The organism is Brevundimonas sp. (assembly GCF_035627055.1).
In the GTDB taxonomy this organism is placed as follows: domain Bacteria; phylum Pseudomonadota; class Alphaproteobacteria; order Caulobacterales; family Caulobacteraceae; genus Brevundimonas.
This window is the reverse complement of record NZ_DASPMM010000015.1, coordinates 1-53,444: the sequence shown is the minus strand read 5'-3', so window position 1 is coordinate 53,444 and position 53,444 is coordinate 1. Positions and strand designations below refer to the sequence as shown.

General features: G+C 69.8%; 61 protein-coding genes, 1 tRNA gene and 1 pseudogene (1 of these 63 running past the window's edge). 27 read left to right on the top strand and 36 right to left on the bottom strand.

Going from position 1 to position 53,444, the window contains the following annotated elements; translation table 11 throughout:
* Positions 1-660, top strand: partial view of an NAD(P)H-quinone oxidoreductase gene (locus tag VEA98_RS06915; protein ID WP_324812193.1) — the 3' portion only. 312 nt of this gene lie to the left of the window's left edge; the window shows 660 of its 972 coding nt (coding positions 313-972); its start codon lies beyond the left edge, outside the window; its stop codon occupies positions 658-660.
* Here the strand turns inward: VEA98_RS06915 and VEA98_RS06910 are convergent.
* Positions 657-1,256, bottom strand: a complete 600-nt coding sequence (locus tag VEA98_RS06910; RefSeq protein ID WP_324812191.1) for a beta/gamma crystallin-related protein — start codon at positions 1,254-1,256, stop codon at positions 657-659. The genes VEA98_RS06915 and VEA98_RS06910 overlap by 4 nt on opposite strands.
* Positions 1,257-1,469: 213 nt before the next feature.
* Between VEA98_RS06910 and VEA98_RS06905 the strand changes: the two genes are divergently transcribed.
* Positions 1,470-2,138 (top strand): DUF1013 domain-containing protein, encoded by a 669-nt coding sequence (locus VEA98_RS06905; protein WP_324812189.1) that lies wholly within the window; start codon positions 1,470-1,472, stop codon positions 2,136-2,138.
* A 58-nt stretch (positions 2,139-2,196) separates the two neighbouring features.
* Here VEA98_RS06905 and VEA98_RS06900 read toward each other — a convergent pair whose 3' ends face one another.
* A complete protein-coding gene (locus VEA98_RS06900; RefSeq protein ID WP_324812186.1) occupies positions 2,197-2,370 on the bottom strand; it encodes a YdcH family protein in 174 nt (57 codons plus the stop codon).
* 116 nt (positions 2,371-2,486) lie between these two features.
* Between VEA98_RS06900 and VEA98_RS06895 the strand changes: the two genes are divergently transcribed.
* The 3 genes from VEA98_RS06895 to VEA98_RS06885 are packed head-to-tail and all read left to right on the top strand — an operon-like array spanning position 2,487 to position 3,837.
* Positions 2,487-3,101, top strand: coding sequence for a UbiX family flavin prenyltransferase (locus tag VEA98_RS06895; protein ID WP_324812183.1), 615 nt, complete (start codon positions 2,487-2,489; stop codon positions 3,099-3,101).
* A complete protein-coding gene (locus VEA98_RS06890) occupies positions 3,098-3,574 on the top strand; it encodes a TIGR02444 family protein (protein WP_324812180.1) in 477 nt (158 codons plus the stop codon). Before VEA98_RS06895 ends, VEA98_RS06890 begins: the two co-directional genes overlap by 4 nt.
* Before the next feature lie 38 nt (positions 3,575-3,612).
* Positions 3,613-3,837 carry a YdcH family protein gene (locus VEA98_RS06885; RefSeq protein ID WP_324812177.1) on the top strand — a complete coding sequence of 75 codons (225 nt, stop codon included), beginning with the start codon at positions 3,613-3,615 and terminating at the stop codon, positions 3,835-3,837.
* Between the two features lie 3 nt (positions 3,838-3,840).
* Here the strand turns inward: VEA98_RS06885 and VEA98_RS06880 are convergent, their stop codons facing one another.
* Complete coding sequence (locus VEA98_RS06880) at positions 3,841-4,404, bottom strand: GGDEF domain-containing protein (protein WP_324812173.1); 564 nt, start codon at positions 4,402-4,404, stop codon at positions 3,841-3,843.
* 122 nt (positions 4,405-4,526) lie between these two features.
* Here VEA98_RS06880 and purE point away from each other — a divergent pair, with 122 nt between their 5' ends.
* Positions 4,527-5,018 carry a 5-(carboxyamino)imidazole ribonucleotide mutase gene (purE, locus tag VEA98_RS06875; protein ID WP_324812170.1) on the top strand — a complete coding sequence of 164 codons (492 nt, stop codon included), beginning with the start codon at positions 4,527-4,529 and terminating at the stop codon, positions 5,016-5,018.
* Positions 5,019-6,092 carry a 5-(carboxyamino)imidazole ribonucleotide synthase gene (locus VEA98_RS06870; protein ID WP_324812168.1) on the top strand — a complete coding sequence of 358 codons (1,074 nt, stop codon included), beginning with the start codon at positions 5,019-5,021 and terminating at the stop codon, positions 6,090-6,092.
* Here VEA98_RS06870 and VEA98_RS06865 read toward each other — a convergent pair.
* Positions 6,089-6,769, bottom strand: coding sequence for a COQ9 family protein (locus VEA98_RS06865; RefSeq protein ID WP_324812165.1), 681 nt, complete (start codon positions 6,767-6,769; stop codon positions 6,089-6,091). The genes VEA98_RS06870 and VEA98_RS06865 overlap by 4 nt on opposite strands.
* Before the next feature lie 187 nt (positions 6,770-6,956).
* Between VEA98_RS06865 and rpsU the strand changes: the two genes are divergently transcribed.
* On the top strand, positions 6,957-7,211 hold the full coding sequence (rpsU, locus tag VEA98_RS06860; protein ID WP_168049186.1) for a 30S ribosomal protein S21: 255 nt from the start codon (positions 6,957-6,959) through the stop codon (positions 7,209-7,211).
* A gap of 136 nt (positions 7,212-7,347) precedes the next feature.
* The gene (locus tag VEA98_RS06855; RefSeq protein WP_324812163.1) at positions 7,348-7,743 is read left to right on the top strand and encodes a hypothetical protein; all 396 of its coding nucleotides are present in this window, start codon (positions 7,348-7,350) and stop codon (positions 7,741-7,743) included.
* Here VEA98_RS06855 and VEA98_RS06850 read toward each other — a convergent pair.
* Positions 7,740-9,125 (bottom strand): ABC transporter permease, encoded by a 1,386-nt coding sequence (locus VEA98_RS06850; protein ID WP_324812160.1) that lies wholly within the window; start codon positions 9,123-9,125, stop codon positions 7,740-7,742. The genes VEA98_RS06855 and VEA98_RS06850 overlap by 4 nt on opposite strands.
* A complete protein-coding gene (locus tag VEA98_RS06845; RefSeq protein ID WP_324812157.1) occupies positions 9,122-10,078 on the bottom strand; it encodes an ABC transporter ATP-binding protein in 957 nt (318 codons plus the stop codon). Before VEA98_RS06845 ends, VEA98_RS06850 begins: the two co-directional genes overlap by 4 nt.
* 145 nt (positions 10,079-10,223) lie before the next feature.
* On the opposite strand from VEA98_RS06845, the gene VEA98_RS06840 reads away from it, so the two are divergent.
* From VEA98_RS06840 to phoB, 6 genes are all read left to right on the top strand, one after another.
* On the top strand, positions 10,224-11,630 hold the full coding sequence (locus VEA98_RS06840) for a sensor histidine kinase (RefSeq protein ID WP_324812154.1): 1,407 nt from the start codon (positions 10,224-10,226) through the stop codon (positions 11,628-11,630).
* A 146-nt stretch (positions 11,631-11,776) separates the two neighbouring features.
* The gene (gene pstC, locus VEA98_RS06835; RefSeq protein ID WP_324812152.1) at positions 11,777-13,021 is read left to right on the top strand and encodes a phosphate ABC transporter permease subunit PstC; all 1,245 of its coding nucleotides are present in this window, start codon (positions 11,777-11,779) and stop codon (positions 13,019-13,021) included.
* Positions 13,014-14,312: a phosphate ABC transporter permease PstA gene (gene pstA / locus VEA98_RS06830; protein WP_324812149.1), complete on the top strand. Its 1,299-nt coding sequence runs from the start codon at positions 13,014-13,016 to the stop codon at positions 14,310-14,312. The genes pstC and pstA overlap by 8 nt, the downstream gene beginning before the upstream one ends.
* 4 nt (positions 14,313-14,316) lie before the next feature.
* Entirely contained in the window at positions 14,317-15,180 is an 864-nt protein-coding gene (gene pstB, locus VEA98_RS06825) for a phosphate ABC transporter ATP-binding protein PstB (RefSeq protein ID WP_324812146.1), read from the top strand.
* Between the two features lie 9 nt (positions 15,181-15,189).
* Entirely contained in the window at positions 15,190-15,912 is a 723-nt protein-coding gene (gene phoU / locus VEA98_RS06820) for a phosphate signaling complex protein PhoU (RefSeq protein ID WP_324812144.1), read from the top strand.
* Positions 15,913-15,929: 17 nt separating this feature from the next.
* Positions 15,930-16,619 (top strand): phosphate regulon transcriptional regulator PhoB, encoded by a 690-nt coding sequence (gene phoB / locus VEA98_RS06815; RefSeq protein WP_324812141.1) that lies wholly within the window; start codon positions 15,930-15,932, stop codon positions 16,617-16,619.
* A gap of 98 nt (positions 16,620-16,717) precedes the next feature.
* On the opposite strand, the gene VEA98_RS06810 is transcribed toward phoB, so the two are convergent.
* Positions 16,718-17,203, bottom strand: a complete 486-nt coding sequence (locus VEA98_RS06810; protein ID WP_324812139.1) for a DUF805 domain-containing protein — start codon at positions 17,201-17,203, stop codon at positions 16,718-16,720.
* A 185-nt stretch (positions 17,204-17,388) separates the two neighbouring features.
* On the opposite strand from VEA98_RS06810, the gene VEA98_RS06805 reads away from it, so the two are divergent.
* On the top strand, positions 17,389-18,222 hold the full coding sequence (locus VEA98_RS06805) for a hypothetical protein (protein ID WP_324812137.1): 834 nt from the start codon (positions 17,389-17,391) through the stop codon (positions 18,220-18,222).
* Here VEA98_RS06805 and VEA98_RS06800 read toward each other — a convergent pair.
* The gene (locus VEA98_RS06800) at positions 18,186-19,106 is read right to left on the bottom strand and encodes an Hsp33 family molecular chaperone (protein WP_324812135.1); all 921 of its coding nucleotides are present in this window, start codon (positions 19,104-19,106) and stop codon (positions 18,186-18,188) included. The genes VEA98_RS06805 and VEA98_RS06800 overlap by 37 nt on opposite strands.
* Before the next feature lie 151 nt (positions 19,107-19,257).
* Between VEA98_RS06800 and VEA98_RS06795 the strand changes: the two genes are divergently transcribed.
* The 6 genes and pseudogenes from VEA98_RS06795 to VEA98_RS06770 all read left to right on the top strand — a co-directional run bounded on the left by VEA98_RS06795 (position 19,258) and on the right by VEA98_RS06770 (position 27,952).
* Positions 19,258-20,664: an SDR family oxidoreductase gene (locus tag VEA98_RS06795; RefSeq protein WP_324812132.1), complete on the top strand. Its 1,407-nt coding sequence runs from the start codon at positions 19,258-19,260 to the stop codon at positions 20,662-20,664.
* A 212-nt stretch (positions 20,665-20,876) separates the two neighbouring features.
* Positions 20,877-21,392 (top strand): annotated as a pseudogene (locus tag VEA98_RS06790) (HAD family hydrolase); the annotation flags it as partial.
* 126 nt (positions 21,393-21,518) lie between these two features.
* Positions 21,519-22,757, top strand: coding sequence for a phosphoglycerate dehydrogenase (gene serA / locus VEA98_RS06785; protein WP_414642158.1), 1,239 nt, complete (start codon positions 21,519-21,521; stop codon positions 22,755-22,757).
* Between the two features lie 89 nt (positions 22,758-22,846).
* Positions 22,847-24,691 carry an autotransporter domain-containing protein gene (locus VEA98_RS06780; RefSeq protein ID WP_324812129.1) on the top strand — a complete coding sequence of 615 codons (1,845 nt, stop codon included), beginning with the start codon at positions 22,847-22,849 and terminating at the stop codon, positions 24,689-24,691.
* 265 nt (positions 24,692-24,956) lie between these two features.
* Positions 24,957-25,583, top strand: a complete 627-nt coding sequence (locus VEA98_RS06775) for a M23 family metallopeptidase (RefSeq protein ID WP_324812128.1) — start codon at positions 24,957-24,959, stop codon at positions 25,581-25,583.
* 65 nt (positions 25,584-25,648) lie between these two features.
* The gene (locus VEA98_RS06770) at positions 25,649-27,952 is read left to right on the top strand and encodes an ATP-binding protein (protein WP_324812125.1); all 2,304 of its coding nucleotides are present in this window, start codon (positions 25,649-25,651) and stop codon (positions 27,950-27,952) included.
* Between the two features lie 10 nt (positions 27,953-27,962).
* Here VEA98_RS06770 and VEA98_RS06765 read toward each other — a convergent pair whose 3' ends face one another.
* Positions 27,963-28,172, bottom strand: a complete 210-nt coding sequence (locus tag VEA98_RS06765) for a hypothetical protein (protein ID WP_324812123.1) — start codon at positions 28,170-28,172, stop codon at positions 27,963-27,965.
* 14 nt (positions 28,173-28,186) lie between these two features.
* Positions 28,187-29,467, bottom strand: a complete 1,281-nt coding sequence (gene aceA / locus VEA98_RS06760) for an isocitrate lyase (RefSeq protein ID WP_324812121.1) — start codon at positions 29,465-29,467, stop codon at positions 28,187-28,189.
* Between the two features lie 154 nt (positions 29,468-29,621).
* Between aceA and VEA98_RS06755 the strand changes: the two genes are divergently transcribed.
* The gene (locus VEA98_RS06755) at positions 29,622-31,058 is read left to right on the top strand and encodes a helix-turn-helix domain-containing protein (RefSeq protein ID WP_324812119.1); all 1,437 of its coding nucleotides are present in this window, start codon (positions 29,622-29,624) and stop codon (positions 31,056-31,058) included.
* Between the two features lies 1 nt (position 31,059).
* Here the strand turns inward: VEA98_RS06755 and VEA98_RS06750 are convergent, their stop codons facing one another.
* From VEA98_RS06750 to VEA98_RS06740, 3 genes are all read right to left on the bottom strand, one after another.
* Positions 31,060-32,997, bottom strand: coding sequence for a PAS domain S-box protein (locus VEA98_RS06750; RefSeq protein WP_324812115.1), 1,938 nt, complete (start codon positions 32,995-32,997; stop codon positions 31,060-31,062).
* Between the two features lie 86 nt (positions 32,998-33,083).
* A complete protein-coding gene (locus VEA98_RS06745) occupies positions 33,084-34,487 on the bottom strand; it encodes a hypothetical protein (RefSeq protein WP_324812112.1) in 1,404 nt (467 codons plus the stop codon).
* A gap of 65 nt (positions 34,488-34,552) precedes the next feature.
* Entirely contained in the window at positions 34,553-35,557 is a 1,005-nt protein-coding gene (locus VEA98_RS06740; RefSeq protein ID WP_324812110.1) for a WYL domain-containing protein, read from the bottom strand.
* Positions 35,558-35,644: 87 nt separating this feature from the next.
* On the opposite strand from VEA98_RS06740, the gene VEA98_RS06735 reads away from it, so the two are divergent.
* Together VEA98_RS06735 and VEA98_RS06730 are read left to right on the top strand one after the other, a co-directional pair.
* Positions 35,645-35,875 carry a hypothetical protein gene (locus tag VEA98_RS06735; RefSeq protein ID WP_324812107.1) on the top strand — a complete coding sequence of 77 codons (231 nt, stop codon included), beginning with the start codon at positions 35,645-35,647 and terminating at the stop codon, positions 35,873-35,875.
* Position 35,876: 1 nt separating this feature from the next.
* On the top strand, positions 35,877-36,128 hold the full coding sequence (locus VEA98_RS06730) for a hypothetical protein (protein ID WP_324812105.1): 252 nt from the start codon (positions 35,877-35,879) through the stop codon (positions 36,126-36,128).
* Between the two features lie 7 nt (positions 36,129-36,135).
* On the opposite strand, the gene VEA98_RS06725 is transcribed toward VEA98_RS06730, so the two are convergent.
* The 11 genes from VEA98_RS06725 to VEA98_RS06675 form a co-directional block, all read right to left on the bottom strand.
* Positions 36,136-36,543 (bottom strand): DUF1801 domain-containing protein, encoded by a 408-nt coding sequence (locus VEA98_RS06725; RefSeq protein ID WP_324812102.1) that lies wholly within the window; start codon positions 36,541-36,543, stop codon positions 36,136-36,138.
* Between the two features lie 3 nt (positions 36,544-36,546).
* Complete coding sequence (locus VEA98_RS06720; RefSeq protein WP_324812099.1) at positions 36,547-36,804, bottom strand: DUF2442 domain-containing protein; 258 nt, start codon at positions 36,802-36,804, stop codon at positions 36,547-36,549.
* 110 nt (positions 36,805-36,914) lie between these two features.
* Positions 36,915-37,340, bottom strand: a complete 426-nt coding sequence (locus VEA98_RS06715; protein ID WP_324812095.1) for a hypothetical protein — start codon at positions 37,338-37,340, stop codon at positions 36,915-36,917.
* Positions 37,340-38,767 carry an NAD(P)(+) transhydrogenase (Re/Si-specific) subunit beta gene (locus tag VEA98_RS06710; RefSeq protein ID WP_324812093.1) on the bottom strand — a complete coding sequence of 476 codons (1,428 nt, stop codon included), beginning with the start codon at positions 38,765-38,767 and terminating at the stop codon, positions 37,340-37,342. Before VEA98_RS06710 ends, VEA98_RS06715 begins: the two co-directional genes overlap by 1 nt.
* A 27-nt stretch (positions 38,768-38,794) precedes the next feature.
* Positions 38,795-39,082 (bottom strand): hypothetical protein, encoded by a 288-nt coding sequence (locus tag VEA98_RS06705; RefSeq protein ID WP_324812090.1) that lies wholly within the window; start codon positions 39,080-39,082, stop codon positions 38,795-38,797.
* Complete coding sequence (locus VEA98_RS06700; RefSeq protein WP_324812088.1) at positions 39,079-39,381, bottom strand: hypothetical protein; 303 nt, start codon at positions 39,379-39,381, stop codon at positions 39,079-39,081. The genes VEA98_RS06705 and VEA98_RS06700 overlap by 4 nt, the downstream gene beginning before the upstream one ends.
* Positions 39,378-39,686, bottom strand: a complete 309-nt coding sequence (locus VEA98_RS06695; RefSeq protein WP_324812085.1) for an NAD(P) transhydrogenase subunit alpha — start codon at positions 39,684-39,686, stop codon at positions 39,378-39,380. The genes VEA98_RS06700 and VEA98_RS06695 overlap by 4 nt, the downstream gene beginning before the upstream one ends.
* Positions 39,686-40,819 (bottom strand): Re/Si-specific NAD(P)(+) transhydrogenase subunit alpha, encoded by a 1,134-nt coding sequence (locus VEA98_RS06690; RefSeq protein WP_324812082.1) that lies wholly within the window; start codon positions 40,817-40,819, stop codon positions 39,686-39,688. The genes VEA98_RS06695 and VEA98_RS06690 overlap by 1 nt, the downstream gene beginning before the upstream one ends.
* 92 nt (positions 40,820-40,911) lie before the next feature.
* Positions 40,912-41,169, bottom strand: coding sequence for an aa3-type cytochrome c oxidase subunit IV (locus tag VEA98_RS06685; protein ID WP_324812079.1), 258 nt, complete (start codon positions 41,167-41,169; stop codon positions 40,912-40,914).
* Positions 41,170-41,260: 91 nt separating this feature from the next.
* The gene (locus tag VEA98_RS06680; RefSeq protein WP_324812077.1) at positions 41,261-42,604 is read right to left on the bottom strand and encodes a serine hydrolase; all 1,344 of its coding nucleotides are present in this window, start codon (positions 42,602-42,604) and stop codon (positions 41,261-41,263) included.
* Positions 42,605-42,640: 36 nt separating this feature from the next.
* Positions 42,641-44,443 carry a M3 family oligoendopeptidase gene (locus tag VEA98_RS06675; RefSeq protein WP_324812075.1) on the bottom strand — a complete coding sequence of 601 codons (1,803 nt, stop codon included), beginning with the start codon at positions 44,441-44,443 and terminating at the stop codon, positions 42,641-42,643.
* Between the two features lie 97 nt (positions 44,444-44,540).
* Here VEA98_RS06675 and VEA98_RS06670 point away from each other — a divergent pair, with 97 nt between their 5' ends.
* Entirely contained in the window at positions 44,541-45,011 is a 471-nt protein-coding gene (locus tag VEA98_RS06670) for a DUF1203 domain-containing protein (RefSeq protein ID WP_324812072.1), read from the top strand.
* A 6-nt stretch (positions 45,012-45,017) separates the two neighbouring features.
* On the opposite strand, the gene VEA98_RS06665 is transcribed toward VEA98_RS06670, so the two are convergent.
* The 11 genes from VEA98_RS06665 to VEA98_RS06615 form a co-directional block, all read right to left on the bottom strand.
* On the bottom strand, positions 45,018-45,452 hold the full coding sequence (locus VEA98_RS06665; RefSeq protein ID WP_324812070.1) for an NUDIX hydrolase: 435 nt from the start codon (positions 45,450-45,452) through the stop codon (positions 45,018-45,020).
* Complete coding sequence (locus tag VEA98_RS06660) at positions 45,452-46,453, bottom strand: inorganic phosphate transporter (protein ID WP_324812067.1); 1,002 nt, start codon at positions 46,451-46,453, stop codon at positions 45,452-45,454. Before VEA98_RS06660 ends, VEA98_RS06665 begins: the two co-directional genes overlap by 1 nt.
* A 9-nt stretch (positions 46,454-46,462) precedes the next feature.
* The gene (locus VEA98_RS06655) at positions 46,463-47,107 is read right to left on the bottom strand and encodes a DUF47 domain-containing protein (protein ID WP_324812064.1); all 645 of its coding nucleotides are present in this window, start codon (positions 47,105-47,107) and stop codon (positions 46,463-46,465) included.
* Between the two features lie 93 nt (positions 47,108-47,200).
* The gene (locus VEA98_RS06650) at positions 47,201-47,704 is read right to left on the bottom strand and encodes a DUF2059 domain-containing protein (RefSeq protein WP_324812062.1); all 504 of its coding nucleotides are present in this window, start codon (positions 47,702-47,704) and stop codon (positions 47,201-47,203) included.
* Positions 47,705-47,813: 109 nt separating this feature from the next.
* On the bottom strand, positions 47,814-48,503 hold the full coding sequence (gene rplA, locus VEA98_RS06645) for a 50S ribosomal protein L1 (protein WP_324812058.1): 690 nt from the start codon (positions 48,501-48,503) through the stop codon (positions 47,814-47,816).
* A 4-nt stretch (positions 48,504-48,507) separates the two neighbouring features.
* Entirely contained in the window at positions 48,508-48,939 is a 432-nt protein-coding gene (rplK, locus tag VEA98_RS06640; RefSeq protein WP_324812055.1) for a 50S ribosomal protein L11, read from the bottom strand.
* A 197-nt stretch (positions 48,940-49,136) separates the two neighbouring features.
* Positions 49,137-49,730 (bottom strand): transcription termination/antitermination protein NusG, encoded by a 594-nt coding sequence (nusG, locus tag VEA98_RS06635; protein ID WP_324812053.1) that lies wholly within the window; start codon positions 49,728-49,730, stop codon positions 49,137-49,139.
* Between the two features lie 11 nt (positions 49,731-49,741).
* The gene (gene secE / locus VEA98_RS06630; RefSeq protein ID WP_422653082.1) at positions 49,742-50,026 is read right to left on the bottom strand and encodes a preprotein translocase subunit SecE; all 285 of its coding nucleotides are present in this window, start codon (positions 50,024-50,026) and stop codon (positions 49,742-49,744) included.
* Positions 50,027-50,096: 70 nt separating this feature from the next.
* A tRNA-Trp gene (locus VEA98_RS06625) sits at positions 50,097-50,172 on the bottom strand.
* Between the two features lie 90 nt (positions 50,173-50,262).
* Positions 50,263-51,597, bottom strand: a complete 1,335-nt coding sequence (locus VEA98_RS06620; RefSeq protein WP_324812049.1) for a hemolysin family protein — start codon at positions 51,595-51,597, stop codon at positions 50,263-50,265.
* Between the two features lie 94 nt (positions 51,598-51,691).
* Positions 51,692-51,823, bottom strand: a complete 132-nt coding sequence (locus VEA98_RS06615; RefSeq protein WP_324812048.1) for a hypothetical protein — start codon at positions 51,821-51,823, stop codon at positions 51,692-51,694.
* 184 nt (positions 51,824-52,007) lie between these two features.
* Here VEA98_RS06615 and VEA98_RS06610 point away from each other — a divergent pair, with 184 nt between their 5' ends.
* A complete protein-coding gene (locus VEA98_RS06610) occupies positions 52,008-53,303 on the top strand; it encodes an NAD(P)/FAD-dependent oxidoreductase (RefSeq protein WP_324812045.1) in 1,296 nt (431 codons plus the stop codon).
* 74 nt (positions 53,304-53,377) lie between these two features.
* On the opposite strand, the gene VEA98_RS15230 is transcribed toward VEA98_RS06610, so the two are convergent.
* The coding region (locus VEA98_RS15230) for a hypothetical protein (protein ID WP_288397397.1) at positions 53,378-53,444 on the bottom strand (67 nt) is incomplete at its 5' end.

The following is a 53,444-nucleotide window of genomic DNA, read 5'->3' as shown; positions in this document are numbered from 1 at the left end:
CACGCCGTGCCCATCCCCGACGGCCTCGATTTCGTGCAGGCCGCCGCCCTGCCGGAGACCGTGTGCACCGTCTTCACCAACGTCTTCGAGGACGGCGCCCTCAAGCCCGGCGAAACCCTGCTGATCCACGGCGCGACCAGCGGCATCGGCGTCACCGCCATCCAGATGGCCAAGGCGGCGAACGCCCGGGTGATCGCCACCTCGCGCGGCGCAGACAAGACGGAGGCCGCCCGGGCCCTCGGCGCGGACCTCAGCCTCGACGCGCGGTCCGACGACCTCGAAGCCGCGATCACCGCCTTCGGCGGCGTTGACGTGGTCCTGGATATGGTCGGTGCCGACTATGCGGCCCTCAATCAGTCGGTGCTGAAGCCGTTCGGTCGCTGGGTGGTCATCGCCACCCTGTCCGGCGCGCTGGCGCAGATCGATCTGGGCCGGTTGATGATGAAGCGCATCATCCTGACCGGCTCGACCCTGCGCGCCCGCCCCGCCGCCGAGAAGGCGCGGCTGATCGGAGCGGTGGAGGCGACCGCCTGGCCCTGGCTGGCCGAGGGCCTGGTCCGGCCGCCCATCGACGCGGTCTTCCCGCTGGAACAGGCCTCAGCCGCCCACCTCAGGCTGGAGGCGGGCGGCCACGTCGGCAAGATCGTGCTGACGGCCTAGCGGCGACCGCCGCGAACCGGCCGCAGCGACGAAATCCGGTCGTTCAGACCGTGCTGCTGCAGGTTCCAGACGTCGTCGCTGAAGGTCCGGCACGTGCCGCGGAAATAGGCGTCGGTGCAGACTTCCCACGTGCCGCGGAACCGCATCGAACTGATCGCGTCGTTGAACTCCGTGTTGCGCAGGTTCGACATGTCGCCCCGAAAGGTGGCGGAGGCGCCGCGATACAGGGCGTCGCGATAGACGGTGATCTCGTTGCGCCGGCCGCCGCCCCAGCCGCCGTCGTCGTCGGGACGTCCGCCGCCGCCGGGACGACCTTCAAAGGTCCCGCGATGCGGCCCGCAGACCAGCAGGCCGTTGTCGTTGCGGATTTCATAGTCGGAGCAGCGGTTCAGCTCGATGGATGTGCCGCGCACGTTTCCTCGACGGTCCCGACAGTCGGCGTACAGCCGGCCGCGGTTGACGTATTCGCCGCTGCAGCTGTCGCGGTAGTCGCCACGGGGCGCGACGCGCTCCTGGCCGCCGGGGGCGAAGGGCGCCGCCTCCTGCGCGGGGCCGCCGGACATCACAGCCAGGGCGGCGAGGGTTTGGATCAACATGGGTCCCTCCATCGGGTTTCAACGACGCACAACGCGTCCGTGGAGGCACTGTTCAGCTTCGCCGATGAACCTTGGCTGTATGGCGATGTCGGCTTTCGTTTTCTTTTGCCGCGAATGGGCCTATATCGGTGCTCTCCGCGCCCGGCCGAAAGGTCGGGCGCCGTCGTATCCGGAGCTCGCCGCGGCGGGCCAAAAACAGAAGCAAAGACGCTCATGACCGACATCCTGATGCCCAAGGCCACCGCGGTCTGGCTGGTCGACAACACCTCCCTCACCTTCGAGCAGATCGCCGACTTCTGCGGCCTGCACCCGCTGGAAGTGCGCGGCATCGCCGACGGCGACGTGGCCCGCGACATCCGCGGCGCCGACCCGCTCGTCAACGGCCAGCTGACCCGCGAGGAGCTGGACAAGGCCCAGAACGACGAGACCTACCGCATGCAGGCGGTGGTCAGCCGCCACGCCGAGCTGATGAAGAGCCACAAGCCGGCCCCGAAATACACGCCGGTCTCGCGCCGCCAGGACCGCCCGGACGCCATCGCCTGGTTCGTGCGCAATCACCCGGAAGTCACGGACGCCCAGATCGCCAAGCTGCTCGGCACCACCAAGTCGACCATCGAGAGCGTGCGCAACCGCACCCACTGGAACAGCGCCAACATCAAGCCGGTCGACCCGGTGACGCTGGGCCTCGTCGGCCAGCTGGCGCTGGACGAACTGGTCAAGAAGGCCGCCGACAAGAAGGCGAAGGACGACGCCAAGAAGGGCGGGGCCACGCTCCAGCCCGTCGACGCGCCCGAGCCCGCCGAGCCGGAATTCGTGCCGGAAGCCCGCGAACGCCGCGGCGCCGAGCCGACCGCCGAATCCGTCTTCGGCAAGAAGGACTGAGACTGAAAACGGCCCCGGATCGCTCCGGGGCCGTCGTTCCTTCTGCGGGAGGCCGTCGCTAATGCGTTCGGGCCTCCAGGCTGGTGATCTGTTCCTTGAGCCGGAGCTTCTGCTGCTTGAGCTCCCTGACGCGAAGCGAGTCCGCCGCCGGGTGGGTCATTTCACGCTGGATGGTCTGGTCCAGAACGCGGTGACGATTTCCCAGTTCGCGGATACGAGCTTCGATGGTCATGGCTTGCGCCTCCATGTCTAAGGGACCACTAGATTGAGCGCCCGGCTCGACCGGCTGTGGAATCACTTTCCGGTGAGGCCGCCGGCCGTCCGGACCCGACGATCGTGGACCCGAAAATGGCCGATGATTTGAACGGAGCCGTACGCGCCTCGCCTCCCCGCCTCATCGTCGGGATTTCCGGCGCTTCCGGCGCGGCCTATGGCGTGCGGACGCTGGACGCGCTGCGGGACCTCGGCGTCGAGAGCCATCTCGTCGTCACCCGCGCCGCCCTGCTCACCCTGTCGCAGGAGACCGATCTTTCGGCCGACGACCTGATGGCCCGCGCCGACGTGACGCACCGCCTTCAGGACGTCGGCGCCTCCATCGCTTCGGGCTCGTTCCGGACCATGGGCATGATCGTCGCCCCCTGCTCGGTGCGGACCATGAGCGAGATCGCCACCGGCGTGACCTCGACCCTGCTGACCCGCGCCGCCGACGTCGTGCTCAAGGAACGGCGGCCGCTGGTGCTGATGGTGCGCGAAACGCCGCTGCATCTCGGCCACCTGCGAACCATGACGGCCCTGACCGAGATGGGGGCGATCATCGCACCGCCCCTGCCGGCCCTGTACGCCCGCCCCGCCTCGATCGAGGCGATGATCGACCAGTCGGTCGGCCGCGCCCTGGACCTGTTCGGACTGGAATGGTCCGGCGTGAAGCGCTGGGCCGGCCTGAAGCCGACGACGGCGGAATGACGCCCGACGACCGGCTGTGGGACTGGGCGGTGCGCGCCTACGGCTCGGAGGGGGTCGAGGAGGCCTGCTTGCACCTCCAGGACGCCGCCGGCCAGAACGTGCCCCTGCTGCTGTGGGCCGCCTGGGCCGCGCGCAGCGGACGCCGGCCGGACGCCGACACGCTGGAGGCCGCCTGCGACGTGGCCCGCGCCTGGCAGGAGGCGGCCATCGCGCCGCTGCGGGCCGTCCGGCGCACCCTCAAGGGCCGCAATCCCGATCTGGAGGACGCCGATCGCGAGGCCGTGCGCAGCCAGGTCAAGGCCGTCGAGCTGGAGGCGGAACGCCGGCTGCTGGCCGCGCTCGAGGCGCTCGCGCCGCCGCCAGAGGGCGGGCCGCGGCCTGTGCTGGACGCCCTGGTCGCCGTTGCGCGCCAGTGGTCGCCGATGACGCCGCGGGCCGGACTGATCCAGCTGGCCGAACGGCTTCCGGCCTGACCGCCGGCGCGTTATACAGCCGCCTCCGGGGCCTGAAGATGAACGACGACGATCCGTTTCTGAGCGAGGAAGAGCTGGCGCTGCACGCCCGACTCAAGGAGCTGCGCCAAGAGCACGCCGACCTCGACGCCTCCATCGAGGCGCTGGCCCGGATGCCCGTGCCGGACCAGCTGACCATCGCCCGGCTGAAGCGCAAGAAGCTGACTCTGCGCGACGAGATCGTGAAGATCGAGGCGATCGTCCTGCCGGACATCATCGCCTGAGGCTCAGCGGCCCTTCTTCCTGACCCACATGGCGGCGTCGGCTTCGGCGAGCCAGACTTCCGGGTCGGTGTGCGCGGCGAAGGCGCGGACGCCGAAGGAGCCCCCGAGGCCGGCCGAGCGGCCTTCCCATTCGAACGGGGCCTCCTCGAGGGCGGCGGCCAGCTTGCGGGCCTTCTCGCGGCCCTCGTCGAGACCCGCGTTGAGCATCAGCAGGCCGAACTCGTCGCCGCCCAGCCGGCCGACGGCATCGGATTCGCGCAGGTTGGCGCGCATCATCTCGGCGACGTGGATCAGGGCGGCGTCCCCTGCCGCATGGCCCAGGGCGTCGTTCACCCCCTTGAAGCCGTCGAGGTCGAGATACAGCAGGACCGCCGGCACCTCGTGGCGCTGGCAGAAGGCCATGGCGCTCTTCATGGCGGCCACGAAGCCGCGCCGGTTGAGCGCCGGCGTCAGGACGTCATGATCGGCCGCCGCCTCCGCCGCCTCGGCGCGGCGGCGCAGGGCCTCGACCTCGGCGCGGAGCCGTTCGATCTCGGCGATGGGGTCGATGACGGCCGCGTCGGTCACAGAAGAAAAAGGCTCCCCGGCCGGCGACTCACTCGGCTCCGACCCGCGTTCAGCCTAACGCCCTCGGTTGCGGGCGCAACGCGAGTCCTGTATCGCGCCGCTTTCCCGCGAAAGGCGCGTGCATGGCGACTCAGACCCCGCCCGTTGCAATCATCATGGGCAGCCGCTCGGACTGGCCGACGATGAAGCACGCCGCGGAAGCGCTGGATCGCCTCGGCGTAGCCTGGGAGGCGAAGGTCGTCTCGGCCCACCGCACTCCGAAACGGCTGTTCGACTTCGCCACCGGTGCGCGGGCCGCAGGCTACAAGGTCATCATCGCCGGGGCCGGCGGCGCCGCCCACCTGCCCGGCATGGCCGCCTCGATGACGGAGCTGCCGGTGCTCGGCGTGCCGGTCGAGTCCAAAGCCCTCAAGGGCATGGACAGCCTGCTCTCCATCGCCCAGATGCCCGGCGGCGTGCCCGTCGCCACCCTCGCCATCGGCGAGCCGGGCGCCAAGAACGCCGGCATCCTCGCCGCGCAGATCCTGGCCCTCTCGGACGAGACGCTGGCCGGACGACTGGCCGCCTTCCGCGAGGCCCAGACCGAGGCGGTCCACGAGACGGTCGAGGACTGAGTGACGCCCCTCCCCCCCGGCTCCACCCTCGGCATACTCGGCGGCGGCCAGCTGGGCCGGATGCTCAGCCAGGCGGCGTCGCGGCTCGGCTTCAACGTCGTCATCCTCGATCCGGAGGAGAACAGTCCCGCCGGACGGGTGTCGCAGGGCCAGATCGTCGCCGCCTATGACGACCTCACCGCCCTGACCGTGCTCGGTCGCGTGGCCCAGGCCGTGACCTTCGAGTTCGAGAACGTGCCGGCTGCCTCCGTGGCCACACTGGCGGAAGGCGGGGCGCTCGTCGCCCCCGGCCCCAAGGCTCTGGCCGTGGCCCAGGACCGGGTCGAGGAGAAGACCTTCCTCAACGGCGTCGGCGCCGCCACCGTCGACTTCGTCCCGGTCGACAGCCTCGACGACCTGCTGGCCGGGCTGGAGCGGCTGGGCGCGCCCGCCCTGCTCAAGACCCGGCGCGAGGGGTATGACGGCAAGGGGCAGGTCTGGGTCCGTTCGGCCAAAATGGCCGCCGATGCCTGGCACGCCGTCGGCGAACGCCCCGCCATCCTCGAAGCCAGAGCCGCCTTCACCCGCGAACTGTCGGTCATCGCCGCCCGGGGCCGCGACGGAAAGATCGCCGTCTATCCGTTGGGCGAGAACACCCACAGGGGCGGCGTGCTCAAGACCACCGTCGCCCCCGCCCCCGTCGACGCGAAGACGGAGAAGCGGGCCAAGGCCATCGCCAAGGCCGTCCTCGAAGGCCTCGACTACGTCGGCGTGGTCGGCGTCGAGCTGTTCGACATCGGCGGCGGCACGCTGCTGGTCAACGAGATCGCGCCGCGCGTCCACAACACCGGCCACTGGACCCAGGACGGCTGCGTTTGCGACCAGTTCGAACAGCACATCCGCGCCATCGCCGGCTGGCCGCTGGGCCCCACGACCGCCCACGCCCGCGTCGAGATGACCAACCTGCTCGGCGACGAGGTCGAGCAGTGGCAGAGCCTGTCCGGCAAGCCCGACGCCCGCCTGCACCTCTACGGCAAGGCCGAGGCCCGCCATGGCCGCAAGATGGGCCACGTCAACCGGGTGAAGCCGCTCTAGACCCCGGTCTTGGCCCCGTACCTCAACCGGCTGAGCACGTCGGTGACCTTCCGCAGCGGCGCGTCGAAATCCTTGCCGGCCTTCCATTTCTCGAAGGCCATGACGTTGTCGATGCGGCGCGCCACGAAGGCGTCGGCGGCGTCCTTGCCGGCGAACCAGCGCATGGTCAGGGCCGGGATCAGGATGCCCGACAGGATCGCCCGCTTGGAATAGTGGTTCCAGTCGGTGGCGGTGTCGCCGGCCCAGTTCCACAGCTCGTCGGCGGTCTCCCACGCCAGCTGCAGGCCGAGATCGACATTGGTCGGCAGAGCCAGGAAGGCGGCGCACCGCTTCGTCGCCTCCAGATCGGCGGCCCCCGCCTCCATCCGCGCCGAGACCGCGCGGGCGATTCGCTCGCGGATCTTCAGCGACTTCGGATCGACGTCGGCCAGCGACGCCATCGCCCGGTCGTCATGCCGCCGCGACAGCAGGGCGGCGAGGTCCCGCGCCCCGTTGGGAAACAGCAGTTCCTCGTCCCCCGGCGACAGGCCGTTCGCCTCGCACGCCGCCCGCACCATCCGGCTGTTCCAGCCCAGCGCCGGCGCACGCTCGAGGGCGGCGTCCAGCACCGCCTGCTCCATGCGGTCGGCCCAGTCGCCCTTGGGCGGGTCGTTCGACAGGTGTGGCGCCTCGGTCATCCAGCCAGCATAAGCCCGTCGCGCGGGCGTTTCGAGCCTTCACATCTTGCCGCGACGATCTGGACAGCGCGGGGCCGCTCGTGTATCAGCCCGCCTTCACTCGCGGACCCGGTTCGCCGAGGAAGATTTTTATTTGTCTGCCCGTCTCCCTCACAGGACGCGGCGGGCGGCCAAAGGAGAGTTCAACCTGGTACAGATTTTCGTTCGCGATAATAACGTCGATCAAGCGCTGAAGGCCCTCAAGAAGAAGATGCAGCGCGAAGGCAGCTTCCGCGAGATGAAGCGCCACGTGCACTACGAGAAGCCCTCGGAGAAGCGCGCCCGCCAGAAGGCCGAGGCCGTGCGCCGCGCCCGCAAGCTGGCCCGCAAGCGCGCCCAGCGCGAAGGCCTGCTGCCGCCGCCGAAGCCCCGCGTCCCGGGCGCCGGTCCGGCCCGCGGCTAAAGCCGACGTCCGAACAGAAGATCAAGGGCCGCCCCGGGCAACCGGAGCGGCCTTTTTCTTGGGTCGCACCTCGGCATTCGCCCCGCTCGCTGTCCCGGCTATGATGCGGGCGACGCAACCGGAGGGACGTCGTCCCATGGCTCGCTGGACGCTCACGCTTTCGTCCCTCTATCTGGCCGTGATCGGCCTGGCGCTGATGTTCCTGACCGTGAAGTTCGGAGTCGGCGCCGTCCCGGCGGACGCGTCGCCGGAGCTTCTCGCCCTGCTGAGGCTGCTCGGCGGACCATTCCTGGGCATCGCGGCGCTCAACGCCCTGTCGCGCAGAGCCCCCGCCGGGGACTGGCTGCGCGCAGTCCTCATCGCCAACGCCATCGGCTTCGGGGCGGTCGCGCTGAACGACGTTCACGGCGTGGCGACGGGCGAGGCGCGCGAACTGGCCAGGGTGTTCCTGGTGGTCCACCTCGCCTTCGCCGCCGCCTTCCTGACCGCGCTCCTTCGGGCCCGGCGCGCCGCCTCCGCCGCGGAGGCCTAGCGACCCCGCCCGATCGCGCCGGCGAAGCTCCTCCAGCTCAGCTTCACGTCCGACAGCGCCCCCGCCCGGAAGGCGCGGCCGGCGATCCAGATCATCAGCAGGGCGAAGGCGAACATGCCGGCCATGGTGCCGACGATCTCCAGCATCGGCGGCTCCGACGGGGCCCGGGCGCTCATCAGGAACGGGGTGAAGAACGGGATCCACGACATGATCTGCACCAGCGGCGCGTCCGGGGTGCGGATAGCCATCTGCATGACCAGCAGCGGCACGACCAGGATCATCATGATCGGCCCCATCAGGGTCTGGGCGTCACGCGGCGTCTCGCAGAAGGCCCCGATGGCCGCGAACAGCACCGCGTACATCAGATAGCCGCCGACGGCGTAGACAGCGAAATAGAACAGCAGGCCGCTGCTGAGCAGAACCTCCCCGATCATCGGCGCGTACTGCGGCAGACCGGCGATCAGGCCCGCCGCGCCGATGCCGCCCCAGGCCAGCAACACCGTCACGGTCAGCAACGCCACGCCGAGCACCTTGCCGGTCAGGATTTCCGTCGCCGAGGCCGATGACAGCAGGACCTCGAGGATCTTGTTCGACTTCTCCTCCATCACGCTGTTCAGCAGGATCGAGGCGCCGGTGATGATCAGCGACCACAGCAGGAAGCCGGAGAGCAGGCCGATGATCCCCGGCAACTCGTCCCGGAAGGAGGTCTCCCCGCCGCTGGCGGAGTTCGGCGACAGGGTCTTGATCTCGGGCTCGAAGCTGTTGGTCGCTTCCACCACCGCCACGTCGATGCCGACCGACTGGAAGACCTCGCTGCGGTTGGCGTCCTTCAGGGCGCGCTCGATGAAATTCCCCACCGAATCGTCCGAGGCGCGGCGGGTCCACACCCGGGCGCTCGGCTTGCCGTCGACCCGGTCCAGAAGCACGACCGAATCGAGCTGCTGCGCCTCCGGGACCTCATCGCCGAGATAGCGACGGACGAGCTCCTCGCGGGCTTGCCCCGGAGCCGAGGCCGCCAGATCAGCCGGCGGCGTGACGATGGTCATCTTGAGCCCGTCCAGCTGGCTCAGCGCGGCGCCGGCCGCCGCGGCCCCGGACTTGCCGCCGGCCTTTTCGGCCTCGGCCTCGGCTTCGCGGCGTCTTTCCTCGCGACGATCCTTCTCCTGCTGCAGCACGGACTGGACGGAGGCGGCGAGGCCGGTCGCCTGCGGCCCTTCCTCCAGCACGACGACCTCGCGGATCGGCTCGCTCGACTTCATCAGCACCGGGATGGCGCCGCCCAGGACGCCGAAGATCGGAAAGGCCAGCAGCGACAGCCAGAAGCCGACAGTCTTGGCGTAGGCGGCGAACTCGCGCCGGGCGATCAGCAGGGTGCGTTTCATCGGGCGGCCTCCGCGGCTTTGACGGACTGGTCCTGATCGGGGTTGTCGCCGGTCAGGCCGATGAAGGCGTCGTGCAGGGTCGGCTCGCGCAGCTCGAAACGCCGCACGTCCAGACCGTTGAGGAAGGCCGCCTTGAGCGCATCCTGTCCCCGGCCGCCGGGCGTCAGGCCTGCCTTCAGGACGCGGACGCCATCGGCTTCCGATATTATCTTCACGGCGCTGACGCCGGGCAGCGCCGCCGCCTGATCCGGAGCGATGGCGCCCTCCAGTTCGAGGAAGCGCGGCGACGAGGCGCAGGCCTCGGCGACCGTCCCCTCGAACGCCTTGCGGCCCCGGGCCAGCAGCACGACCTTGTCGCACAGCCGCTCGGCGTGCTGCATCACATGGGTCGAGAACAGCACCGTGGCTCCGTCGGCGGCGAGTCCGCGGATCATCGCCTCAAGCCCCTGCTGGTTGACCGGGTCGAGGCCCGAGAAGGGCTCGTCGAGGATCACGAACTCCGGCCGGTGCACCACCGAGGCGATCAGCTGCACCTTCTGGGACATGCCCTTGGACAGCTCCTTCATCTTCTTGCGCTTGGCGGCGCCGAGGCCCTGCGCGTCCAGCATCTCGCGGGCCCGCTTGCGGCCCTCGCCCGTCGGCAGGCCCTTCAGGGCGCCGAAGAAGGCGATGGCGTCGACCGGCGTCATCTTCTTGTAGAGACCGCGTTCCTCGGGGAGGAAGCCGATCCGGTCACGCACCTTGCGCCCGTCGTCGGCGCCGAGAATGACGATCCGCCCCGACGTCGCCGGCTGCAGGCCCAGGATCATGCGGAGGGTCGAGGTCTTGCCCGCGCCGTTGGGACCGAGGAAGCCGCAGATCGTGCCCTTCTCGACCTGGAAGCTGAGGTCGCGCACGGCCTGGAAATCGCCGTAGCGTTTGCTCACGCCCTCAAGCGTCAATGCCGCTGTCATATGCCCTCCGCCGGGTGCCGGTTCCTGGACATTGGTAGGATTGTAAAGGACGTTTGACAACACCTCCCCGCTCGGCCGCCGTGCCTTTGTCGTGAATTCCGTGTCATGTTCGGTGGATAGAGTCGGCGCGCCGCCGGAATCCCGCATGCCTTACGAAATTCCCCCCTCGCCCGTCGCGCCGCCGCCCGGGTCCCGCCTGTGGACGGCAGGGGCCAGCGCCGCCGTGGCCGTCGTGGTGCTCGTCGGGCTGGCGGCGTGGCATCGGGAGCTCGCAGGGCCGCTGCTGGCGGGAGCGGCGCTGGTGACGCTGACGGCCTGGGCGGTCAACCGGCGGCCCACAGGCGCGCCTCTTTCCGGCGGCGGCGCCGCCGCGGGTCAGTCCGGGGCAGACGGGCCGCTGGCGGACCAGGCCCTGCTCGACGGCCTGTTCGAGGCGCTGTCGGATCCGGTGCTGGTGGTGTCGGGCGGCGAAGCGGACGACATCGCGAGCCGTCGGGTGGTGTTGGCCAACGGCGCGGCGCGCGACTTGCTGAAGATTCCCCGCGAGGGCACGCTGCTGGTCTCCGCCGTCCGCGACCCGGCGGTGCTGGAGGCGGTCGACGAGGCCCTGTTCGGCGGCGTCGAGCGGAGCACCGACTACGCCGGGGCCGGGGCCCGCTCCCGGCACTGGCGGGCGCTGACCCGTCCCCTGCCCCCGGCCGGCGGCCACGCCCAGGCCCTGGTGGTGTTGCGCGACGAGACCGACGTGCGGCGCACCGAGATGATGCGGGTCGACTTCCTCGCCAACGCCAGCCACGAACTGCGCACCCCGCTGGCCTCGCTGTCCGGCTTCATCGAGACGCTGAGGGGGCATGCCCGCGACGATCCGAAGGCGCGCGACAGGTTTCTCGACATCATGGCCACCCAGGCCGAACGGATGAGCCGTCTGGTCGCCGACCTGCTGTCGCTGAGCCGGATCGAACTGAACGAGCACATCCCGCCGGCGGGCCGGGTCGACCTGGCCCGGGCCGCCTCGGACGTGATCGACGCCGTCAGCGTCCTGTCCGCCGAACGCAAGGTGGGGGTGGTGGTGCAGGACCGGGCGGTAAGCGCCCCGGTGCGGGGCGACCGCGACGAGATCGTCCAGGTGGTCCAGAACCTCGTCGACAACGCCATAAAATACTCGTCCGAAGGCGACGTCGTCGAGATCGTCGTCCAGCCCGAGGTGACCCTGGACCATGCCTCGGCGCCCTGGTCGGGCGGGAACCGGGGCGAAGGCGCCACGCGGCTGCCGCTGGTGACTCCCGATCGCGAGCCGGGGCGTCGCTACGCGGCCGTCACCGTACGCGACCACGGTCCGGGCATGGACCGCGAGCATCTGCCCCGCCTGACCGAGCGGTTCTACCGCGTCGAGGGGCAGAAGAGCGGAGAGCGGGCGGGCACCGGCCTGGGGCTGGCCATCGTCAAGCACATCGTCAACCGGCATGGCGGCGGCCTGACCGTGGAGAGCGCGCCGGGGCGCGGGACGGTGTTTACGGCCTATTTCCCCGCGGCGGCGCGGAAGACGCCTTGAGGCCCTCCCAAACCGGCGCGGACACTGGCCGAACGCCGTAACAGAACTGTCACGCCGCCGTCTCAATCCTCTGACCATTCGCGGGCAGGTTCCGGACCGCGACGACCGGGAGACCGGATCGTCCGATTCACCGGTTCGGGACCCGCATGACCTGGCTCTTCCTGCCGATCCTGATCGCCGCGGCCGCCAGCGCCTGGCTGGGCGGGCGGGCGCTGGCCAGCCGCCGCCAGCAGGGGGTGAAGGCCCATTCGCGCCCGGGCCAGCACGGCGCCTATGCGATGATCTGGAGCGTGGTCCCGGCGCTGGCGGTGCTGGTCGGGGCGACCGTCTTCCGTCCGTCCGTCGGCGCCGGGGCGGCGGCGGCGGGGGCTGCGCTGGCCGCCGCCGCGGGCGCGCTGTTCGCCTTCAGTCGCATCCGCCCGGACCTGCGGGCCCGCAACCGGGTCGAGAGCTGGATCGTCGCCGTCCTGTTCGCCAGTTCGGGCGTGGCCGTTCTGACCACCGTCGGCATCATCGCCTCGCTGGTGTTTGACTCGCTGCGCTTCTTCGCCGCCGTGCCGGTGAGCGAGTTCCTGTTCGGGACGCAGTGGAGCCCCCAGACCGCGATCCGTGCCGACCAGGTCGGCTCCAGCGGCGCCTTCGGGGCCCTGCCCCTGTTCGCCGGCACCTTCCTGATCATGGCCATCGCCATGCTGGTCGCCGCCCCCGTCGGCCTGTTCGCGGCCATATACCTGTCGGAATACGCCGGGCCGGTGTTCCGGGCGACGGTCAAGCCCGTGCTGGAGATTCTCGCCGGCGTGCCGAGCGTGGTCTACGGCTTCTTCGCGGCCCTGACCGTCGGCCCGGCGTTTCGCGAAGCGTTCAACGGGATCGGCGCGCAGCTGGTGGGCGGGCCGCTGGACGGCCTGGGCCACTATCTGATGCTGGTCCAGAACCAGATGGCCCTCGTCGCCGGGGGCGTGATGGGGATCATGCTGATCCCGTTCGTCAGCTCCCTGTCCGACGACATCCTCAACGCCGTGCCGCAGAGCCTGCGCGACGCCTCCTACGCCATGGGCGCGACCCGGTCCGAGACGGTCAAGCGGGTGCTGCTGCCCGCCGCCCTTCCGGGGGTGGCCGGGGCCATGCTGCTGGCCATGTCGCGGGCCATCGGCGAGACCATGATCGTGGTCATGGCGGCCGGCGCCGCCGCCAATCTGACGCTCGATCCGCTGCAGCCGGTCACCACCGTCACCTATCAGATCGTCACCCTGCTGACCGGCGATCTCGAGTTCAACACCCCCAAGACCCTGGCCGCCTTCGGCCTCGGCCTGACCCTGTTCCTCGTCACCCTGGGCCTGAACGTCGTCGCCCAGCGTATCGTCCAGGCCTATCGGCAGGCCTATGACTGAGACCGCCCTCCCCCTGCCCGTGGACGGTTCCGGCCGCGTCGAACGCATGCGCGCCGGCCTGAAGCGCCGCCATGCGCGCGAGACGCGGTTCCGGCTGTACGGCCTGCTGGCCATCGGCGTCGCCGTCGGCTTCCTGCTGCTGCTGCTCGGCCGCATCGTCGAACAGGGCCACAGCGCCTTCTACGGCCACAGCGTCACCGTCCCGGTCTATCTGGACCCGGCGCGGATCGATCCGACCTATCCGCAGGGGACCAATTTCGAACTCCTGGCGGCCGAACAGGCGCTGACCAGGCTGGGCGTCGCCGACGATGCGGCGGGCGCGAAGTCGCGGGCCATGCGCGCCCTGTTCTCGTCCGAGCTCAAATTCATCGCCGCCGACCGGGTCGAGGCCGAGCCCGCACTGATCGGCCGGACCGTGCGGATTGTCGCCCCCCTCTCGGACGACGCCGACCTCTATTTCAAGGGCGAGATCTCGCGGGACACGCCCGAGGCGCAGCGCCGCCTGTCCGACGAGCAGATCGCTTGGCTGGACCGGATGCGCGCCGACGGCCAGATCGAAAGCCGTTTCAACAGCGCCCTGTTCGCCCGCGGCGACTCGACCGAACCCGAGCTCGCCGGGGTGCTCGGCGCCGTGGTCGGCTCGTCCCTGATGCTGCTGGTCACCGCCGTCATCGCCCTTCCGCTCGGCGTCGCCGCGGCCCTCTACCTCGAGGAGTTCGCGCCCAGGGGCCGGCTGACCGACCTGATCGAGGTGAACATCAACAACCTCGCCGCGGTGCCGTCGATCCTCTACGGCCTGCTGGGTCTGGCCGTGTTCATCAACTGGATGCACCTGCCCCGCGCCAGCCCGCTGGTCGGCGGCCTGGTGCTGGCCCTGATGGCCCTGCCGACGATCATCATCGCCACCCGCGCCTCGCTGAAGGCCGTGCCGCCGTCCATCCGCCAGGCCGCGCTGGCCATGGGCGCCTCGAAGACCCAGACCGTGTTCCACCACACCCTTCCGCTGGCCATGCCGGGCGTGATGACCGGCGCCATCATCTCCATGGCCCACGCCCTGGGCGAGACCGCGCCGCTGCTGCTGATCGGCATGGTCAGCTTCGTGCCGGGCGTGTCGCTCGGCCTGACCGAGGCCGGCGGGGCCCTGCCCTCGCTGGTCTACATCTGGGAAAACGCCTCCGAGCGGGCGTTCCACGAGCGCACCGCCGCCGCCATCCTCGTCCTCCTCGCCTTCATGGTCGTCATGAACGGCGCCGCCGTCCTCCTTCGGCGCCGCTTCGAACGCCGGTGGTAGTCCAATGAAATTCCAGCTGTTCCGCGCCCCCGACGGCGCCCATGGCGGCTCTCCGGCCGAGGCCGCGCTGATCGCCCCGCCCTCCGTCCTGCACAGCGCCGACCCCGCGGCGCCGGTCAAGATCGCCGCCCGCGAGGTGTCGGTCTTCTATGGCGACAAACAGGCCCTGTTCGACGTCTCGATCGACATCGCCGACAAGACCGTCACCGCCCTGATCGGCCCGTCCGGCTGCGGCAAGTCGACCTTCCTGCGCGCGATCAACCGCATGAACGACACCATCGCCGGGGCCCGCGTCTCCGGCCGCATCGAGATCGACGGCGAGGACGTCAACGACCGCTCCGTCGACCCCGTCCTGCTGCGCGCCCGCGTCGGCATGGTGTTCCAGAAGCCCAACCCCTTCCCCAAGACCATCTACGAGAACGTCGCCTACGGCCCGCGCATCCACGGCCTCGCCGACGGCAGGGCCGAGCTGGACGGCATCGTCGAGGCCTCGCTCAGGCGCGCCGGCCTGTGGGACGAGGTCGCCGAGCGCCTGCATTCGCCGGGCACGGGCCTGTCCGGGGGCCAGCAGCAGCGCCTCGTCATCGCCCGCGCCATCGCGGTGGAGCCCGAGGTCATCCTGATGGACGAGCCCTGCTCGGCCCTCGACCCCATCGCCACGGCCCGGATCGAGGAGCTGATCGACGAGCTGCGCGAGCGCTACTGCATCGTCATCGTCACCCACTCCATGGCCCAGGCGGCGCGGGTCAGCCAGCGCACCGCCTTCTTCCACCTCGGCCGGCTGGTCGAGATGGGCGATACCGAAGACATCTTCACCAACCCGCGCGAGCCGCGCACGCTTGACTACATCACCGGCCGTTTCGGCTAGGACCCGTCCATGACCCAGCACACCGTCAAGGCCTATGGCGACGAACTGGACCAGCTGACCGCCGAAGTCGCCCGCATGGGCGGCCTCGCCGAGGCCCAGGTCGCCGACGCCGTCGAATCCGTCGCCCGCCGTGACGTGGCCCTCGGCCGCGCGGTGATCGAGCGCGACCAGAAGCTGGACGCCCTGCACCGCGAGATCGAGAAGAAGGCCATCCGCCTGATCGCCCTGCGCCAGCCCGTCGCCTCCGACCTGCGCCGCACCCTGGCGGCGATGAAGCTGGCCACCGACCTCGAACGCACCGGCGACCTCGGCAAGAACATCGCCAAGCGCGGCCTGGTGCTGGCCGAGGGCGAGCCGATGCAGCCCCTGACCCGCTCGATCGAGCGGATGGGCAAGCTGGTCTCCACCCGCCTGCGCGACGTGCTCGACGCCTACGCCGCCGGCGAGATCGACCGGGCGGTCGCCGTCTGGAACACCGACGACGAGGTCGACGAGCACTACAACAGCCTGTTCCGCGAGCTGCTGACCTACATGATGGGCGACCCGCGCACGATCAGCGCCTGCACCCACCTGCTCTTCATGGCCAAGAACCTCGAGCGCATCGGCGACCACGCCACCAATATCGCCGAGACCATCTATTATGAGGTCACCGGCCAGGAGTTCACCGGCGAACGCCCGCGCTGGAACCCCGACGCCGCCGAAGACTCCCCCGAACCGCCGACGTCCGCCTGATTTTCCGGAGAACCGCCGTGCAGCCCTATGTTCTGGTGATGGAAGACGAGGACGCCCTGGCGACCCTGCTCCAGTACAACCTCGAGAAGGAAGGCTACCGGGTCGTCGTCGCCGCCGACGGCGAGGAGGGCATGCTGCAGATCGAGGAGCGCATGCCCGACCTGGTCCTGCTCGACTGGATGCTGCCCAAGCTCAGCGGCATCGAGGTGTGCCGGCGCATCCGCGGCAAGGCCGAGACGCGCAACCTGCCGATCATCATGCTGACCGCGCGCGGCGAGGAGAGCGACCGCGTGCGCGGCCTCGACACCGGCGCCGACGACTACATGACCAAGCCCTTCTCGATGGTCGAGCTCAACGCCCGCATCCGCGCCGTGCTGCGCCGCATCCGCCCGGGCCTGGCCGACGACCGGCTCAACCACGGCGACATCGTCATCGACCGCGTCGCCCACCGGGTCCGCCGGGCCGGCCAGGAAATCCACCTCGGCCCGACCGAATTCCGCCTGCTCGACCACCTGATGCAGCACCCCGGCCGCGTCTTCAGCCGCGAACAGCTGCTCGACGCCGTCTGGGGCTCCGACGTCTACGTCGAGGCCCGCACCGTCGACGTCCACGTCGGCCGCCTGCGCAAGGCGCTGAACATCGAGGGCACCGTCAACCCGATCCGCACGGTGCGCTCGGCGGGCTATTCGCTGGACCTGGGCGGATAGGGCGCCGGCGGGCCACGCCCTTCCCGCTCCTCACCTCGATCTGCGTCCGGCCGGAAAGCGCGCAGTACGCTGTCCGGCCGGCGCGCCCTGACAGATGCCTAGAGGCCCTTGGGGTTGGGCCCGAAGCGGTTGTCGCCGCGCTGGCTGTCGGTGAGGCCGATCCAGAGCAGGAAGCCGAGCCCGACCAGGAACATCAGACCGAACACGCTCATGGCCGGTCCGATCAGGGCGAAGATCGCCGCCGGGTCCTCGTTCTCCAGCGCGGAGGCGTTCATGAAGGCGCTCGCGCCGATCATCATGAAGGCCAGGATCGTGCCGACGATCCCCACCGCATAGGGAATGGCGGCCAGCCAGCCCGAGTGGCCCATGTCGTGGAGCCGCTTCACGGTGATCGCCAGGTTCGGCCAGATCAGCGCGATGGACAGGATGAACCCGAGCAGCGGGATCCAGCCGAACACCACGCCGAGACCCAGGCAGATCAGCCAGCCGATCCAGAAATGCGATCGGCGCGACCGGCCCTCGAACGAGAAGAGAAGATGCTTCCAGTCGAAGCCCTGAACCTGGGTTGAAGAGTCGATGGTCATGTGATTCTCCCCTGACCGGCCGATCTGATGAGGGGAGCATGACTGAGGGGGCAGACCTTCGCAAGCCGCGGTTAGGCCAGCGAGACGCCCCTGCCGGTTTGGCGGAAACCCGTCCGGGCCGAACCACAATTCCGCCGCCGTCGCCGGTCCAGCTATGCAACCGGACATAGGGGGAGGCTCGAAGAATGATCGGCATGGTCATGGCGGCGGCGTTGTCTGCGGCGCCCGCGTGCGTTCCGCCGCCGGGCACGGAGGCCCTGCTGGCGACGCCCCAGCGGGTCATCGTGATCGGCGAGATGCACGGAACGGCCGAGACTCCGGCGGCTTTCGCCGAAATCGTCTGCGCCGCCGCGGAGCGGGGGCCGGTGACCGTGGCGCTGGAGCTTCCGCAGGGGATGCAGCCCAGCCTCGACGCCTTCCTCGCCGCGCCGGATGCGGCGGCGGCGCTGGCGGCCCTCGAGGGCAGCCCCTTCCTCGACCCGGCGATGAACGACGGTCGGTCCAGCGAGGCGATGCTGGCGATGCTGAACTCGGTCCGTGAGCTGAAGCTGGCCGGCCGGGACGTCGCCTTCCACGCGTTCCAGCCGTCGCAGTCTCGCCCGCGCGGCCTGGACCAGTCGTGGTACGAGCTGGACATGGGCCACATCCTGGCGATGGCGGTCTTCGCCCGAGCCGACGCCCGGGTCCTGGCGCTCGTCGGCAACCTCCACGCCCGCAAGACCGCCATAGACCGCTTCCCCGATCTCGGCCTGCCCGCCGCCGCCCACCTGCCGGCGGCGGACACCCTCACCCTCAACGTGGCCCAGCAGGGCGGCGAGGCCTGGAATTGCCAGCGCGAGTGCGGGCCCAACGCGTCGATCTCCACCTACGACGGGGAGGCGCGGGGTGTGGTGCTCGAGCCTGCCGGAGACGGCGCCTACGACGGCGTCCTCGCCCTTGGACCGACTACGGCGTCGCCGCCGGTCCGGCCCGCCGCGGACGATCAGCCCTCCCCGACGTCCTCCGGCTCCAGCTCGTAGACCGTCGCGCAGTATTCGCACGTCACCCGGATCTTGCCGTCCGGCTCGACCATCTCCGCCCGCTCCTCGGGCGCGAACGACGCCAGCACCGTGCCGATGCGGTCCTTCGAGCAGCGGCACACCGCCTGCAGCGTCCGGGCGTCCTCCAGCCGCACGCCGTCCTCGTGGAACAGGCGGAACAGCAGGGTCTCGGGCGACACGGTCGGGTCGATCAGCTCGTCGTCGCCCAGCGTCTGGAACAGGGCGCGCGAGCGGTCCCACGCCTCTTCGGTCGAACCGCGGGCGTCGTCCCCGGCGATCAGCTGGATCAGCGCCCCGCCGGCCCGCCACGCCGTGCCGGCGTCGGTGGTCACGGCGCCGACCGCGAGCCGGACCTTGGTCGGGATCTGCTCGGACTGCTGGAAATAGTGTTCGGCGGCCAGCGACAGGCTCTCGCCCTCGATCGGGGTGATGCCCTGGGTGCGCTCGAAATCGGGGCCGCGGTCCAGCGTCATGACGAACACGCCGTCGCCCAGCAGCGTCTTCGCGCCGGGACGCGAGAAACCCTGCGAGGCCGCGGCGACCTCGGCCTCGTCGAAGCGGCAGTAGCCGCGCAGGTGGCCCTGCGTGTCGTAGTCAGCGACCACGTAGCGGACCGGACCGTCGCCCTGGGCCTGGACGATCAGCCGGCCGTCGAACTTCAGGCTGGAGCCGATCAGGGCGGCCAGGGCGCAGGCCTCGCCGAGCAGGGCGGCCACGGGCTCGGGGTAGGCGTGGGCCGACAGGATGGCGTCGATGGTCGAACCCAGACGGACCAGCCGGCCGCGCACCGGCCAGCCTTCGATCTGGAAGGCGGCGGCGATGTTGTCGGCGGTAGGCGCGGCGGCGGGCGCGTGATCGGTCACGGCGGTCCTCGAAAAGGGGCGGTTGTGCGGAAGCGCCGCAAGATAGGCGCCCGTATCGCGATTGGTAAGGGCGGCGTGCTAGACGAGGAACCGGCGGGGTTGCGGTCCCGTTCCAGAAGGCCCCTGTCGAACCTGTCCAGCCGGCGATTTCATGACCAAAGCGACGCTCAAGCCCCTGAAACAGCAGGCCATCGTGGTCACCGGCGCGACCTCGGGCATCGGCCTGGCGGTGGCCCGGCGGGCGGCGCGGGCCGGGGCCTGCGTCTTCCTGATCGCCCGCGGCGAGAACGACCTGAAGGCGCTGACCGAAGAGTTGCAGGCCAGCGGCGCGCGCGCCGCCTGGGCCGTGGCTGACGTGGCCGATCATGAAGCGCTGAAGGAGGCGGCGGAAAAATGCGTGCGCCTGTTCGGCGGCTTCGACACCTGGGTCAACAACGCCGGGATCTCGATCTTCGGGGAGATCCGCGAGACCTCGCTGGACGACCAGCGGCGGCTGTTCGAGACCAACTACTGGGGCGTGGTCAACGGCTCCATCGTCGCCGCCGACCACCTGCGCGAGCGCCCCGGCGGCGGGTCGATCATCAACGTCGGCTCGATCCTGTCCGACGCGCCGATCCCGGTGCAGGGCGTCTATTCCGCCTCCAAGCACGCGGTGAAGGGCTTCACCAACGCCCTGCGCATGGAGCTGATGCGCGAGGAGGCGCCGATCGCGGTCAGCCTGGTCAAGCCCGGGGCCATCGACACCCCCTACAACAAGCACGCCCGCAACCTGACCGGCTATGCGATGCAGAACCCGCAGCCGGTCTATGCGACCCATGTGGTGGCCGACACCATCCTCTATTGCGCCGAGCATCCGATCCGCGAGATCACCGTGGGCGGCGGCAGCCGCCTGATCGCCAGCTTCTATTCCGCCCTGCCCGGCCTGGCGGAACCTCTTTTCGCCCGGTTCGCTCCTAGCCTGATGCGGGACAGGAGTTCCGCCTGGCAGCCGGACGAGGACGGGCTCTACGACCCGACCGAGGACGGCCTCGACGAAGAGGTCTACTATCCGATGGTTCGACAATTCTCCGCTCTCGCCGAGGTTCGGAAGCATCCCGGAATCACCGCCGGCGTGGTGGCCATTCTCGCCGGAGTCGGCCTCGCCACCCTGCTGCTGAACCAGCGCACCGGGCCGACGCGGCTGGAAAGCATCCGCGGGCGCTTCAACCCCCGCGGCTGGGTCGATACGACGGGCCTGCGCAGCCGCTTCGACGACCTGACCGAGACGGTGCGGCGAGGCGTCAGCGAGGCCGGCGAGCGGGCCGCGGAGTTCGGCGACGAGGCCGGGCACCGCTCGCGCCGCTTCCTGCACGACACCCGCCATTCCTCGCGCAAGGCGCTCAAGAAGCACGGCAAGCGCGCCCGCCACTACGCCTCCGAAGCCGGGACCTACGCCCGCGATCACGCCAGGGAGGGCGGCGCCATCCTCGCCCTCGCCACGATCGCGGCCGCCGTCGGCGCAGCGGCCCTGGACGCCCGTCGGCCGGACAGCCGCCTGCGCAGCCTCGGGCGCTTCTGAGGGCCTGCGTCCGGTTTTGACGTAGGCCTCTGATAGGGTGACGCCGGTGGTCTCGATCGAGGCGGCCGGCGTGTCCACGTCTGGACGATGCGGACGCAGCGCACTCTACGGACGCAGTGCACTCTACGGACGCTTCGGACGGTATTTTTGGTTTTATCCGGGTAAAACCCGCCGCCATTGCTGCACGTGCGAAGCTGGGCCAAGGTCGCGCCATGGCCGGGACCTGGGTTTTCGATTTCGACTCCACGCTCGTCGACTTCGAGACGCTGGAGGCGCTCGCCGGCCTCGCCCTGGAGGGCCACCCTGACGCTTCGTCCATCCAGGCTGAGATCGGACGGCTGACGGACCTCGCCATGGCCGGCGAGATGCCCTTCGCCGAGGCCCTGAAGCGTCGCCTCGCCCTCCTGCCCCTGACCCGCGCCCATCTCGCCGCCCTGTCCGGCGAGGCCGTGGGCCGCCTCTCCCCCTCGGTCCGGCGCAACCTCGCCTTCTTCCGCGATCACGCCGGGCGGATCGTCATCGTCTCCGGCGGCTTCCGGGAGGTGATCGCAGGGGTGGCGGATTTCCTCGGCGTCCCTCCGGACCGGGTCATCGCCAACGACCTCGCCTACGACGGGGACAGGGTCGCCGGCGTCGCCGACAGCCCCCTGCTCGACCCGTTCGGCAAGGCGGCGGCGCTCAGGGCCCTGAACCTTCCAGGCCCCGTCGTCATGGTCGGCGACGGCTGGACCGATGCCGAGGTGAAGCAGGCCGGGGTCGCCCACCGCTTCTACGCCTTCACCGAGGTGGTGCGCCGGGACCGCGTCGTCGCCGCCGCCGACGCCGAGGTGCGCTCCATCGACGAGCTCCTGCATCTGGAGGGCCTCGCCGGCCGATGGTCCTATCCGCGCAGCCGCATGCGCATCCTGCTGCTGGAGGCCGTCCATCCCGCCGCCGTCGAACGGCTGGAAGCCGCCGGCTATCAGGTCGAGACGGTGAAGGGCGCGCTCGCAGAAGAGGCCCTGATCGAGCGCATCAGAGGCGTGCATGTGCTGGGCGTCCGCTCCAAGACCGCGGTCAGCGCCCGGGTTCTTGACGCCGCCGACAAGCTGATGGCGGTCGCCGCCTTCTGCATCGGGACCAACCAGATCGATCTCGACGCCGCCGCCGGGCGCGGGATCGCCGTGTTCAACGCCCCCTATTCCAACACCCGCTCTGTGGTCGAACTGGCCGTCGGCCTGATCATCGCCCTGCTGCGCGACGTCGCTGACAAGTCCGCCGCCATGCACCGCGGCGAATGGAACAAGTCCGCAACCGGCGCGCGCGAGCTGCGCGGCAAGACGTTGGGCATCGTCGGCTACGGCGCCATCGGCTCCCAGCTGTCGGTGCTGGCCGAGGCGCTGGGCATGCGCGTCATCTTCCACGACCTGACCGAGCGCCTGGCCCTGGGCAACGCCCGCCGCATGCCGTCCCTCCAGGCGCTGCTGACGGAAAGCGACGTCGTCAGCCTGCACGTCGACGGCCGGACCGAAAACACCGTCCTGATCGGCGCCGCCGAGCTGTCGCGGATGAAGCCGGGCGCCCTGCTGCTCAACCTGTCGCGCGGCCATGTGGTCGACGTCGGCGCCCTGGCCCAGGCCCTGGGCTCGGGCCGCATCGGCGGCGCGGCGGTCGACGTCTTCCCTGACGAGCCGGCCACCAACGCCGATCCGTTCGACAGTCCCCTGCGCGGCCTGAGGAACGTTATCCTCACCCCCCACATCGGCGGCTCCACCGAGGAGGCCCAGGAGGCCATCGCCGAGTTCGCCGCCGAGCGGCTGCTCGGCTACCTGAATCGCGGCGACACCACCTTCTGCGTCAACCTCCCCAACGTGCAGCTGGCCGAGGTGTCCGGCGCCCACCGCATCCTGCACATCCACCGCAACCAGCCCGGCGTCCTGGCCGAGCTGAACCGCGCCCTGGCGGCGGCCGGGCTGAACATCCTCGGCCAGCACCTGAAGACCGACGAGCGCACCGGCTACGTCATCACCGACGTGGACCGCGACTATGATCCCGCCTCGCTGCACGCCCTGCGCAGTGTGGCCGGGACGCTGCGGTTCCGGATGCTGCACTGAAAGCTTCCCCGGCGGCATCTTGCGCAGCGCGAAAACGCGCGCAGAGTGCTCGCAACGGTCGCATGATGACGGCCGAGGGAGGATCATCGATGTCTCGTTTCCTGCGCAACGCGGCCGCCGCCGCGCTGGCCGTCGCCGCTGTCGGCGCGTTCGCCTCGGCCGCCAGCGCCCAGAGCTACGACCGTCTCGTCGTCTTCGGCGACAGCCTGAGCGACAACGGCAACCTTTACGCCGTGACCTTCGGCACGCAGCCGCTGTCGCCTCCCTACTACCAGGGCCGCTTCTCGAACGGGCCGGTCTTCACCGAACTGCTCGGCTTCAACGCGGGACGCTTCACCGCCGGGGCCCCGCTGACCGGCAGCGTCAACTACGCCTTCGGGGGAGCGCGCACGGACAACGCCGCCAACCCGCCGGGCATGCGCAACCAGTTGCTGGCCTACACCGGCGCCGGCGGCACCTTCGGCAGCAATGATCTCGTCAGCGTCCTCGGCGGCGCCAACAACCTGTTCCAGCAACTCGGCGCCTACGGGGCCCTGTCGCCCGCCCAACAGGCCGCGACCAACCCCCAGGCCTTTGTCCAACCGACCGCCCTGGCCGCCGCCGCCGATATCAACTTCATCGTCAACTCGGTCGCCGCGGCGGGCGCCGGCACGGTGCTGGTGACCAACCTGCCCCGGCTCGGCATCACCCCGCAGTTCAACCAGGGACCCGCGGCGCCGCTCGGCCCGCTGGCCGACTTCGCCGGAACGACCTTCAACTCGGCCCTGTCGACGGGCCTGTTCACGGTCGCTGCAGCCAATCCGAACAGCAACATCATCCTGATGGACCTGTACAAGATCAGCGACACGCTGGCGGGCAGTCCCGGAGCGTTCGGCCTGAGCAACGCCCATGACTCCTGCTTCAACGGCGTCACGGTCTGCGCCAACCCCGACAGCTACCTGTACTGGGACAGCGTCCATCCGACCGCGGCCGGGCACCGACTGATCGCCGCCTTGGCCAACGACTATCTCTACTACGGCGACCTGGGAGCCCAATCGACCGTCCAGGCCGAGACCGGCTTCCGCCAGCGTGAGGACCTGTTGGACCTCGCCAGCGAAGGGCTGTCGGCGCGGGCCGCCTGGAGCCCCCGCACCCGCCTGACCTTCGGGGCGATCTACGACAGCGTTGAGACCGACGCCCGCGGCGTGGCGGCCCGGGCCGACGCCAGGGGCTGGGGCGGCCGGTTCGGCCTCGACCACGTCATCTCCGACAGCGCCCGCTTCGGCGTCGCCGGCACCTTCCGCACCGCGGAAGTCGAGGCAGGGGCGATGGAGTTCGACGTTCAGACCTATGCCTTCGACGTCTACGCCGGATGGCGTTCGGGTTCGATGTTCGTCAGCGCCGCCGCCGGCGGCTCGATCGACCAGTATGACGACATCAGCCGCGTCACGGCGCTGGCCCCGGTCGTGCACAGCGGCGAAACCGACGGCGGCAGCCTCGGCGCTCGCGTGCAGGCCGGCCTGTGGTTCGACATGGGGGGCATCGCCCTGTCTCCCCGCGCGGCGGTCAACTTCGTCTCGACCGAGGTCAACGGCTACGTCGAACAGGGCATCGCCGCCCAGTACCAGTACGAGGACCGGACCGTGCAGGCGGCGAGCGGGGAAGTCTCCCTGCGCGCCGAGGGCGGCGGCGAGGGGATGAATTTCTGGATCGAAGGCGGCTACCGCGACTCGTTCGGCGAGAGCAGCGACGCGGTCCGGGTCGGGATTGCCGGCAACCCCGCCCACGTGCTCGAGCGGGCCTTCGACGATCCGTTCGGCGGCTCGATGATGGCGTCGGCCGGGCTCGAGGCCGAGGTCGGACCGGGGACCGTTTCGGTCGGCTACCGCGGCCGCTTCGGCGACGCGGCGGACAGCCACGTCGGGGCAATCACCCTCAGCCTGCCGCTCCAGTAAGCTGATCGCGAAAACCGGATCAGGCGCGTCGCAGTCGGGCGGCGCGCCTTTTTCGTACAAGCCGTTTCTATTGTTTTTAAACTTGTTTTTACCGCTCCGCTGCGACCTCCTGTCGCCCCGACGGAACCTTTTCGGCCCCAAAGTCGCCCCCGCCGCCGCGTAGGAAAGACGTCCTCCCGGTCGCCGGCCGAGAGCGTCGCCCGTTGGCGGCCCGCCGGCGCCTTCACCGCTCAACAGAGCCGAAAAGACGGAGCTGACGCCGCCCATGCGACGCCTGTTGCCGACCGCCCGGTCGTTCCTTTTCCATTCCGGCCAGGCCGCTGCGCTCGGCGCGGCCGCCGTGCTGGCCATGGCCGCCGCCCCGGCCCCGGAGCCCTACTACGCCCCGGCCGAACCCGAAGTCGCCGTGCCCGAGGCCCCGCCCGTCGCGGCCGTGGCCCAGCCGGCCGGGCCGATCACCCGCCTCATCGCCTTCGTTGCGCCGCTGCGCGGCTACGCCATCAACTCGGCGTTCGGGCTGCGTCGTCTGGCCAGCGAAGCCAAGGCGCGCCAGCACAAGGGCGTCGACATGGCGGCGCCGACCGGCACGAGCGTCTACGCCGCCTGCGAGGGCGAGGTGCTGCGCACCGGCTACGACGCCGGCGGCTACGGCCGCTTCATCGAGCTGCGCCACCCGAACGGCATGAGCACCCTCTACGGCCACCTGAGCCGCATCGACGTCGCTCGGGGCGATCGCATCGGCGCGCAGGAGCGGATCGGCCTGGTCGGGTCCACCGGCCGCTCCACCGGCCCGCACCTGCACTTTGAGGTTCGCCGCGACCACGCCCAGATCAATCCGACCACCGTGGTCGGCCAATCGTTCGAGATCACGGTCGATCCCGCGGCCGTCTAGGTCCGGTTGCACGCCACGGTTTATTCACCCCTTTGCCGGATGCTGTTCGGTCAAGAGGGGGCGACTTGGACCGAATCCTTTACTGCCTGACGATCGAGCACGACCTGCGCTGGACGCTGGCGGCCGCCGTCCTGTGCGTGTTCGGACTCGGAACGGCCTTCCGGCTGCTGGTTGAGGCGCGCGGGCTCCAGCGCGCCCGGCGGCGTGAAGTCGCCCTGATCGGCGCCGTCGTCGGCGGCGTGGCCGCCTTCTCGACCCACTTCGTGGCCATGCAGGGTTATCAGGCCGGCGGCGAGGTCCGGTACGGCCTGGTCCTCACCCTCGCCTCGCTCGCCCTTGGCGTGGGCGGGGTGGCGCTCGGTTCGGTCATCCTGATGATCAAGGGCAACCGCCTGTACCGGGGGCTGGGCGGCATGGTCGGCCTGTCCGGCGTCGCCGCCATGCATTTCGTCGGCATCGCCGCGCTGGACCTGCCCGGCCGGGCCATCGGATGGGATCCTGTCCTCGCCGGCGCAGCCGTCGTCGGCGGCCTTGCGGTGGCGCTCCTGACCGGCGCGGTCGTCTACGGCAAGGGTGCGGCGCGCTTCGTCGCCACCTGCATCTCGGGGGCGCTGTCGATCATCGTCCTGCATTTCACGGCCATGAGCGCCATGACCGTCACGCCCGAACCGGCGGCCCTCGCCACCGCCGCCAGCGTCTTCGGTCCCACCTTCTCCGCCTCAACCATGCTGGCGGTGCTGACCGTCATGGTCATGAGCATTGTCGGCGTCGCCGGCGCCGTTGCCTGGATGGGCTATTTCTCGCGCTCCAGCGCCCTGAACCAGATCCGCGAAGCCATCGACGCCATGCCGGACGGCCTGGCCTTTTTTGACGCCGACGACCGGCTCGTGCTGTGGAACAACCGCTATGACGAGGTGAACCCGGAGCTGTCGTCCAACCTCCAGGCCGGCATGACCTTCCGCGAGATCATCCAGATCGGCCTCAGCGAGGGCCTCTACGCCGAGGCCAAGGGCCGCGAGGACGAGTGGATCCGGGAGCGGATGGAGTCGCGCCGCGCCCTGTCCGCCATGATGGAACAGCGTATCGCCGGCGACCGCTGGCTGCGTGTGGCCGACCGGCGCACGGCCGCCGGCGGCATCGTCACCGTCTGCACGGACATCACCGATCTGAAGAACGACGCCCGCGCCCTCGCCGAGGCGCGCGACGCCGCCGAGGCCGCCAACGCCGCCAAGAGCCAGTTCCTCGCCAATATGAGCCACGAGATCCGCACGCCCCTGAACGGCGTCATCGGCGTGGCCCAGGCCCTCGGCGCCACCAACCTGTCGCCGCAGCAGGTAGAGATGCTGGAGCTGATCCAGTCCTCGGGCCGTACGCTGCAGGTGCTGCTCAGCGACATCCTCGATCTGGCGCGGGTCGAGTCGGGACGGCTGGAACTGTCGGAGGAGGCCTTCGATCTCGGCCGCGCCGTTCGGGATGCGGCCCAGCTCTATGAAGCCTCCGCCCGCGACAAGGGACTGCAGTTCTTCGTCGAGATCGCGCCGGAGGCGGACTGCTGGATCGCCGGCGACGTGGTGCGTCTGAAGCAGATCCTGACCAACCTCGTCTCCAACGCCGTGAAGTTCACCACCGAGGGTTTCGTCAGCCTGACCGCCGCGGCCGGCCCCGACCGAAACGGAGCGCCCACGCTGCGCTTCTCCGTCGAGGACACCGGCATCGGCTTCGACTGCCAGACCCGGGACCGCCTGTTCAGCCGGTTCGAGCAGGCTGACGGGGCCATCACCCGAAAATTCGGCGGCTCCGGCCTTGGCCTGGCCATCTCGCGCCAACTGGCCGAGATGATGGGCGGCGAGCTGGATTGCGAAAGCGAGCCCGGCGGCGGTTCCGCCTTCATCCTGACCGTGCCGTTCAAGGCGGCCCAAGCCCCTGCGATCCCCGGCGGGGCGACGGACGCGGACGAGGCTCAGGAGGGCCGCACCGTGCGCGTGCTGCTGGCCGACGACCACCCCGTCAACCGGCGCGTGGTCGAGATGATTCTGGCGCAGGCGGACGTGGCGCTGACGTCGGTGGAGGACGGCGCCGAGGCGCTTCAGGCGATGCGCGACGCCGACTACGACCTGATCCTGATGGACATGCAGATGCCGGTGATGGACGGGCTGACGGCGACCCGGGAGATTCGCCTGCACGAAGCGGCGATGGGCCTGGACCGGACGCCGATCGTCATGCTGACGGCCAACGCCCTGCCCGAGCATATCGTCGCGGCCGAGGCCGCCGGCGCGGACCTGCACCTGGCCAAGCCGTTCGACGCGGCGGATCTGCTGAACCTGCTGGTCAGCCTGCCCCGCGCGGCCGCCAAGTCGATGGCGGCCTGATCGGACCCCTCTATTCGTAGCCGTGCGCGGCCTCGTTGATGACCTGCGACGGCATCGACGAGAAGTCGACGGCGACCGGCTGGGCCAGCTTTCGCTGGAAGGTCTTGATGACGTGTTCGAGACGCCGGCGCACCTCGCGCTCGGCCTCCGAGCCGGTATCGAGCTTCAACGGATCAAGGCAGAAGTCGATGATCGCCTGCGGTCGGGACATGGGTTCCATGGGGGGTCTCCTGCTCATTCCGCCGCGACGAACTGCGCGGCTTCGGTGGATTGCTGCATCGCCGTGGTCGAGGACCTGCCGTTCGAGATGACCGTGGCGACCTGGTCGAAATAGCCGGTGCCGACCTCGCGCTGATGGCGGGTGGCGGTGTAGCCGGCGGCCTCGTTGGCGAACTCGCGCTGCTGAAGCTCGGAATAGGCGGCCATGCCGCGCTCGCGGTAGCCGTCGGCCAGCTCGAACATGGCGTTGTTCAGGCTGTGGAAGCCGGCCAGGGTCACGAACTGGAATTTGTAGCCCATGGCCCCCAGCTCGCGCTGGAACCTGGCGATGGTGGCGTCGTCGAGCTTCGCCTTCCAATTGAAGGACGGCGAGCAGTTGTAGGCCATCAGCTTTCCGGGGTGCTCGCGCTGGATCGCCTCGGCGAAACGGCGAGCGTCGTCCAGATCCGGGTGCGAGGTCTCCCACCACAGCACGTCGGCGTATTTCGCATAGGCGAGGCCGCGGGCGATGCAGTGATCCAGGCCCGTGCCGGGCTTCAGACGGAAGAAGCCCTCCGGCGTGCGCTGGTCCCGGTCAATGAAGGGGTGATCGCGCTCATCGACGTCCGAGGTGATCAGCTGGGCGCTCTCGGCGTCCGTCCGCGCCACGATCAGCGTCGGCGCCCCCATGACGTCGGCCGCCAGCCGGGCCGCGATCAGGTTGCGCTCGTGGGCCCGCGTCGGGATCAGCACCTTGCCGCCCAGGTGGCCGCACTTCTTCTCGGAGGCCAGCTGGTCCTCGAAATGGACCCCGGCGGCGCCCGCCTCGATGAAGGCCTTCATGATCTCGAAGCTGTTCAGCGGCCCGCCGAACCCGGCCTCGGCGTCGGCGACGATGGGCACGAACCAATCCCGCTTCGCGCCGCCCTCGGCGTGCTCGATCTGGTCGGCGCGCTGCAGGGTGCGGTTGATGCGGCGGCACAGCTCGGGCGCGGCGTTGGCCGGGTACAGCGACTGGTCAGGATACATGGCGCCGGCCGTGTTGGCGTCCGCCGCCACCTGCCAGCCTGACAGATAGATAGCCTTAAGTCCGGCGCGGACCATCTGCATGGCCTGGTTGCCGGTCACGGCGCCCAGCGCATTCACGAACGGCGCGTCGTGCAGCAACTGCCACAGCCGGTTGGCGCCGCGCTCGGCCAGGGTGTGGGTGATCGGCAGCGAGCCGCGCAGGCGCAGCACATCCTCGGGGCTGTAGGGCCGCTCGACGCCGTCGAAGCGGCCGTGGGGTGAAGGAACGAGCTCGGCGAAGCTGGTCATGGTCGGTCTCTGCGCGGGCGGGCCGGGCTGGCCGCGGATCACGCAGAGGGAAACACGCGAATGTCATGACTGACACATCCAAACCGCCTACATTATAGTCGGTTGGTCACATTATGACACTTGCTGTTAAGTCATTCTGTGACATCGTGCGGCTATGGAAGCGACCGCCGACCGCAAGCTGTTCCTGGGAGGCCGCCTCAAGCGGCTGCGCCGCGATCTGGCCCTGACGCAGACCGCCATGGCCGCGGACCTTGGGGTATCCCCCAGCTATCTCAATCACATAGAGCGAAACCAGCGGCCGGTGTCGGCCCAGCTGCTGCTGCGTCTGGCCGACACCTACGACGTCGACCTGCGCACACTTGGCCAGTCCGGCGGTCCGGCCACCGAGTCGGAACTCGCCGAGGCCTTCGCCGATCCCTTGTTCCAGGGCTTGCCGGTCCCGCGCCACGAGATCGTCCAGCTGGCGGAGGACCAGCCCGCCGCCGCCGACGCCCTGCTGCGCCTCTACCGCGCCTTCGCCGACCGCCGCGCCCGCGACCGCGCCGAGGCGGACGTCACCGGCGGGGCGGGCGACGAAACCCCGGCCGATCGGGTCCGGGACTACATCCAGGGCCGGCGCAACCACTTCCCCGAACTCGACGCCCTGGGCGAGACGCTCGCCGATGCGCTTGAGGCGGAGACGCCCGGGGAATCGTTCGAGACCCAGGCGCGGGCGAGGCTGCTCGCGCGTCACGGTCTCGCAGTCCGCACCCTGCCGGCCGACGTCATGGTCGAATGGACCCGCCGCTACGATCCGCACCGCAGGCGGCTGTTGCTGTCCGACACGCTGGGCCCCTCCTCGCGCGCCTTCGCCGTCGCCTTCCAGCTGGCGCTGTCCGAGCACGACGCCGAACTGACGGCCCTGACCGACGCCGCGGGCGCGCCCGACGAGCCGACGCGGCGTCTGCTCAAGGTCTCGCTGACCAACACCCTCGCCGCCGCTGTCCTGATGCCCTACGGCCCCTTCCAGCGCACGGCGGAGGAAACCGGCTACGACCTGGGGCGGCTGCAGGCCCGGTTCGGGGTCAGCTACGAGCAGGCCGCCCACCGGCTGACCACCCTGTCGCGGCCCACGGCCCGGGGCGTCCCGTTCTTCCTGATGCGGGTGGATCAGGCCGGCAACATCTCCAAGCGCTTCGCCTCGGGCGCCTTCCCGTTCTCGCGCTTTGGAGGGGCCTGCCCGCGCTGGCGGCTGCACAGCGCCTTCCGCACGCCCGGGCGCATCGTCACCCAGATCATCGAGACGCCGGACGGCCAGCGCTGGTTCACGTTCGCCCGCACCGTCGACCGCCAGGGCCACGACGCCTTCACCGAGGGGCACGACCTCGCCATAGGCCTCGGCTGCGAACTGAAGCACGCCCATCGCCTGGTTCACGCCCGCGGGCTCGACCTGGCGGCCCCCGAGATCACCCCGATCGGCCCCGCCTGCCGCCTCTGCCACCGTCATCCCTGCGCCGAGCGGGCCGCGCCGCCTGTGGACCGGCCGCTCAAGGTCGACGACTGGTCGAAATCCGTCAGTCCCTACCCGTTCGACGACGCCGCCAACGCCTGAGTCAGGCCTCCAGCTCCGCACCATCGAGGGTTTCGCGGATCAGGCTCGCCAGATCGGCTTGGGCGAACGGCTTGGCCAGGCGCGGCAGGCTCGAGGCCACGCCGTCAGCCGAGAGGTCCGCATAGCCCGAGGTGATGATCACGGGCAGGTCAGGGTGGGTGCGCCGCACCACCTCGGCGAACTGCGATCCCGTCATGTTGGGCATGATCTCGTCGCTGATGATCAGGTCGATGTCGGGCAGGCCCCGCAGCGCCTCCAGCGCCTCCTTGCCCGAGGACGCGACGACCACCTCATGGCCGAGGTCGTCGAGCATGGCGGCGGTGTTGGTCAGGACCAGGCTGTCGTCATCGACGGCGAGGATGCGCAGTCGGTGGCCGGCCTCCGCCGGAGGGTCGGCGTCGATCTCCGTCGCGAACAGGGTTCCCGTCCTGATGACGGGCAGCCACAGTTCGACCTGGGCGCCCGCGCCGGGACGGCTCGTCATAGTGAGCCAGCCGCCGGATTGGGCGGCCAGGCCGTGGACCATCGACAGGCCAAGCCCCGTGCCCTTGCCGACTCCCTTGGTCGTGAAGAAGGGTTCAGTCGCGCGGGCGAGCGTGGCCTCATCCATGCCCTCCCCGGTGTCCGCGACGACGAGCCGGACATAGTCCCCGGGCGCCAGGGTGGCGTGGGCGCCGATCCGTTCGGGCCTGGCGCTGATGGTTATGGAGCCGCCGCCGGGCATCGCGTCCCGGGCGTTGACGGCCAGGTTCATCAGCGCCGCCTCGAGCTGATACGGGTCGGTGTGCACGCGCGGCAGGTCGCCGGGGAAGCGCATGTTGACCTCGATGTTCGGACCGATGGTCCGGTCGAGGAAATTCATCAGGCCTCGGACGAGCGACGGCACGTCGACCGCCTCCATCTTGAGTTCCTGCTTGCGGGCGAAGGCCAGCATCCGCTGGGTCAGCACCGCCCCCCGCTGGGCCCCCTGGATGGCGTTGTCGATCAGCGGCGTGACGCGGGGGTCATAGGGCACCCGTTTGCGGACCAGCTCCAGACTGCCCAGAACCGCCATGAGCAGGTTGTTGAAATCATGGGCGATGCCGCCGGTCAGCTGGCCGACCGCCTCCATCTTCTGCGACTGGAACAGCGCCTCGCGGGCCTCCTCCAGCGCCCGTTGCGACTCCATCCGTTCGGTGATGTCGCGAGTGACCTTGGCGAAGCCGATGAGCCCGCCGTCGTCGTCACGGATGGCGTCGATGACCACATGGGCCCAGAAGCGGCTGCCGTCCTTGCGGACACGCCAGGCCTCCTTCTCGAACCGCCCGACCCGGGCGGCCGTCTCCAGCGCCTTGGCGGGCTCGTCGGTGGCGCGGTCCTCTTCCGTGTAGAAGCGCGAGAAATGCTCGCCGACGATCTCGTGCGGCGCATAGCCCTTGATCCGCGCGGCCCCAGCGTTCCAGCTGCTCACCCGTCCCGTCGGATCCAGCATGTAGATGGCGTAGTCGGTCACGCCCTCGACCAGCAGGCGGAACTGTTCGCGGCTGCGGCGCAAGGATTCTTCGGCCAGCTTCCGTTCGGTCAGGTCGCGCGTGATCTTGGCGAATCCGACCAGTTCGCCCGACGGAGACCGCACCGGATCGATGACGACGTGGGCCCAGAACCGGGTTCCGTCCTTGCGGATGCGCCAGCCTTCGTGCTCGAAACGGCCCTCCTCCGCGGCGGCCCTCAGCGCCTCCGCCGGCGTCCCGGCCGCGCGGTCCTCGTCGGTGTAGAAGCGGGAGAAATGCTCGCCGAGGATTTCCGAGGGCTCGTAGCCCTTGAAGCGCTGGGCGCCCGAGTTCCAGCTGGTCACATAGCCATGCGGATCGAGCATGTAGATGGCGTAGTCGGTGATCGCGTCGACCAGCAGCCGGTAACGATCCTCAACGACAGAAATCGATCCCGACAACTCAGCCAAGTCCATACGCTCGCCCCCCGGCCCCGTATTCACGGAACTGTCGGTAACGCCGCGGGACCTGTACGGTTCCGTAGCGAACGGCGGCGTCAGGTCAGGATGACCTGCGCACCCTCGCGCCGGTGGGGCACGCCCGCGCGCTCGAACAGGCCGGCGATCGCGCGCGCCGGATCGTCCGAACCGTGGTCCAGCATCCGTTCGATGTCGCGGCGCAGCGCCGGATCGCCCGAAACCCGGTCCAGCGCGGACAGCCACTCATCGCGGCTGAGCACCCCGTCGGCGCGGTTTGCCGCGATCAGGGGCTGGAGGAAGTCGAGCCAGTCGCCGCCCGAGGCGCGTTTCTGGGCGGTTTCGGCGGCGAGGGCGAAGACCGCGCCGCAGGCGTAGTGCGCTCTGAATTCCCCGCGGTCGGCCGAGGTCGACACCGGCTGGTGCGCGAAGCCGATGCAGTCATCCACGGCGGCCTGCAGCCGGCTGCGTCCTCCGTAGGCGGGGTCGACCGCCTGCAGACCGCGAACGGCCATCAGGTCAGCCCCGCCCTCGGTGATCCAGGAGTCCAGCGCGGTCTCGTAGTGAACCGCCCCGCCAAGCCAGAAATGGGCGCTCTCATGGCCGATGAACCACCGCGCGAGATTGCGCACGCCCGTCGTGGGCTCCAGCACTCCGTCGCCCTCGAACGCCATGACCACCAGCCCCGGCAGGACGCTGCCCGCCATGCTCGACGTGTCCGGCGTCGGTCCCGTCCAGCTCATCATCACCGTGGGCGCGGCGACACCGCCCGGGCCGAGGCGGGCGGCGTAGTGCTCCGCCACCCGCGGCGCGTAGCTGGACAGCTCAGCGGCGATCCACGCGGGCAGACCGGGATCGACCACGGTCGACAGCGCCTCGCCGGGCACGACCTCGGCGGGGCCGAACAGGATGTAGGTTCCGACCCGGGTCGAATCCGGGTCCACCAGCCGCTCGCCCTTCGCCAGCACCGCGCCCTCGGCATCGCTCCAGGTCGTTCGCGTGGGCCCGGCGGCGTCGATCATGGGCCCGAGGTCCCGGGGCAGGACGGCGAGCGCGTCGGCCGTATCGAGCGGGATCAGGTGGAAGACCTCGCTGTACCAGGCCACGGCCCCGGTCGAGAAGGTCAGAACCGGATCGTAGTTGGCCTCCAGATCGACGAAGCTCGGTTCCAGGCGCAAGCGGATCCGCCGCGGCGCCGGCGCGCCGTCCACGCCTCGCAGCACGTCCCGCCCGGCGACGGTCTCAAGCGCCACGCCGGGCGTCTCGACCGTCCACTGATGGACGCGCCAGCCGCGACCGTCGGAGAGGGGTTCGGACTCGCCGAACACCCAGACCGGCGCGTCGCGATCCAGGGTGAGGTCAAGCGTCCACGCGCCGGCCTCGTGGCGCACCACGGCCGTGGCCGGGGCTGCCGGCGTTTCCCCGGGTGCGGGCGCGGCGGTCGGCATCAGGACGGCCAGGGCGGCCGCAAGGGAAAGGATCATGGGAAGCCCCTCTTCGATCTTCCCGCCGTAGCCATGCCGCCGAACAGTGTCAGCTTAAGCTTTGGTCAGGCTTGGGACCGATCGGGGGCCGCGCCGGCCAGCGCCTTTCCGGCCGCGGCCAGTTCGTCGGCCATCACCGTCTTCAGCCGCTCCGGCGCGACGATCTGCACCTGTCCGCTCCAGCTGAACAGGTGCCAGGCCAGTTCCCGCATGCCCGAGGCGCGGAAGCGGACGATGACGCCGCCGTCCGCCTGATCCTCAAGGCTCTGGGTCGGGTGCCAGCGCCACGCCCGCGCCTCGGCCGCCCCCTCCGGCGAGACCTTCAGCACCACGTCCTCGATCTCATCCTGATAGATGCCGAACGACTGGCTGGCGAAGGCCTGCAGGTCAAAGTCCGCAGGCGGCGACGCCACCCCCTCTCCGGCCCGCACGGCGCTCATGCGGTCCAGGCGAAAGGTCTGGATGCGGCCGCTCTCGCGGTCGGCGGCGACCAGATAGTTGGCGCGGCCGAACATCACCCCGCAGGGCGCGACGCTGCGGCTCCGCGCATCGGCTCCGGGCCGGCTGTAGATGAAGCCCAGCGGCCGCCCCGCCAGGATGGCCTGGCGGATCTCGGCCAGCACCGCCTCGTCCGCCGAGGGGCGCGGCCCGGCTTGCACGGCGATGGTTTCGGCCCGCACCAGCGCCTCCAGGTCGGGCGCCAGCCGGTTCAGCGTGGTCGAGCGCATGGCCGACTTCAGCTTGCGCTCCAGCCCCTCCAGCGCGGACGCCCGGCCCGGCTCGCCGCTGGCCCGCAACCCTTGCGCGGCCTTGGTCAGCTCGACCAACTCCTCGGTCGTGGGGGCCTGTTCGAAGGCCGACAGGCCGCCGCGAATGCGCCAGCGCTTGTTCGGCGGGTCCGAAACCTCCTCGGTTTGCGGGAACAGCATGATCACCGCGTCCCGCAGCCGCTCGGCCGTGCGCCGCCCGACCTCCAGGTCGCGTTCGATATCGCCCAGCGTCAGGCCCTCGGCGCTGGCCGCCATGCGCCGGGCTAGGTCGATGACCATGGCCGCCTTGTCGTGTCTCATGCCGCCACAGAAGCATACGTCCGATTTTGACGCAACGCTGCTTCACACTCCAACCATCGACAGACACACCGCCTCAGGAGTTCTCCCATGGCCCGCGCCTTCGCCCCCCAAGCCGCCATTTCCGCCTCCCGCTACCTGGTCGTCCCCTGTGAGGCCGACGGCTTCGGCGACCTCGCCGTCATCTGGGACCGACTCGAGGAACAGGTCATCGACGTCATCGACGCCCGCCTGTCGGCCCGCTACGCCGACGAGGACGCCCTCTGGGACGAGGCGCGCCCGGCCTTCGATCCGGCCGAAGACTTCCGCATCGCCGCCTGAGATGGCGCTTGCCCTGTGGATCGTCGGCGCCGGGTTTGTGCTGGTCTGGTGCGGGACCGGGGCGCTCCAGATCGCGCTGTGGCTGATCCAGCTGGCGCTGCGGCTGATCGGCTGGCTGGCGGTGCTGGCGTTCGGCCTCGTCTCCCTGGCGGCGCTTGCCTTGCTGGACCGTCGCGAGTTGGCGCGCATCTGGCGCCGCCAGCGGGCCGATCAGGCCGTCGCAGCGGCGCTCGCCCGCGAACGCTGGTCCTGAGCCGAAATCAGTCGGGGTATTGCTCGCGCATCCACGCCACCGAACTCGCCGCCATCTCGCGCAGCACGTCCAGGTCGACGTCCGCCAGCCTGTTGACGTAGAGACACCCCCCGCCGGTCTTGTGCTTGCCGAGGCGCGCCAACAGCTCCCCGAAGTCCGCGAAGCCGCGCATGATGTAGAGCACCAGCTGCGCCTTGCGCGGCGAGAAGCCGATGATCGGCCAGTCACCGGTCGGCCCCTTGTAGCGCCCGTAGCCGACGATCGACGGCCCCCACATCACCGGCTGTTCGCCGGTGACTTCGGCCAGCATGGCCCGCACCACTTCCGCATCCGCGCGCCGTTGCGGGTTTTCGACCGCCGCGATGAAATCGGCGACCGGCGCGTCGGTGGGTTTGGTCTTGGGTTCCGCGGCCATGGGTCAGGCGGCTTCCGGGGCGGAGGCTCTGAGCAGGCCGGCGACGCCGATGTCCTCATCGATATCAGGCCAATGGATGCCGAGGCCCGCCGCCGCCGCCTCCCAGTTCGCTCGCTCAGCGGGAGTCGCCGACTTCAGACGCGGGAACCAGTCCAGCGGCGCGGCCAGGCGGCACCCATCGCGCAGGCGCACGATCAGCTCGGCATCGGTGACTTCGACGCCCGCGACCCGCTCATCGATCCTGACGGCCGAAATAGCCATTCCAAGCCTCCAGAAGCCGTTCCGGTCTTCGGTCATCTTGCGACACATCTCGGCCATCTCCCTCGCAATAGCCGATATTGCGCGCCGCCGCGACGGAGCGGCCTTCCCCTTCACGATTCCGCCGCCCGCCAAGCGCCCTCTTCGAAAACATAGGCCCCGCCGCCGATCCATATCGCGCCGAAGGGCCCGCGGATGTCGCCTCGCGCCGTAGCGGAATAGACGACGCCTTCCCGCAGGGGCTTGGCGGCGACCAGTTCGACAGCTCCCGATGGCGCCTCCCCGTACACAAGCGGCCCGAAGCGGACGCACCCGCCGTCGCGGCCTTCGATCCTCCAGACCACCAAGTCCTCCGACAGGGGAGCGGTCGGTCCCGCCTGGATCGTCAACTCGGAAAAGCAGACCGGGCCGGCGCGACGTTCGGGCGTAAAGACCGGCTGGTGGAGAGGTCCCGCGACATGAACCAGGAGTGTGGTCGAGCAGCCGGCGAGCAGCAGGCCGATGGCAGCCGCCGCCCCTCCTGAAACCACCTTCCCCATCACAGCGCCTTCACGATCCCCTCGACCATCTTCTTGGCGTCGGCGAACAGCATCATGGTGTTGTCGCGGAAGAACAGCTCGTTCTCCACCCCCGCATAGCCGCTGCCCATGCCGCGCTTGATGAACAGCACCGTCCCCGCCTTCTCCACGTCCAGGACGGGCATGCCGTAGATCGGGCTCTTGGTATCGGTCTTGGCGGCGGGGTTGGTGACGTCGTTGGCGCCGATGACGAAGGCCACGTCACAGCTCGAGAACTCCGAGTTGATGTCCTCCAGTTCAAACACCTCGTCGTATGGCACATTGGCCTCGGCCAGCAGGACATTCATGTGGCCGGGCATGCGGCCGGCGACGGGGTGGATGGCGTATTTCACCTCGACCCCCTCCTCCTTCAGCTTGTCGCCCATCTCGCGCAGGGCGTGCTGGGCCTGGGCCACGGCCATGCCGTAGCCGGGCACGATGATGACCTTCGAGGCGTTCTTCATGATGAAGGCGGCGTCCTCGGCCGAGCCCTGCTTGACCGGCCGGGTCTCGACGGCGCCGCCGCCGGCCGCCGCGGTCTCGCCGCCGAAGCCGCCGAGGATGACGCTGATGAAGCTGCGGTTCATGCCCTTGCACATGATGTAGCTCAGGATCGCGCCCGAGCTGCCGACCAGCGCCCCGGTGATGATCAGGGCGATGTTCTCCAGCGTGAAGCCCAGCGCCGCCGCGGCCCAGCCGGAGTAGGAGTTGAGCATCGACACCACCACCGGCATGTCGGCCCCGCCGATGGGGATGATCAGGGTCGCGCCGAGGATCAGGGCGATCCCGAACACGCCCCAGAAGGCCCATACCGCCGTCCCGCCCGAGGCGATCATCACCGCGATCAGGGCGACGAGGCCGAGCCCCAGCCCGATGTTGATCAGGTGCCGCGCCGGCAGGATGATCGGCGCCCCGCTCATGTTGCCGTTCAGCTTGGCGAAGGCGATCACCGAGCCGGTGAAGGTGACCGCGCCAATGGCCACGCCGAGGCTCAGTTCGATGATCGAGATGGTCCTGATGCCGCTGGCGAGGTCGAGCGGGTCGTTGAGGATGCCGAACGAGCCCGGCGCATAGACCGCCCCAACCGCCACCAGACAGGCCGCCATGCCGACGAGGCTGTGGAAGGCGGCGACCAGCTGCGGCATCTGGGTCATCTGGACCCGCGCCGCGATCAGGGCTCCGGCCCCGCCGCCGATCACCACGCCGCCGCCGATCAGCGCCAGGGTCAGCGGATCGAGGTCGCCCGCCGACCATAGCGTCGCCAGCGTCACGCCGACGGCCAGCGCCATGCCGACCATGCCCAGCGTATTGCCCCGCCGGCTCGTCTCCGGGCTCGACAGCCCCCTCAGGCTGAGGATGAACAGGACGCCCGAGACCAGATAGGCCAGGGCCGCGATCGATGCGTTCATGCGGTCAATTCCCCCTCATCGTCGCCTTCACTGTCCCGTCGGCGGGCACGCCGTCCGGGCCAGCCGCCACAGGGCCGCGGCAATGAACAGCGGCGCCAGGATCGCCAGCGCCCAGTCCATCACCCCCATCGGTTTCTCCTGCGCCACGATGCGCAGCAGAACGGCCGACGCGATCAGCACCAGGCCGCAATCCAGCAGCCGCACGCGCCGCACCGCGTCCTTCTCCCTGAACCAGCTCCACAGCCACAGGGACAATCCGATCGCCGAGGCGACCCAGGACGCGCCGACCGCGAGTTGCTGGATGTCGAAGATCACCGCGGCCGCTTTCTCGGCGCCAGCCGCCCCTGATGCACGGAGCGGATGCCGTTCATGACGAAGATCAGCCCGATCCCCAGCATGGCCACGGCGAGCAACCAGTTCTCCTCGACCCCGTAGTCATAGGCCTTCCACAGCCAGAACAGGCTGATCACCGGATAGATGATCGCCGCGATGACGCGCTCGACCTTCTGTCGCCTCTCGCCCTCGAGACGGCCGCCGACGATCAGGAAGCCGATCACCAGGATCAGGACGACCGGAAAGGCGAATAGGAAATACAGGTCGGGGGCGGGAATCACTTGGGTCGGTCCTTCTTGCGATACATGGCCAGCATGCGTCGGGTGACCATGAAGCCGCCGAAGATGTTGACGCTGGCCAGGGTCACCGCCGCGACGCCCGCGCCCTTGGCGATCCAGCCGTCATCGCCGCTGGCCGCCGCCGCCGCGATCAGCCCGCCGACCACGATCACCGACGAGATGGCGTTGGTCACCGCCATCAGCGGCGTGTGCAGCGCCGGCGTCACCGACCAGACGACGTAATAGCCGACGAAAATCGCCAGCACGAAGATGGCCAGGCGGAAGATGGTGGGGTCGACGTGTTCCATCAGCCTTTAACTCCCTCATGCACCACGGCCCCGCCGTGGGTCACCGCCGCGGCCCTGAGGATTTCATCCTCCAGATCGACCGACAGCGCTCCGTCCCTGACCATCAGCCCGACGAAGGCGCTGAGGTTGCGCGCGTACAGGGCCGAGGCGTCCGCCGCGATCCGCCCGGCCATATTGGTCCAGCCGACGATCTGGACGCCGTTGGCGGTCGTCACGACCTCCCCCGGCTTCGCCTCCTCGACGTTGCCGCCGTTGTCGATGGCCAGATCCACCAGCACGCTGCCCGGCTTCATCGAGGCCACATGCGCCGCCATGACCAGCCGGGGCGCAGCGCGCCCGGGGATCAGCGCCGTGGTGATGACGATGTCCTGCTTGACGATGTGCGAGGCCGTCAGCTCGGCCTGCTTGGCCTGGTATTCCGCCGACATCGGCTTGGCGTAGCCGGCGGCGGTCTCGGCGGCCTTGAACTCCTCGTCCTCGACGGCGACGAATTTGGCCCCGAGGCTCTCGACCTGCTCCTTCGACGCCGGCCGCACGTCGGTGGCGGTGACCACCGCCCCCAGCCGCCGCGCCGTGGCGATGGCCTGCAGTCCGGCCACGCCCGCGCCCATGACGAAGACCTTGGCCGGGGCGACCGTGCCCGCCGCCGTCATCATCATCGGAAAGCCCTTGCCGAAGGCGTAGGCCGCCTCGATCACGGCGCGATAGCCGGCCAGGTTGGCCTGCGACGACAGGGCGTCCATGACCTGCGCCCGGCTGATGCGGGGCACGAACTCCATGGCGAAGGCGGTGACGTTCGCACCGGCCAGAGCGGTCACCGTTTCCTTGTCCCGGTACGCATCCAGCAGGGCCACGACGACGCTGCCCGGCTTCAGCGCGCTGGTCTCCTGCGCCGTCGGACCGCGCACCTTCAGCAGGATGTCCGCTCCGGCCAGCACCGCCTTGGTGTCCGGCTTCACCGCCGCGCCGGCGGCCGCATAGTCCGCGTCGGGAATGGAGGATCCGGCGCCGCTCCCCGCCTCGACCGTCACGGTCGCGCCGAGGGCGGTCAGCTTCTTCACCGTTTCCGGAGTGACGGCGCAGCGCGTCTCGCCGTCTCGGCGTTCGCGGGTCACGGCGATGGCGACAGCCAAGCGAATCCCTCCGTCATCTCTCGACCGGGGAACGTTAGGCTGATCGGGGACGGCGCGTCAAAAGAGCCAGCGCCGGGATGGGGCCCGAGGGGCTAGTGTTTCGACTTCTTGCCGGCGCGCAGGAAGAGGACCCCGGCGGCCAGGATCACCAGCCCCGTGATCGCGCCCCCGATGAAGCTGCCGCCCGGCTGGAACCACAGCACCAGGAAGGCGATCGACGCCGCCGTCAGCAGCGAGCCCCACTTGGCCAGGTTGATGAACAGCGTGAAGGTCGCGGACTGCTCTTCGATGTGCTGCGAACCGCGGACGTAGTCGTCGTGGGCGTCGGTAGCGTGGTGCGGGTCGGCCATGATCGGGTCCGGGAATCTGCAGGAGACGTTGGCGCCCTTATAGCGGCGCGGCGCGCACGCTCAAGCGGGCGGCGACAATTCGCGCCGCGGCTCAGTCGAGGGACGCCAGCACGTCGCGCGTAAAGGCGATGTGGTCGAACCGCGCTCCGGCCGGGTCCTCGCCACGGCGCACGATGACGATGTTCCGGCTGGGTACGATGATCACATACTGGCCGCGGTTGCCGTTGGCCGAGATGGCGTCCGCCGGGATGCCCTCCGACTTGTCGAACAGCCAGAAGGTCGCGCCATAGCCCTGCTCGCCGCGCGGCTGCGGTCCGGAGGGACGCGAGACGTAGTCGCGCCAGCCCTCGGGCAGGATGCGGACGCCGTCCACCACCCCGTCGTCGACATACAACTGCCCGAAGCGCGCCAGGTCCCGCGCCGTCGACCACACCTGGCTGGACAGCACATAGTTGCCCCGCCAGTCGGTCTCGGCCCAGGTGTCGTACATGCCCAGCGTCCGGAACAGTTCCGACGGCGGATGCTCGGCAAAGGTCGGGGCGATGCTCAGGATGGCCAGCAGGATGTCGTTGTTGGCGTAGCGGAATCGCGTCCCCGGCGCTGCAACGAGCGGCCAGGCCGGAGCCTGTTCGTCTACCCCCACGCCGCCGAAGTACAGGGCGTCGGTCCGGTTCCCGGCGAAGTCGCTGGTCAGGCCGGACGACATGCGCATCAGCTGGTCGAGCGTGATGGCGGCGCGGGGATCGCCGCCCCTGCTCCAGTCGGCGAGGTAGACCGGCGCGTGAACGTCGACCTCGACGCGCTGCACCGCGGCCCCGATCACCGTCCCCGCCAGGCTCTTGGCCACTGACCAGGTGCGCTGCGGCGTATCGGGGCCGAAGCCGTCGGCGTAGCGTTCGGCGATCAGCCGCTCATCCTGCAGCACCACCACGGCCGTGGTGCCCGTCCCGGCGCCGTAGCCGTCCGCGAAGGCTCGCTCCATCACGGTCGCCAGCTCGAGCGGGTGGCGTGGCGATCCCGAGCGGAATGGCAGGTTCGGCGAGACCGTCGGGGCGGGCAAGGGCGTGGGTCCGCCTATCCAGCCAACCGGCATGATGGCGCATCCCAGCCCGGGGCGAAACAAGGCGACGCGCGGCGGCATGTCCTCGCTCCACGCCACCGACGTTCCGCCGGGCAGGACCTCGACCGGCAGCTCCCGGACCAGGGGATCAAGTTCCGGATAGATGCCCACCAGTTCGTTGGCTTCGACGCTTTCAAGGGTGCGCTGGCCGCCCGCGGCCTCGGCGTTCTTCAGCGCGCTGCAGACGGTCAGGGCCTTGTAACCGGCCGCCATGGCGCGCGTGGCCGGCGTCGGCGCCGAGGGTGGCGTCTGGGCGAACGACGGCCCGGCGAGGGCGGCGAGGGCGGCGAGGGCGGCGAGGATCAGGAGGCGCATGGCCGGACGCTCGCCCGGCCTCCCCGCCCCGTCAACTCAGACCAGCGCCTCGAACTGGTCGATCAGGCCCTCCAGCCGCTTCGTTCCGATCGTCCAGAAGGCCGGGTCGCGCGGGTTCAGTCCGAACGGGGCCAAGGCCTCGACGTAGCCCTTCGACCCGCCCCCCGCGAGCAGGTCGCGATACAGCGGCGTGAAACCCTCCTGGTCCTTCGCCCGCGTCTCCATCAGCGCCGCCACCAGCAGGTCGCCGAACGCATAGGCGTAGACGTAGAAGGGCGAGTGCACGAAGTGGCCGACATAGGACCACCAGTGCTCATAGCCGGGGTTCAGCGTCACCGCCGGGCCCAGCGAGCCGCCCATCTCCTCCAGCCACAGTTCGCCAATCCGCTCGACCGGAACCTCCCCCGCCGCCCGCTCGTCGTGGAACCGGGTCTCGAAACGGTGGAAGGCGATCTGGCGGATGACGGTGTTCAGCCCGTCCTCGATCCGCCCGGCCAGCAGGCCGCGCTGCTCGGCCTTCGGCGCGGTCTTCAGCAGCCGGTCGAAGGTCAGCCCCTCGGCGAAGATCGACGCCGTCTCGGCCAGCGTCAGCGGCGTGTCGGCCAGCAGGCTGCCCTGCCCCGCGGCCAGCGTCTGATGCACGCCATGGCCCAGTTCGTGCGCCAGGGTCAGCACGTCGCGCCGCTCGCCCATCCAGTTCAGGAACACATAGGGGTGCCGGTCCGACGTCACCGGATGGGCATAGGCCCCCGACTGTTTCCCCGGCCGCGCCCGACCGTCGATCCACGGCCGTTCGAAGAAGCCGCGCGCCCGGTCGGCGAACTCGCCGCCCAGGTCGCCGAAGCTCTCCAGCACCAGTTCCCGCCCTTGCGCCCAGTCATAGCCGCGCGGGGCGCTGGTCTCGATCGGCGCGTTGCGGTCCCACTGGTCCAGCTTCGCCTTGCCCATGGCCCGGGCCTTGAGCGCGTAATAGCGGTGCGACAGGCGCGGATAGGCCGCCGCCACCGCCTCGGCCATGGCGTCCACGGCGTCGCCGTCCACCTCATTGGCCAGGTGGCGGCTGTCGGCGGGCCGCTTGAAGCCGCGCCACTTGTCCTCCAGCGCCTTGTCGGCCGCCACCGTGTTGAGCACCAGCGCCATGGTCTGGGCCCGCGCGCCCAGCGCCTCGTTGAGGCCTTCGGCCGCCGCCTTGCGCCGCGCCCCCCTGGGGTCCGATAGCCGGTTCAGGGCCTCCGACAGGGTCAGTTGATCCTTTCCGGCCCGGACCTTCATCGCCGCCATGGTCTCGTCGAACAGGCGCGGCCACTGGGCGCTGATCGGGCCGCGCTCGGCGAGGAAGGTCTCCAGCTCGTGCGACAGCTCGTGCGGCTTCATCGCCCGCACGCGCCGCAGCCACGGCCGCCAGCGCGCCGCGGGAGCGTGAGCCGTCAGCGCCGCCTCGATCTCCGTCTCCTCCAACTGGTTGATCTCCAGCGTGACCCAGACGGTCGGCGTGGCAATGGCGGTGATCTTCTCGCGCACGGTCCCTTCGAAGCCCTGAGCGGCGGCGTCATTGCGGTCCGTCGAGGCGGCGAGGAAGGCATAGGCGCCGAGCGCGCCCAACAGATCCGAGGCCTGTTCGTACAGCGTCACCGCCCGGTCCAGCCGCTGGCCCAGCGTCGCGGCGTCGACGCGCACCTCCACGAGCCGGCCTTGCAGGGCGTTGAGCTCGCCCACAAGCGTCCGGGCGCGCTCGAGGTCGGCCTCGACGCGCGGGTCCTCGCGCGAGGCGTACAGATCGGTCAGGTCCCAGACCGGGGCTTCGGCGGGATCGGCGGGAGTCTTGAAGGGCGCGTTCATGGTCTTCCTTGTGGGGATGCGGCTCGCCCGGCGCAACGGCCGAAAGCCGCCAGACGTGCATCGCCCCGCCTGCGACACCGGCGCGGAGGAGACACCCATGAGCTTTCACATCCACAGCCTGCCGTTGGCCCCGTTCGAGGCCCTGTTCGATCTGGACGACGCCGCCCTGACCGCGACCGGCGCGCGCCGCATGATCGTCGACGCGCCTCACGCCGCGCCCTGCCGGGTCAGCCTGGCGGACGCCGAGCCCGGCGAGCGGCTGATCCTGCTCAACCATCGCCATCTCGACTCGCCCGGCAGCCCCTATCGCTCGGACGGGCCCATCTTCGTGCGGGAGGCGGCGGTCGAGGCCCGCCCCGCCGTCGGCGAGATTCCCGACATGCTGGGCCGCCGCCTGCTGTCCGTCCGGGCCTATGACGCCGACTGGATGATGACCGACGCCGACGTGGTCGAGGGCCGCGACCTCGCCGCCCGCCTCGAAGCCTGGTTCGCCGACCCGCTCGTGTCCTGCATTCACCTGCACACGGCCCGGCGCGGCTGCTTCATGGCCTCGGCCGAGCGGGCCTGACGCCGGTCAGGGTTCGAAACCGGCGATCAGGGCCTTCAGCTCGGGCTCGTCGACGCGCCGCACCGCCTCGTCGCGCGAGACCCAGAGCCGCTCGCGCTCGTCCCGCTCCTGCCAGTCGGGGTGTTCGGCGGTGACCTCCAGGGCATAGACCGAGACCACGCACCAGCGCGGCGCCCGGCGCTTCAGCACCTTCAGATAGCGGAAGGTCCCCAGCGGCGCCTCATCCGTCACGCCCTCGATTCCCGCCTCCTCGAGGGCTTCCTGGGCGGCGGCCTCGGCGTCGGTCTTGCCGGCCATGCGCCCGCCCTTGGGCGTGACCCAGCGCCGCGTCTCGCGCGAGGTGACGAGCAAGAACTCGATCCCGCCAGACCCGCGCCGCCAAGGGAGGGCGGCGACCTGACGCCGCTCGGCCTGTTCGTCGCGCGGAGGAAGCTCGGCCATCAGGTCAGGAAGGCCCCGCCGATCCAGTAGAACAGCGCCCCGATGGCCGCGGCGGCCGGCATGGTGATGAACCAGGCGACGACGATGCTCCGCGCCACGCCCCAGCGCACCGCCGAGGCCCGGCGGGCGGCCCCCACGCCGACAATGGCGCCGGTGATGGTGTGGGTGGTCGACACCGGGATGCCCAGGCCCGTGGCCATGAACAGGGTGATGGCCCCGCCGGTCTCGGCGCAGAAGCCCTGCTGCGGGCTCAGCCGCGTGATCCGCGACCCCATGGTGTGGACGATACGCCAGCCGCCGAACAGGGTGCCGAGGGCGATCGCCGCCTGGCAGGTGATCACCACCCAGAACGGGACATGGAACTCGCCGCCGGTCATGCCGCGCGAGAACAGCAGCACGGCGATGATGCCCATGGTTTTCTGCGCGTCATTGCCGCCGTGTCCCAGCGAATAGGCCGAGGCCGAGATGAACTGCATGCGCCGGAACGCCTTGTCCGCGGTGGCGGGGTTCACCTTCACGAAGGCCCAGGACACGATCAGGACCAGCACCAGCGCCAGGGCGAAGCCCACGGCGGGCGACAGGAAGATGGCGCTGACCGTCTTGGTCACCCCCGCCACCACCACGGCCCCGGTCCCCGCCTTGGCCACCCCGGCGCCAAGCAGGCCGCCGATCAGGGCATGCGAACTCGACGATGGAATCCCCGCCAGCCAGGTGATGACGTTCCAGCTGATCGCCCCCATCAGCGCCCCGAAGATCACCTGGTCCGTGATCACCGACGGATCGATGATCCCGCGCCCGATCGTGTCGGCCACGTGCAGGCCGAAGAACAGGAAGGCGATGAAGTTGAAGAAGGCCGCCCAGCCCACCGCATAGAAGGGCGGCAGCACCCGGGTGGCGACGATGGTGGCGATCGAATTGGCCGCGTCGTGCAGGCCGTTCAGGAAGTCGAACAGCAGGGCGACGGCGATCAGGAAGATCAGGATCAGCAGGGCGCCGTCCATGAGGCGCTCCTACAGGTGCTCGACCAGGATGCCGCTGATGCGGTTGGCCACGTCCTCGAACCGGTCGACGACCTTCTCGAGGTGGTCGTAGACCTCGCCGCCGATCATGAAGGCCATGGCGTCGCCGCCCTTGTGCGCCTGATAGAGCGCCTTCATGCCCTCGTCGTAGAGGGTGTCGCTGTCGCTCTCCAGCCGCGCGATCTGCTCCGTCAGCTCGTTCAGCCGGCCCCGGTTCTTGCGCATGTCCGGCAACAGGGCGACCGCCTCGACCGTCAGCGTCGCCGCCTCGACGGCGATGTCGCCCAGCTGACGCATGTGCGGCGCGAAGTCGCGCATCTCGTACAGGGTGATGACCTTGGCGGTCTTCTGCATCTGGTCGATCGAGTCGTCGAGCGAGTTGGTCAGGCCGCGGATGTCGGACCGGTCGAACGGCGTGATGAAGCTGCGCCGCACCGCGAACAGCACCTCGCGGGCGACGTCGTCGGCCTCGTGCTCGTGATCGACGATCTTCTGGCACCAGTGCGGCGTCTCCTCGCCGCCCTCCAGCACCTTGCGCAGCGCCTCGGCGCCCCTGATCAGCGTCGCCGCGTGGGCGTCGAACAGGCGGAAGAAGTTGTCTTCCTTGGGCAACAGCGCCTGAAACCAACCCAGCATCGGCGAATCTCCCGCAGAATCCGTGGCCGGTCACTCCCGCGTCCACGCGGGTGCGTCAACCCGTCAGGACGTGGAGGGTTCGGATTCGCCCCGTCAGCGGCCCTGCTTAGCCGCCGCCTCGCCGATCGCCGAACAGTCGAAGCGGAGGCAGAATTTCTCCATCAAGCCGGCCATCCGCGGGAGCAGCAGCGAACTCATCACCTCCTGCATGTCCATGGTCATGTCGACCTGCTTGCGCACGATCGACCGCCCGACCGGCGACTCATAGAAGGCGATGGCGCTTTCCAGTTCGGGCACCGTGAAGCTGTCGGCCACATCATCGCGAAACTCCGCGACAGTGGCGTCCATGACCTCCGCCAGCGTCTCGCTGACGCTCTCGATCAGCCAGGCGCGCTGTTCGGCGGGCAGTCCCGAGGCTTCGTAGCTCTGCTCCAGCTGACCCCGCATCTGCTTCACCAGATCGCCGCCCTGGGTGAGGACCAGATAGCGTTCAGCCAGCGCCAGGTGGTTCTGACGCGCGGCGTCCGGCGCCGCCTGGGCGAAGGCCGGCCCGGCCGACATGGCGAGCACGGCGGCGATGATGGCGATTGTGCGCATGGTCCTTCCCCTCGGCATCCCATCCTCGCCCCTGGAACAGAAGGGCGCAAACGAAAACGGCGGCGGAGATCGCTCTCCGCCGCCGCTTCCATTCAGTCTGAAAGGCCGATCAGGCGCCCAGCGAGGCCGGGTCGATCTTGAAGCCCGGGCCCATCGTCGACGACAGGCTGATGCGCTTCACATAGGTGCCCTTGGCGCCCGCGGGCTTGGCCCGGGTCAGGGCGTCGACGAACGCCTTGACGTTGGCTTCCAGGGCGGCCTGGTCGAACGAGGCCTTGCCGATGCCGGCGTGGACGATGCCCGCCTTCTCGACGCGGAACTCGACGGCGCCGCCCTTGGCGTCCTTGACCGCTTGCGCGACGTTCGGGGTCACGGTGCCGACCTTCGGGTTCGGCATCAGGCCGCGCGGGCCCAGAACCTTACCCAGACGGCCGACGAGGGCCATCATGTCGGGGCTGGCGATGACGCGATCGAAGTCCATCATGCCGCCGTTGATCTGCTCGTACAGATCCTCGGCGCCGACGTATTCGGCCCCGGCCGCGCGGGCTTCGTCAGCCTTGGCGTCCTTGGCGAAGACGGCGACGCGGACGTCGCGGCCCGTGCCCGAGGGCAGGTTCACGACACCGCGGACCTGCTGGTCGGCGTGACGCGGATCGACGCCCAGGTTGACGGCGATCTCGATCGACTCGTCGAACTTGGCCGAGGCGTTGGACTTCACCGCGGCGATGGCGTCGGCGAACGGCATGTTGACCATGGTGTCGCCGGTGCGGGCCTTGAAGCGCTTGGTTTGCTTGGCCATGTGCTTAGCCCTCCACGACGTTGAGGCCCATGGCGCGAGCCGAGCCTTCGATGATCTTGGTCGCCGCGTCCAGGTCGTTGGCGTTCAGATCCTTCATCTTCTTTTCGGCGATCTCGCGCAGCTGGGCGCGCGTGATCTTGCCGGCCACTTCGCGGCCGGTCATCTTCGAGCCGGAGGTGATGCCCGCCGCCTGCTTGATGTAGTGGGTCGCCGGCGGCGTCTTGGTGACGAAGGTGAAGCTCTTGTCCTGATAGACGGTGATCACCGTCGGCAGGGGCGTGCCCTTCACTTCCTTCTCGGTGCGCGCGTTGAACTCCTTGACGAAGCCCATGATGTTGACGCCGCGCTGGCCGAGGGCCGGGCCGATCGGCGGCGACGGCGTGGCGTTGCCGGCCGGCACCTGCAGCTTGATGTAGCCGAGAATCTTCTTGGCCATTGGTCTCTCCTTACAATGGCCCTGAACTCAATCAGGACCGGTGAGCCGTGGTCGTGGCATGGCTGCCTCCCACGGATTTATGCGGGCGAACCCGCACCGCCCCTCAGAGCGAGGCGCGCGTGTAGCGGATCAGGGGCGGAAAAGCAAACGTGGAGCCGCGCCGCCTGCGACGCGACGCTCCCGCCGCAAGCTGCGGTCTAGCCCGCGACCTTCTCGACCTGGCTGTATTCCAGATCGACCGGGGTCGGGCGGCCGAAGATGGACACCGCGACCCGCAGGCGCGCCGCGTCCTCGTCGACGCTCTCGACCTGGCCGTCGAAGCTGGCGAACGGCCCGTCGATGACCTTGACGGTCTCGCCGATGTCGAAGCGGATGGTGGGCTTCGGACGCTCCACGCCCTCTTCAACAGCGCCGATGATGTTCTGGACCTCACGCTCGGAGACCGGCAGCGGCTTGGTGCCGCCGGCCGCGCCGAGGAAGCCGGTCACCTTCGGGGTGTTCTTGACCAGGTGATAGGCGTCGTCGGTCATCTCCATCTTCACCAGCACATAGCCGGGGAAGAATTTCCGCTCCGAATTGACCTTGCGGCCGCGGCGGATCTCCACGACGTCCTCGGTCGGGACGAGGATTTCCGAGAAACAGTCTTCCAGCCCCTGCTGCCGCGCCTGGTCCTGCAGGTGCTGCGCGACCTTCTTCTCGAAGTTCGAATAGGCGTGGACGATGTACCACTTGTGGCGCGGGTTGGCGGCGGGCTTGCCGGAGTTCGGGGCGGCGGGGGCGGCGTCGGTCATGGGCGTGTCTCTTACTGACCGATGGCCAGGATGAAGCGCGAGGCGAAGGCCAGGCCGGTGTCCACGAGGAAGAAGAAGGTGGCGGCGATCACGACCATGATGAAGACCATCACCGAGGTGATCCAGGTCTCCTTGCGGCTCGGCCAGACGATCTTGCGGCCCTCGGCGTTCACCTGGCTGATGAACTGCGGAATCGAGACCCGCGGCTTCTTCGGCGCGTCAGCCGCGACGGCGGCCCCGGCGATCGCGGGCTGGGCGGTCTGGGGGCGGCGCCCGTGGGTCTTGGCCTTGGCCATCATTGATCCGTCAAAGAATTGATCCTGTCGCCCCCAGATAGGGTCTCCCATCCGGCGGCGACAGGGGAAATGGCAGGAGTTGGGGGACTCGAACCCACGACCCCCGGTTTTGGAGACCGGTGCTCTACCAGCTGAGCTAAACTCCTAGACAAACAACAGCGCGCCCCGAAGGGCGGATGTGATCGCCAGACCGGGGCGTATGCCCCACGCCGCCGGGCTTTTCAAGGGCGGAACCGTCAATCCTCGTGGTGCGCCGCCACGGCGCTGGCCTCGTCTTCCGGCTTGATCACCTGCCGGAACAGCAGCTTGTCGATGCGGCGGTCGTCCATGTCGATGACCTCGACCTCGAAACGGCCCAGCTGCAGGATTTCGCCCTCGTCCGGCACGCGTGACAGCTGGTGCAGCACCAGGCCCGCGACGGTGTGGAAGCCCTCCGCCTCGCCGAAGTCCTCGCCCAGCGCATCCGCCAGCTCCTCGATGTCGGCCTGGCCGTCGACCATCCAGCTGCCGTCCTCGCGCTGCCGGATATAGGCCTCTTCCTCGTCGTGGCCCTCGTCGAAGTCGCCGGCGATCATCTCCAGCAGATCGGTGGCCGTCACCACCCCCTCGAAGGCGCCGAACTCGTCGACCAGGAAGGCCATGTGAACCTTCGACGCCTTCAGGATCTCCAGCGCCTTCAGCACCGAGGTCGACTGCGGAATGAAGGCCGGCGTCTGCACCAGCCGCTCGACGTTGAACTCGCCATTGTCCAGCAGGCTGTCCAGCAGGTCCTTCTTGTGCACCACGCCCAGCGGGTTATCGACATCGTTCTCGCGCGCCACCACGATGCGCGAATAGGGGCAGGTGCGGATTTCCTGGCGCAGCTGCTCCTCGCTGTCGTCCAAGGCGATCCAGAACACCTCGTGGCGCGGCGTCATGGCCACGCGGATGGGCCGGTCGCCGAGGCGCAGGATTTCTTCGATCATCTCCTGCTCTTCCGGCTCGATCAGGCCCGAGGCGGTGCCCTCGGCGATCATCGTCTCGACCTCTTCCTGGGTGACGTCCGATCCGTCGCGGTCCTTGACCCCCATGACCTTGAGGATCGCCGAGGTCGACACCGTCAGCACCACCACGAACGGCTTCAGCACCGTGGCCACCATCGAGATCGGCGCCGCCATCTTGGAGGCGATCGGTTCCGGGAAGATCAGCGCCAGCCGCTTGGGCACCAGTTCCCCGACGATGACCGAGACATAGGTGATGAAGACGATGACCAGGGCGGTCGAGGCGATCTGATTCCAGTGCCCGAAGGCCGGTGCGGCGTCGTTGAGGATGCGGGTCAGCTCGCCGGCGATCGACGCCTGGCCGTAGGCGCCGGCGGCGATGCCGATCAGGGTGATGCCGACCTGCACGGCCGAGAGGAAATGCGTCGGCTCCTCGGCCAGCTTCAGCGCCGCGCGCGCGCCCCGGTCGCCCCGTTCGGCCCGGCTCTGCAGCTTGGATTTGCGGGAGGACACGACCGCGAGCTCGGTCATGGAAAACAGGCCGTTCAGCACCACGAGCAGCAGTACGACGACGATGGCGATGGCTAACATCTAGGGGGAGCGAGACCGGCGCGGCGCGACAGTCGGCGTCCGCGTCGCGAATGATAGGGGGTAAATTCCCCCTCCGCCACGAATTCCTTCGCGATCAGCGGCTGCGGCCGGCCTCGACCCCCGCGTACGGTCCGGTGGTCGATCCGTCGTCAGGCCCGACGGCCGCGCAGGCCGACATCCCGATCAGGGTGCCGATGAACAGGCCGATCCGCAGCGCGCGACGCATGGTTACCCAATCCCTAATTCCGAGACCCGAACGTAGGGGACGGAATCGGGTTGCACGCAAGCCGCCGCCCCCGTCGGTTGCGGATTAACCCTCACCCGCCCCTGCCGCGCGAACGCGGGCTCCGGCCGGGCCGCTTGACCTCCGGTCCCGCGGGCGCATCCTCCGCCTGAACGGGAGGGGCGCCATGAGACTGACCCGACGCAGCCTGCTGGCGGGACTCGGTGGCCTCGCCGTCTCCGGCGCCCGCGCCGGCCCCGGCGGCGATCCGGACGTGGTCGTGATCGGGGCCGGTTCGGCCGGGATCGCCGCCGCCCTCACCGCCCGGGCCGCCGGCCTCGACGTCCTCGTGCTCGAAGCCATGGACCGGATCGGCGGCCGGGCCTTGACCGACACCGCCACCTTCGGTTCGCCCTTCGACGTCGGCTGCGCCTGGCTGCACAAGGCCGACGACAATCCTTACACCGACTACGCCCGCGCCGAGGGCTTCACCCTTCAGGCGCATGAATACGATCTCGAGCGGGTCTGGCTCGGCCGCGAGCCGGCGCCCGCCGCCCTCGTCAACGCCGCCGAGGAAGCGATGAGCGAGGCGATCATGGCGGCGCCGGCCGACGTGGCGGCCTCCACCGTCGTCGATCTGGTCTCGCCCGTGAACGAGGCGGCGGGTGACTACCTCGGCGCCCTGGACATGGCGGTCGACCTCGACGAGCTGTCGACCTTCGACTACGCCAACGCCGACGATCTCGCTCCCAACTTCCTCTGCGCCCAGGGCTACGGCTCCATCGTCGCCCGGCGCGGCCGGGGCCTGCCGGTGCGGCTCAACACCCCCGTCCGCCACGTCCGCTGGGATGGACCCGGGGCGGTGGTGGAGACCGACGCGGGATCGATCCGCACCCGCGCCGTCATCGTCACCGCCTCGACCGGCGTGCTGACCTCCGGCGCCATCCGTTTCACCCCCGACCTGCCCGTGGCGACGCAGCAGGCCGTGGCCGACATCCCCATGGGCATGCTGGCCAAGATTCCGCTGCAGATCCGCGACCAGCGCTTCGGCCTGGAGCCGTTCACCGACGTCCTGCTGGCCCGGCGCGGGCGGCGCGACCTGTATTTCCTCAGCTTCCCCTTTGGCGCCGACCTGATGGTCGGCTTCGTCGGCGGCGACCTCGGCTGGGAGCTGTCCGCCGCGGGCGAGGCCGCCGCCGTCGACTTCGCCACCCAGGGTCTGGTGGAGATGTTCGGCTCCAGCGCCGCCGCCGCCGTCGTCAAGGGCGGCCTCACCCCCTGGGCCTCCAACCCGTGGACGCGTGGGGCCTACGCCGCCGCCAGCCCCGGCCGCTACGGGGCCCGCGAGATCCTCGGCCGCCCCGTCGGCGACCGGATATTCTTCGCTGGCGAAGCCCTGGCGGGCGGCCTGATCCAGACCTGCGGCGGCGCCTTCCGCTCGGGCGAGGCGACGGCGCGCGCCGTCGCGAGGACGCTGGCGTAGGGCCCGACAGCAAAACGGCCCCCGGATCGCTCCGGGGGCCGTTCGCAGTTCGGATCGTCAGATCAGCGGGACGACTATTCCGTGATCTTGGACACCACGCCGGCGCCGACGGTGCGGCCGCCTTCGCGGATGGCGAAGCGC

Coding starts and splice junctions, on each gene's coding strand:
- VEA98_RS06910 (WP_324812191.1), bottom strand. CDS start 1,256: ATGTTGATCCAAACCCTCGCCGCCCTGGCTGTGATGTCCGGCGGCCCC.
- VEA98_RS06905 (WP_324812189.1), top strand. CDS start 1,470: ATGACCGACATCCTGATGCCCAAGGCCACCGCGGTCTGGCTGGTCGAC.
- VEA98_RS06900 (WP_324812186.1), bottom strand. CDS start 2,370: ATGACCATCGAAGCTCGTATCCGCGAACTGGGAAATCGTCACCGCGTT.
- VEA98_RS06895 (WP_324812183.1), top strand. CDS start 2,487: ATGGCCGATGATTTGAACGGAGCCGTACGCGCCTCGCCTCCCCGCCTC.
- VEA98_RS06890 (WP_324812180.1), top strand. CDS start 3,098: ATGACGCCCGACGACCGGCTGTGGGACTGGGCGGTGCGCGCCTACGGC.
- VEA98_RS06885 (WP_324812177.1), top strand. CDS start 3,613: ATGAACGACGACGATCCGTTTCTGAGCGAGGAAGAGCTGGCGCTGCAC.
- purE (WP_324812170.1), top strand. CDS start 4,527: ATGGCGACTCAGACCCCGCCCGTTGCAATCATCATGGGCAGCCGCTCG.
- VEA98_RS06865 (WP_324812165.1), bottom strand. CDS start 6,769: ATGACCGAGGCGCCACACCTGTCGAACGACCCGCCCAAGGGCGACTGG.
- VEA98_RS06855 (WP_324812163.1), top strand. CDS start 7,348: ATGGCTCGCTGGACGCTCACGCTTTCGTCCCTCTATCTGGCCGTGATC.
- VEA98_RS06850 (WP_324812160.1), bottom strand. CDS start 9,125: ATGAAACGCACCCTGCTGATCGCCCGGCGCGAGTTCGCCGCCTACGCC.
- VEA98_RS06845 (WP_324812157.1), bottom strand. CDS start 10,078: ATGACAGCGGCATTGACGCTTGAGGGCGTGAGCAAACGCTACGGCGAT.
- VEA98_RS06840 (WP_324812154.1), top strand. CDS start 10,224: ATGCCTTACGAAATTCCCCCCTCGCCCGTCGCGCCGCCGCCCGGGTCC.
- pstC (WP_324812152.1), top strand. CDS start 11,777: ATGACCTGGCTCTTCCTGCCGATCCTGATCGCCGCGGCCGCCAGCGCC.
- pstA (WP_324812149.1), top strand. CDS start 13,014: ATGACTGAGACCGCCCTCCCCCTGCCCGTGGACGGTTCCGGCCGCGTC.
- pstB (WP_324812146.1), top strand. CDS start 14,317: ATGAAATTCCAGCTGTTCCGCGCCCCCGACGGCGCCCATGGCGGCTCT.
- phoU (WP_324812144.1), top strand. CDS start 15,190: ATGACCCAGCACACCGTCAAGGCCTATGGCGACGAACTGGACCAGCTG.
- VEA98_RS06810 (WP_324812139.1), bottom strand. CDS start 17,203: ATGACCATCGACTCTTCAACCCAGGTTCAGGGCTTCGACTGGAAGCAT.
- VEA98_RS06805 (WP_324812137.1), top strand. CDS start 17,389: ATGATCGGCATGGTCATGGCGGCGGCGTTGTCTGCGGCGCCCGCGTGC.
- VEA98_RS06795 (WP_324812132.1), top strand. CDS start 19,258: ATGACCAAAGCGACGCTCAAGCCCCTGAAACAGCAGGCCATCGTGGTC.
- VEA98_RS06780 (WP_324812129.1), top strand. CDS start 22,847: ATGTCTCGTTTCCTGCGCAACGCGGCCGCCGCCGCGCTGGCCGTCGCC.
- VEA98_RS06775 (WP_324812128.1), top strand. CDS start 24,957: ATGCGACGCCTGTTGCCGACCGCCCGGTCGTTCCTTTTCCATTCCGGC.
- VEA98_RS06765 (WP_324812123.1), bottom strand. CDS start 28,172: ATGGAACCCATGTCCCGACCGCAGGCGATCATCGACTTCTGCCTTGAT.
- aceA (WP_324812121.1), bottom strand. CDS start 29,467: ATGACCAGCTTCGCCGAGCTCGTTCCTTCACCCCACGGCCGCTTCGAC.
- VEA98_RS06755 (WP_324812119.1), top strand. CDS start 29,622: ATGGAAGCGACCGCCGACCGCAAGCTGTTCCTGGGAGGCCGCCTCAAG.
- VEA98_RS06745 (WP_324812112.1), bottom strand. CDS start 34,487: ATGATCCTTTCCCTTGCGGCCGCCCTGGCCGTCCTGATGCCGACCGCC.
- VEA98_RS06740 (WP_324812110.1), bottom strand. CDS start 35,557: ATGAGACACGACAAGGCGGCCATGGTCATCGACCTAGCCCGGCGCATG.
- VEA98_RS06735 (WP_324812107.1), top strand. CDS start 35,645: ATGGCCCGCGCCTTCGCCCCCCAAGCCGCCATTTCCGCCTCCCGCTAC.
- VEA98_RS06730 (WP_324812105.1), top strand. CDS start 35,877: ATGGCGCTTGCCCTGTGGATCGTCGGCGCCGGGTTTGTGCTGGTCTGG.
- VEA98_RS06725 (WP_324812102.1), bottom strand. CDS start 36,543: ATGGCCGCGGAACCCAAGACCAAACCCACCGACGCGCCGGTCGCCGAT.
- VEA98_RS06720 (WP_324812099.1), bottom strand. CDS start 36,804: ATGGCTATTTCGGCCGTCAGGATCGATGAGCGGGTCGCGGGCGTCGAA.
- VEA98_RS06715 (WP_324812095.1), bottom strand. CDS start 37,340: ATGGGGAAGGTGGTTTCAGGAGGGGCGGCGGCTGCCATCGGCCTGCTG.
- VEA98_RS06710 (WP_324812093.1), bottom strand. CDS start 38,767: ATGAACGCATCGATCGCGGCCCTGGCCTATCTGGTCTCGGGCGTCCTG.
- VEA98_RS06695 (WP_324812085.1), bottom strand. CDS start 39,686: ATGGAACACGTCGACCCCACCATCTTCCGCCTGGCCATCTTCGTGCTG.
- VEA98_RS06685 (WP_324812079.1), bottom strand. CDS start 41,169: ATGGCCGACCCGCACCACGCTACCGACGCCCACGACGACTACGTCCGC.
- VEA98_RS06680 (WP_324812077.1), bottom strand. CDS start 42,604: ATGCGCCTCCTGATCCTCGCCGCCCTCGCCGCCCTCGCCGCCCTCGCC.
- VEA98_RS06675 (WP_324812075.1), bottom strand. CDS start 44,443: ATGAACGCGCCCTTCAAGACTCCCGCCGATCCCGCCGAAGCCCCGGTC.
- VEA98_RS06670 (WP_324812072.1), top strand. CDS start 44,541: ATGAGCTTTCACATCCACAGCCTGCCGTTGGCCCCGTTCGAGGCCCTG.
- VEA98_RS06665 (WP_324812070.1), bottom strand. CDS start 45,452: ATGGCCGAGCTTCCTCCGCGCGACGAACAGGCCGAGCGGCGTCAGGTC.
- VEA98_RS06660 (WP_324812067.1), bottom strand. CDS start 46,453: ATGGACGGCGCCCTGCTGATCCTGATCTTCCTGATCGCCGTCGCCCTG.
- VEA98_RS06655 (WP_324812064.1), bottom strand. CDS start 47,107: ATGCTGGGTTGGTTTCAGGCGCTGTTGCCCAAGGAAGACAACTTCTTC.
- VEA98_RS06650 (WP_324812062.1), bottom strand. CDS start 47,704: ATGCGCACAATCGCCATCATCGCCGCCGTGCTCGCCATGTCGGCCGGG.
- rplA (WP_324812058.1), bottom strand. CDS start 48,503: ATGGCCAAGCAAACCAAGCGCTTCAAGGCCCGCACCGGCGACACCATG.
- rplK (WP_324812055.1), bottom strand. CDS start 48,939: ATGGCCAAGAAGATTCTCGGCTACATCAAGCTGCAGGTGCCGGCCGGC.
- nusG (WP_324812053.1), bottom strand. CDS start 49,730: ATGACCGACGCCGCCCCCGCCGCCCCGAACTCCGGCAAGCCCGCCGCC.
- secE (WP_422653082.1), bottom strand. CDS start 50,026: ATGGCCAAGGCCAAGACCCACGGGCGCCGCCCCCAGACCGCCCAGCCC.
- VEA98_RS06620 (WP_324812049.1), bottom strand. CDS start 51,597: ATGTTAGCCATCGCCATCGTCGTCGTACTGCTGCTCGTGGTGCTGAAC.
- VEA98_RS06615 (WP_324812048.1), bottom strand. CDS start 51,823: ATGCGTCGCGCGCTGCGGATCGGCCTGTTCATCGGCACCCTGATCGGG.
- VEA98_RS06610 (WP_324812045.1), top strand. CDS start 52,008: ATGAGACTGACCCGACGCAGCCTGCTGGCGGGACTCGGTGGCCTCGCC.